Here is a 57,132-nt window from a genome sequence, read left to right as displayed (position 1 = left end):
CCATGCGCCGCCACCACCACCCGTTTGCCGGCCTTGATCGCCGGCGCCATGGCTTCGTTCCAGAAGGGCAAGACACGTGCCACCGTGTCCTTGAGGCACTCGGTGAGCGGGATTTCCTCGGGCTTGAGGCGGTCGTAGCGCCGGTCGCCGCGCTCGCTGCGCGGGTCCGTGGCCTCCAGGGCCGGCGGTGGCGTGTCGTAGCTGCGCCGCCAGACCAGCACCTGCTCGTCGCCGTATTTTTTGGCCATGTCGGCCTTGTTCAGGCCCTGCAATGCACCATAGTGGCGCTCGTTGAGGCGCCAGCTGTGCACCACCGGCAACCAGGTGCGGTCCATCTCGTCCAGCGCGTGCCACAGGGTGCGCGTGGCGCGCTTGAGCACGCTGGTGTAGGCCAGATCGAAGTCGTAACCATCGGCCTTGAGCAGACGGCCGGCGTTCTTGGCCTGCTCCAGGCCGGTGGCGGTGAGGTCCACGTCGGTCCAGCCGGTGAAGCGGTTTTCCAGGTTCCAGGTGGATTCGCCATGGCGAATCAGGACGAGTTTGTACATGGGCAGGGCGTGCGTTGAAGAGCGGAAATGGGGACGGACGGGGGGATCACAAGCCGGGCCAACCGGCCTGTCGGGTGACGTGCCACCGGGGTGTGGCCGGCGCGGCACAGCCAAGCATTCTAAAATCCCGGGCTTACTCGAAAGGTGTATCTGTGAGTTTCTTCATCGAAAACTGGGTTCTGATTGCCGTGGCCATCACGTCGGGGGCCTTCCTGCTCTGGCCGCTGGCCTCTGCCGGCGGTCGCGCGGGGTCCCTCAACACGACCGAGGCCGTGCAGCTCATGAACCGCGACAAGGCGGTGGTGGTGGACGTGCGCGACGCCGACGGTTTTGCGTCGGGCCACGTGATCGGCGCGAAAAACCTGCCTCTGGCCGACCTGGAGGCCAAGTTGCCCACCACGGTCAAGAACAAGGCGCTGCCGCTGATCTTCGTGTGCGCCAATGGCGCGAGCGCGAACAAGGGCGTGGCCATCGCCAAGAAGCTGGGTTACGAGAACGCGCATGCCCTGACCGGTGGCATGGGTGCCTGGCGCACCGCCAACCTGCCCGTGGAAAAAGCCTGATCATCTGGGCTTGTTTTTCATCGGGTTCGACAGGATTTCCGCATGGCCAAGGTCAAGATGTTCACCAGCGCGTACTGTCCGTATTGCAGCCGGGCCCGGGCCCTGCTCGACCGGCGGGGCGTGTCCGACCTGGAAGAGGTGTACGTGGACGGCAAGCCCGAACTGCGCGCCCAGATGACCCAGCTCACCGGGCGCACCAGCGTGCCGCAGATCTTCATCGGGGACACCCATGTGGGCGGCTGCGACGACCTGCACGCGCTCGATGGGCGCGGCGGCCTGGTGCCGATGCTGCAGGCCTGAGTCACAAAGCCGCCTTGCCGGGCTGACATAATCCCGGGCAGTGCCCGCCGCAGGGACTTCGATCCCCGGCGGGTTTGTTTTTTCCTCCCCGAATCTTTCGAGACACCACCATGGCAGAAAACCAGGACCCCATCTTCCAGATCCAGCGCGTCTACCTCAAGGAAGCGTCCCTGGAGCAACCCAATTCCCCGGCCATCCTGCTGGAGCAGGAGCAGCCTACGGTGGACATCCAGCTCGGCGTGGAAGCCAGCCCGGTGGCCGATGGCGTGTACGAGGTCTGCGTCACCGCCACGGTGACCACCAAGATCAAGGACAAGACCGTGTTCCTGGTCGAGGCCAAACAAGCTGGCATCTTCGAGATCCGCAACCTGCCGCAGGACCAGATGGGCCCGATCATGGGCATCGCCTGCCCGCAGATCGTCTACCCCTACCTGCGCAGCAACGTGGCCGACATCGTCCAGCGCGGCGGTTTCCCGCCGGTGCACCTGGCCGAGATCAACTTCCAGGCCATGTACGAGCAGCAGCAGGCGCAAGCCGCCGACGACGCACCGCGCATCGTCACGCAGTAAGTCCTCTCGCGGGGGACCCATGAACATCGTCGTGCTCGGAGCGGGCGCCTGGGGCACCGCCCTGGCCGTCGGCGCGGCCGCCCAGGGCGGCGAGTTCCGCCAGGTGACGCTGTGGGCGCGCGATGCGCAGCAGGCCGATGACATGCGCGCGCAGCGCGAGAACCGGCGCTACCTGCCGGGTGTGGCCCTGCCGCCCTCGGTGGGCATCGATGCCGGTCCGCTGGACGCGTCCTCGAAGGCCTTGGCCGAGGCCGACCTGCTGATCATCGGCACGCCCATGTCGGGCCTGCGCGGCATGTTGCAGGTGCTGGCATCGCATCCCGCGCCCGTGGCCTGGCTCTGCAAGGGTTTCGAGGCACCGCGCGAGGGCCACCATGGCCTGCTGGGCCATGAGGTGCGCGCCCAGGTGGCGCCACGGCTCAAGGCCGGGGTGCTCAGCGGCCCGAGCTTCGCGCAGGAAGTGGCGCGGGGCCAACCGACCGCCTTGGTGGCCGCGAGCGAACACGCCAGCGTGCGCGACATGCTGGTGGCCGCGTTCCACAGCCCCACGCTGCGCGTGTACGCCAACGAGGACATCGTGGGCGTGGAGGTGGGTGGCGCGGTGAAGAACCTGCTGGCCATCGCCACCGGCCTGTGCGACGGCCTGGACCTGGGCCTGAACGCGCGCGCCGCGCTGATCACGCGCGGCCTGGCCGAAATGACGCGCCTGGGGTTGGCCCTCGGCGCGCGCGCCGAGACCTTCATGGGCCTGTCGGGCCTGGGTGATCTGGTGCTCACCGCCACCGGCGATCTCTCGCGCAACCGCCGTGTCGGCCAGCTGCTGGCGCAGGGCATGAGCCTTCAGCAGGCGGTGGACTCGCTGGGCCACGTGGCCGAGGGGGTGTACAGCGCCCGCACCGCGGTGCAGCGCGCGCGCCTGCTCGGCGTGGACATGCCGATCAGCGAAGGCGTGGTGGCCTTGATCGAAGGCCGGCTCAAGCCAGCGCAGGCCGTGGCCGCGCTCATGGGGCGCGACCCGAAAGAAGAAGGCCTCTAGGCCGCCGCAGATGCGCAGCCCTCGGGCTTGAGCACGCGCTCGGTCGAGGCCGGATGCCGCGCCAGCGCCGCCGCCGGCCGGCGTGGGCGACGCACCAGTTCACCGCCGCAATTGGGGCAGATGTGGTTCAGCCGGGTGTCGGCGCAGTCGCTGCAGAACGTGCATTCGAAGGTGCAGATGCGCGCCTCGGTGCTTTCGTTGGGCAAGTCCCGGTTGCAGCATTCGCAATTGGGGCGCAGTTGCAGCATGGCGGACCTCCGGGAGCTCAGATTTCGAAGTTGTCGATCAGGCGCGTCTTGCCCAGGCGCGCGGCGCCCAGCACCACCAGCGGGTCGCCGGCCTGCGGCGCCTGCAGGTCGGCGCGGCGGCGCACGGTGAGGTAGTCGGGCTGCCAGCCGCGCGCGGCCAGGGCCTTCATGGCGCGTTCTTCCAGCCCCGGCAGGTGCCGCGCCAGGCCATCGGCGGCGGCCAGGGCGTCGCGCCCCAGCGCCCGCAAGGCCAGCGAGAGCTGCACCGCCTCGGCGCGCTCGGTCTCGCTCAGGTAACCATTGCGCGAACTCAGCGCCAGGCCATCGGCCGCGCGCTGCGTGGGCACGCTCACGATGGTCACCGGCAGGGCGAACTGCTGCGCCATGCGGCGGATCACCATCTGCTGCTGGTAGTCCTTCTGGCCGAAGACCGCGTGGCGCGGGCCCTTGCCCTCGGTCAGCACGCACTGGAACAGCTTCATCACCACGGTGCAGACCCCGGTGAAGAAACCGGGCCGGAAATGGCCTTCGAGGATGTCGGCGAGCTCGGCGGGCGGCTGCACCTTGAAGCCCTGGGGCTCGGGGTACAGCTCCTTTTCCGACGGGGCGAACACCACGTCGCAGCCTTCGGCGGCGAGCTTGTCGCAATCGGCCTGCAGGGTGCGGGGGTAGGTATCGAAGTCCTCGTGCGGCGCGAACTGCAGGCGGTTGACGAAGATGCTGCGCCACGGTCACGTCGCCCAGGGGTTTGGCGGCGCGCACCAGATCCAGGTGGCCGTCGTGCAGGTTGCCCATGGTGGGCACGAGGGCAGGCGCGTTGAAGGGCCGCAGCGTGGCGCGCAACTCTTCGATGGTGTGAACGAGTTTCATGGGTGGATCGTTGATTTACCAGGCGTGCAGGCTGTCGTCGGGGAAGCTGCCGTCCTTCACCGCGGCCACGTAGGCGGCCATGGCGTCGCGCACGCTGCTGGCGCCTTCCATGAAGTTGCGCACGAACTTCGGGTTCTTGCCCAGGTTGACGCCGAGCATGTCGTGCATCACCAGCACCTGGCCGGCCGTGCCCTTGCCCGCGCCGATGCCGATGGTGTGGCAGTGCGGCAGCTGGCCGGTGATCTCGGCCGACAGCGCGGCCGGCACCATCTCGAGCACCAGCATGGTGGCGCCGGCGTCCTGCAGCTCCAGCGCGTGGCGCTTGAGCGTGAGCGCGGCCGCGTCGCCACGGCCCTGCACGCGGTAGCCGCCCAGGGCGTGCACGGTCTGCGGGGTCAGGCCCAGGTGGGCGCACACGGGGATGCCGCGCTCCACCAGGAACCGCACGGTCTCGGCCGTCCAGCCGCCGCCTTCGAGTTTGATCATGTGGGCGCCCGCATGCACCAGCTGCGCCGCGCTGCGCATGGCCTGTTCCTTGGACTCGTGATAGCTGCCGAACGGCAGGTCGCCGAGCAGCCAGGCCGTGCCCTGCACGCGGCGCAGGCCGCGCGCCACGCTCTCCACGTGGTAGGCCATGGTCTCCAGCGTCACGCCGGCCGTGCTGGCCAGGCCCTGGCACACCATGCCCAGCGAATCACCGACCAGGATGCATTCCACGCCGGCGGCGTCGGCCACGGCGGCGAAGGTCGCGTCGTAGGCGGTGAGCATGGTGATCTTCTCGCCCCGCTCGCGCAGCTCGTTCAACCGGGGCAGGCTCACCGGCTTGCGCTGGGGCAGGGGCGAGGCCGCGGGCAGGGTGCCGTAGGGGGTGCGCAATGGGCGTGGGGTTTGTGGGGGTGCTCATCTGGAAATCCCGCAGGGGTTGGGGGTGGGTGAGAATCGGGCACTATAGACCAAACCGCTATGCTTGCGCCCCATGAAACACCTCTCTGAATTCACCCAGGCCGACGTGCAGGAGCTGGCCCGGCGCGACGTGGCGCTGGCGCTGGCCGAAGACGTGGGCGCGGGTGACCTGACCGCCGCGCTGGTGGACGCGCAGCGCCCCGCGCAGGCGCGCATTCTGGCGCGCGAAGCGGCCGTGATCTGCGGCACGCCCTGGGTGGAAGCCGCCGTGCACGCGCTCGACCCCCAGGCCACGCTGACCTGGCACGTGGGCGAAGGCCAGCGCTGCGCCGCCGACCAGACCGTGCTCGCCATCGAAGGCCGCGCGCAGGCGCTGCTCACGGCCGAGCGCACCGCGCTCAACTTCCTGCAGCTGCTCTCGGCCGTCGCACCAAGACCGCCACCTTCGTCGACACCGTGGCCGGCACGCGCGCGCAGATCGTGGACACGCGCAAGACCCTGCCGGGCCTGCGCCTGGCCCAGAAATACGCGGTGAAGGCCGGCGGCGGCGTGAACCACCGCATCGGCCTGTACGACGCGGTGCTGATCAAGGAAAACCACATTGCCGCGGCCGGCGGCGTGGCCCAGGTGCTGCAGCGCGTGCGCGAGACCGCGCCGGAGGCGCGTTTCGTCGAGATCGAGGTCGAGACCCTGGCCCAGCTCGAAGAGGCCCTGGCCTGCGGCGCCACCATGGTGCTGCTCGACAACATGGACATTCCCACGCTCCACGCGGCGGTGCGGCTCAACGCCGGCCGCGCGATTCTCGAAATCTCCGGTGGCGTGAACCTGGACACCGTGCGGGCCCTTGCAGAAACCGGGGTCGACCGCATCTCTGTCGGCGCCCTCACCAAGGACGTCAAGGCCACCGACTTTTCCATGCGTTTCCAGACGCTCTGAGGCGTCGGAACTCCGAGACACAACGACCCCATGAACACCGCAGACCCTTCCGTCATCGACGTGGAATACGAACAGCCGGCCTGCCCCACGCAGCATGCCTGGGCGCGCGTGCCGGTCGAGCCCGGCCCGAAGCAGCGCGCCGCGCTCAAGGAGCGCATCCGCCAGTTGCTGAAGGAGCGCAACGCGGTCATGGTGTCGCACTACTACGTGCACCCCGACCTGCAGGACCTCGCCATCGAGACCGGCGGCATCGTGAGCGATTCGCTGGAGATGGCGCGCTTCGGCCGCGACCACGCGGCCACCACGCTGGTGGTCTCGGGCGTGCGCTTCATGGGCGAGACCGCCAAGATCCTGAGCCCCGAAAAGACCGTGCTCATGCCCGACCTCGACGCGAACTGCTCGCTTGACCTGGGTTGCCCGATCGACGAGTTCAACGCCTTCTGCGATGCCCACCCCGACCGCACCGTGGTGGTCTACGCCAACACCAGCGCGGCCGTGAAGGCGCGCTCGGACTGGCTGGTCACCTCCAGCTGCGCGCTCGACATCGTGCAGGCGCTCAAGGAGAAGGGCCATAAGATCCTGTGGGCGCCCGACAAGCACCTGGGGGCCTACATCCAGCGCGAGACCGGCGCCGACATGGTGATGTGGACCGGCTCGTGCATCGTGCACGACGAGTTCAAGGCCTTCGAGCTCGAAGCGCTCAAGAAGGAGCACCCCAAGGCCAAGGTGCTGGTGCACCCGGAAAGCCCGGCCGACGTGATCGCGCTGGCCGATGCCGTGGGCTCGACCTCGGCCATCCTGAAGGCCGCGCGCACGCTGGACGCGCCCGAGTTCATCGTCGCGACCGACAACGGCATGATGCACATGCTGCGCCAGCAGAATCCGGGCAAGGTGTTCATCGAGGCGCCCACGGCCGGCAACAGCGCCACCTGCAAGAGCTGCGCGCACTGCCCCTGGATGGCGATGAACGGCCTGGCGGGCGTGGCGCAGATCCTGGAAAAAGGCCTCAACGAGATCCACGTCGACCCGGCGCTGATCCCGCTGGCGCGCCGGCCGATCGACCGCATGCTGGCCTTCACCGGTGCGCAGCGCAACGGTCAGAACCCCGGCGCGCTCATCCCGAACATCGGCGCGGCCTGAACCCGGTTTATCGGCTCGGGGGAACGAGGATCGTCGGTTTTGCCTCGGGCAGCAGCCCGGGGTAGTCGCGGCTGAAGTGCAGGCCGCGGCTCTCGTGCCGCAACAGGGCGGACTTCACGATCAGGTCGGCCACCTGCACCAGGTTGCGCAGCTCCAGCAGGTCGCGCGTGACGTGGAACTGCGAGTAGAACTCCTGGATCTCGCGCTGCAGCAGCGCGATGCGGTGCGCCGCGCGCTCCAGCCGCTTGTTGGTGCGCACGATGCCCACGTAGTCCCACATGAAGCGGCGCAGCTCGTCCCAGTTGTGCGAGATCACCACCTGCTCGTCGGCGTCGGTCACGCGGCTGTCGTCCCACAGCGGCGCGGCCGGCGCGGCGGGTGCCGCCGGGGCGTTGCGGATCGCGTTGACCGCGCCTTGCGCGAACACCATGCACTCCACCAGCGAGTTGCTGGCCAGGCGGTTGGCGCCGTGCAGGCCGGTGCAGGTGGTTTCGCCCACCGCGTACAGGCCGGCGATGTCGGTGTGGCCGGCCAGGTCGGTCACCACGCCGCCGCAGATGTAGTGCGCGGCCGGTACCACGGGAATCGGCTCGCGCGTGATGTCGATGCCCAGCTCGGCGCAGCGCGCGAGGATGTTGGGGAAGTGCTCGTGCAGGAACTCGGGCGGCTGGTGCGAGATGTCCAGGTGCACGCAGTCCAGCCCGTGCTTCTTCATCTCGAAGTCGATCGCGCGCGCCACCACGTCGCGCGGCGCGAGTTCGGCGCGCGGGTCGTGGTCGGGCATGAAACGGTGGCTGCCCAGGTGGGGCGGCAGCTTGAGGTGGCCGCCCTCGCCGCGCACCGCCTCGGTGATGAGGAAGCTCTTGGCGTGCGGGTGGTACAGGCAGGTCGGGTGGAACTGGATGAATTCCATGTTCCCCACCTGGCAGCCGGCGCGCCAGGCCGCGGCGATGCCGTCACCGGTCGCGGTGTCGGGGTTGGTGGTGTAGAGGTAGACCTTGCCCGCGCCGCCCGTGCGCCAGCACGGTATGGGTGGCGCTGAAGGTCAGGACCTCGTCGCGCTCGGTGTCCAGCACGTAGGCGCCGAAGCAGCGCGGCTGGCCATCGGTGCCCGGGTGTTTGCGGTCGGTGATGAGGTCGACCAGCATGTGGTGCTCGAACAGCTGGATCTCGGGCGTGGCGCGCACGCGATCGATCAGCGTGGCCTGCACCGCCGCGCCGGTGGCGTCGGCCGCGTGCACGATGCGGCGGTGGCTGTGGCCGCCCTCGCGGGTCAGGTGCAGCTCGCCGTCTTCCAGCGAGAACGGCACGCCGAGTTCCTGCAGCCAGGCGATGGCGGCCGGGGCGTTCTCCACCGTGAACTGCGTGGCTTCCAGGTCGCACAGGCCGGCGCCGGCCACCAGGGTGTCTTCCACGTGCGAGGCCACGCTGTCGCCCTCGGCCAGCACGGCGGCAATGCCGCCCTGCGCCCAGTTGCTCGAGCCGTCGCTGAGCGCGCGCTTGGTGATCACCGCCACGCGGTGGGTCTTGGCCAGGTGCAGCGCGGCGGTGAGACCGGCCAGGCCGCTGCCGATGATGAGGACGTCGAAGCGGTGTTGGTCGGTCATGGCGGAGAGAGGAGGAAGAGGGACAGGGCCGACGCCGGGCCGCTCCCAAGGCGGCCCAGCCCCCTCGGGGGGCAGCGACCCGCGCAGCGGCGGAGCGTGGGGGTGCTCATGCAGGGGTGTAGGCGAGCCGCACGTAGATGGGGGCGAAAGCCTCGGCCTGGGTCAGCTCGATCAGCGTTTCCTTGGCGAGTTCGAGCATGGCGATGAAGGTGACCACCAGCACCGGCGAGCCTTGCGAGGGATCGAACAGTTCGCCGAATTCGACGAACTTGCGGCCCTGCAGGTGGCGCAGCACGATGCTCATGTGCTCGCGCACCGAGAGCTCCTCGCGGCTGATCTTGTGGTGCTGCACGAGCTTGGCGCGCTTGAGGATGTCGCGCCAGGCGCTTTGCAGGTCGATCGCGTTCACGTCCGGGAAGCGCGGCGCCAGCGCCTGTTCCACATAGACCTGGGCGCGCAGGAAATCGCGGCCGTACTGCGGGCTGTCGGCCAGGCGGTGCGCGGCCAGCTTCATTTGTTCGTACTCGAGCAGGCGGCGCACCAGCTCGGCGCGCGGGTCTTCCGGTTCCTCGCCCTCGGCCGTCTTCTTGGGCGGCAGCAGCATGCGCGACTTGATCTCGATCAGCATGGCCGCCATCAGCAGGTACTCGGCCGCCAGCTCCAGGTTGCTGGCGCGGATCTCATCGACGTAGGTGAGGTACTGGCGGGTCACCGCCGCCATCGGAATGTCGAGGATGTTGAAGTTCTGCTTGCGGATCAGGTAGAGCAGCAGGTCCAGCGGGCCCTCGAAGGCCTCCAGGAAGATCTGCAGCGCGTCCGGCGGGATGTACAGGTCGCGCGGCATGGCGAACAGCGGTTCGCCGTAGAGCCGCGCCAGCGCCACGTGGTCCACCACCGATGGCAGGACATCGTCCAGGCCCTGAGGGGCCTCGTTGAGCGTGTGCGGATCGCTCATTCAGGAGGCCGGTCAGGCGTGGTCGGAACCGGTCTGGTAGACGTAGGGCTGCTGGGGCACGCGGGCGGCCTCGGCCTTGGCCTGGAATTCGCGGTCGATCTGCTTGTCCCAGAGCAGGGCGCGCCCCTGGCGCTGCGACTGCTCCAGCCCCGGCTTGCCGGCCTTGAGCTGTTCGATGAACTGCGTCGTGTCGGATTGGTAGTCGGGGCGGCGGAAGATGGACATGGTGGGCTCGGTGGTGCGCGGGGGGAAAGAGGCCGATTTTACCGGGCCGCCCCGAGGCCTCACTGGAAGGTGTTCAGCCGCCCCGCGAAGCCCGAGCGTTCGATCAGCGAACGCGGCTGGGCGTGCAGGCCCACCATGCCCAGGTGGCCGCCGCGCTTGTGCACCGCCTTGTGCAGCTGTTCCAGCGCGTCCAGCCCGGTGGTGTCGAGCGAGATCATGTGGCTGGCGTCCAGCATCACGTTGATCGGCGTGGGCGAGCGCTCCACGTCCGCAACGATGGGGTCGATCTTGGCGACGGCGCCGAAGAACAGCGAGCCGTAGAGCTTGTAGGTGGCCTGCTGCTCGGTGCGCGCCACCGGCTCGGCGCGGAAGATCTCGCTCTGGCGGCGCACGAACAGCACCACCGCCAGCACCAGACCGAGCTCGACCGCCACCGTGAGGTCGAAGACGATGGTGACGAAGAAGGTGGACAGCAGCATCAACCGGTAGTGGTTGCTGAACTGCCTCAGGCGCCCGAACTCGCGCCACTCGCCCATGTTCCAGGCCACGAACAGCAGCACACCGGCCAGCACCGCCAGCGGGATGTGGTACGCCAGGGGCGCGGCCACCAGCACCACGGCGGCCAGCGTGAGCGCGTGCACCATGCCGGCCACCGGCGAGGCGGCGCCCGAGCGGATGTTGGTCACGGTGCGCGCGATGGTGCCGGTGGCGGGCATGCCGCCGAAAAACGGCACCACGGCGTTGGCGATGCCTTGCGCCATCAGCTCCTGGTTGGGGTCGTGTTTGGGCGCGTCGCTCAGCTGGTCGGCCACGCGCGCGCACAGCAGCGATTCGATGGCGCCCAGCAGCGCGATGGTCAGCGTGGGCGTGACCAGCAGGCGCACCGTCTCCCACGAGAAGTCGGGCAGCTCGAAGGCCGGCGTGCCGCGCGGGATGCCGCCAAAGCGCGTGCCGATGGTCTCCACCGGCAGGCTCAGGGCCCAGGCCAGCAGCGTGAGCGTGACCAGGGCCACCACCGGGCCGGGCAGGCGCGAGGTGGCCTTGAGCGCGCTCACCCGGTCCAGCTTCTCGATCTGGCGGCGGAACTGGAAGTCCACCGCCCACAGGCGCGGCCAGACGAACAGGCCCAGCACGCACAGGCCGCCGAGCGCGAAGGCGAAGGGGTTGAAGCTGTCGAGGTGCAGCGCCAGGGCCTTCATCTGGCCGAAAAAGCTGCCTGGCATCTTCGCGATTTCCAGCCCGAGCAGGTCGCGCACCTGCGACAGCGCGATCAGCACCGCGATGCCGTTGGTGAAGCCGATCACGACACTCACCGGCACGTAGCGCACCAGCGTGCCGAGCCGGAAGAGGCCCAGCAGGAACAGCAGCACGCCCGCGCTGGCGGTGGCGATCAGCAGGTTGGCCACGCCGTAGCGCTCGACGATGCCGTAGACGATGACGATGAAGGCGCCGGCCGGGCCGCCGATCTGCATCGATGTGCCGCCCAGGGCCGAGATCAGGAAGCCCGCGATGATCGCGGTCCACAGGCCGGCCTCGGGCTTGAGGCCGCTGGCGATCGCGAAGGCCATCGCCAGCGGCAGCGCCACGATGCCCACCGTGGCACCCGCACCCACGTCGCGCGCGAGCTTGTCGCGGTTGTAGCCTTGCAGGTCTTTCAGCAGGCGGGGGCGGAACGGCGCCAGGGGCGGCAGGCCTTGGAACATGGGCCGATGTTACCTTTGGCTACGGTTCGTGCCGCCCGCCAAGCTTGAGCCATGGGGTCGGGCATTAGACTGGCCTTTTGATCTGGACAAGGACCGACATGCGAACAGCGGCGATGGGCAAGACGTGGCGTGGCGCGCTGGCGTTGCTGGGCGGGCTCGGCCTGGCGGGCCTGCTCGCGGCCTGCGACCCGCAGAACATCAGCGAGCTGGAAGAGGGTGTGTCCACCGAGGCCGACGTGCGCGATCGCTTCGGCGCGCCCGAGGCGGTGTGGGAAGGCGAGGACGGCGCGCAGATCTACGAGTACAACCGCCAGCCCGCGGGCCACACCAACTACATGATCACCATCGGCCCGGACGGCAAGATGGCCTCGCTGCGCCAGGTGCTCAACCCGCGCACCTTTGCCCAGGTGCAGCCCGGCATGCCCATGGAGGCGGTGCGCCGCATGCTGGGCAAGCCCATGAAGATCACCACCTACGCGCTCAAGCGCGAGACGCACTACGACTGGCGCTACTTCGAAAGCCCGAACGTGGGCGAGTCCCAGGTCTTCACCGTGGTGTTCGACGCCGACCTCAAGGTGGTGCGCACGATGTCGGTGCGCGACCCGGACCTGGACAAGAACCGCTGAGCGGCGGCGTCAGGCGGCTGCCCGCAGCCGCTGCCAGTCGTCCAGTGCCGGGCGCATCACCAGCAGCAGGAGCATCAGCGCCAGCGGCAGGGTGCTGATGAAACCCAGGTGCTTGAAGCCCAGCGCGCCGGCCAGCCCGCCGAAGAAGAAGCAGGCGATCAGCTGGCCGTGCACGCGCAGCCGGCCGCGGTGGGCCCGCACCGGCGCGGCGCCCGGTTGCCGGTTCACGTAGAGCAGCTTGCCCAGCTCGATGCCCAGGTCGGTCACCAGGCCGGTGACGTGGGTGGTGCGGATGGTCGCGCGCGAGATCTTGGTGATCACCGCGTTCTGCAGGCCCATGATGAAACACAGCAGCACCACGGTGAGCGGCAGGAAGACCGGCGTCATGAAACCCATGGCGGCACCGAACAGGCCGAACACCAGCAGCGCGGCGGCCTCCAGCACCAGGGGCAGGCCGTAGGCGCTGCGCAGTTCGCGGCGCAGGCCCCAGTTCACCAGCCAGGCCGTGGTCATGGCCCCGAGCAGGAAGGCCAGCACCGAGCCCAGGCCGGCCAGGGCCAGCGTGAGTTCGCCCAGCACCAGGTGGTCGGCCACCGAGGACACGATGCCCGTCATGTGCGAGGTGTACTGGCCCACGGCGAGCAGGCCGCCCGCGTTGGCCGCCCCCGCCACGAAGGCCAGCACCGAGCCGAGCTTCAGATCGGTCTGCGGCGTGCGCTGCAGACTGGTGAAGCCCCGGATCGGTTTGAACACGGGCGGACCGCCGTTCAGCGCACCCGCATGCCCGGCGTGGCGCCCGGCCAGGGGTTGAGCACGTGGATGCCGGGTTCGGCGTTCTCGTCGGCGTGGCTGGCGGCCAGCACCATGCCTTCGCTGACGCCGAACTTCATCTTGCGCGGCGCGAGGTTGCGCCACCACCACGGTGAGCTTGCCCACCAGGTCTTCGGGCGCGTAGGCGCTGGCGATGCCGCTGAACACGTTGCGCGTGCGGCCCTCGCCCACGTCGAGCGTGAGGCGCAGCAGCTTGCTCGAACCTTCCACCGCCTCGCAGTTCACGATCTGCGCGATGCGCAGGTCGATCTTGGCGAAGTCGTCGATGGTGATCGTGTCGGCGATGGGCTCGCCCCCCGGCACTGTGACGGCCTGCGCGGGCGCCGGTGGCGGCTCGAACAGGGCGTCGAGCTGCTTCACATCCACGCGCTGCATCAGGTGCTGGTAGGCCTTGATCGCGTGCCCCTTGCCGAGCAGGCGCGTGGTGTGGGCGAACTGCAGCGGCGCGGCCTGCAGGAAGTCCTCCACCTGCGCGGCGAGCGCGGGCAGCACTGGCTTGAGGTAGAGCGTGAGCAGGCGGAAGGCCTCGATGCAGGTGGTGCACACGTCGTGCAGGCGGCCGTCCATGCCCTCCTGCTTGGCGAGTTCCCAGGGTTTGTTCTGGTCCACATAGGCATTCACGCGGTCGGCCAGCAGCATGATCTCGCGCAGCGCCTTGCCGTACTCGCGCTCGGCGTAGAGCTCGGCGACGCTGGGCGCGGCGCTCTGCAGGTGGTCGAGCAGCGCGTCGCCGTCGGCCGAGACCTCACCCAGGCGGCCCTCGAAGCGCTTGGCGATGAAGCCGGCCGCGCGCGAGGCGATGTTGATGTACTTGCCCACCAGGTCGCTGTTCACGCGCAGCATGAAGTCTTCGGGGTTGAAGTCGATGTCTTCGTTGCGGCTGCTCAGCTTGGCGGCCAGGTAGTAGCGCAGCCACTCGGGGTTCATGCCCAGCTGCAGGTACTTCAGCGGGTCCAGGCCGGTGCCCCGGCTCTTGCTCATCTTCTCGCCGTTGTTGATGGTGAGGAAGCCGTGCACGAACACCGCGTTGGGCACCTTGCGGCCGCTGAACTTCAGCATCGCGGGCCAGAACAGGGTGTGGAAGGTGATGATGTCCTTGCCGATGAAGTGGTACTGCTCGGTGCTCGGGTCGGCCATGAAGGCATCGAAGTCGCGGCCGGTCTTGTCGAACAGGTTCTTCAGCGAGGCCAGGTAGCCCACCGGCGCGTCCAGCCACACGTAGAAGTACTTGCCCGGGGCGTCCGGGATCTCGATGCCGAAGTAGGGCGCGTCGCGGCTGATGTCCCAGTCGCCCATCCTGGGCTTGCCGTCCTCGCCGGGTTCGATCCACTCGCTGATCTTGTTGAGCACCTCGGGCTGCACCGCGCCGCTCTGGGTCCACTGGTCAAGAAAGGCCAGGCAGCGCGGGTCGGAGAGCTTGAAGAAGAAGTGCTCCGACTGCTTGAGCACCGGCTTGGCGCCCGAGAGGGCCGAGTAGGGGTTGATCAGGTCGGTCGGGCTGTAGACCTTGCTGCAGACCTCGCAGTTGTCGCCGTACTGGTCCTTGGCGTGGCAGTTCGGGCACTCGCCCTTGATGAAGCGGTCGGGCAGGAACATGTTCTTCTCGGGGTCGAAGAACTGCTCGATGGTGCGCGTCTCGATCAGGCCGTTGGCCTTGAGCGCGCGGTACACGTCCTGGGCCAGCGCGTGGTTTTCCGGGCCGTCGGTGCTGTGCCAGTTGTCGAAGCCGATGTGGAAGCCGTCCAGGTAGGGCTTGCGGCCGGCGGCGATGTCGGCCACGAACTGCTGCGGGGTTTTGCCGGCCTTGTCGGCGGCGATCATGATGGGGGCGCCGTGCGCGTCGTCGGCGCAGACGAAGTTCACCTCATGGCCCTGCATGCGCTGGAAACGCACCCAGATGTCGGCCTGGATGTACTCCATGATGTGGCCGATGTGGAAATGGCCGTTGGCATAGGGCAGGGCGGTGGTGACGAACAGGCGTCGCTGGCTCATGGGAAGGGCTTTCTGTCGGGGAACCGGCCATTTTACGGGCCGATGCCCTCATGGCGCCTGTGTGTATGCCCTTGACCCGGGGGTCACGTTAGACTTCCCCACGCTCCCGCACCCCTCACAACACCGATACCCCACCCCCTCTCAGGAGACCGTTTCCCATGGCCGTTGATTCCCAGGCACTGCTGACCGCGCTGCAAGCCGTTGTCGATCCGAACACCGGCAAGGATTTTGTCTCCACGAAGGCGGTGAAGAACCTGCAGGTGGCCGAGGGCGATGTCTCGTTCGAGGTGGAAATGGGCTACCCGGCCAAGAGCCAGCTGCCGTCGCTGCGCCGCGCGCTGATCGCGGCGGCCAAGAGCGTGCCCGGCGTGGACAACGTCTCGGTCAACATGGGCACCAGGATCGTCGCGCACGCCGTGCAGCGCGGTGTGCAGCTCATGCCCAACGTGAAGAACATCATCGCCGTGGCCTCGGGCAAGGGCGGCGTGGGCAAGAGCACCACCGCCGTCAACCTCGCGCTGGCGCTGGCCGCCGAGGGCGCGAAGGTCGGCATCCTGGACGCCGACATCTACGGCCCCAGCCAGCCCATGATGATGGGCGTGGAAGGCCGGCCCGAGAGTTCGGACGGCAAGACCATGGACCCGCTGGAAAACTACGGCGTGCAGGTGATCTCCATCGGCTTCCTGATCGACCGCGACGAAGCCATGATCTGGCGCGGCCCCATGCGCACGCAGGCGCTGGAACAGCTGCTGCGCCAGACCAACTGGAGCGACCTCGACTACCTCATCGTCGACATGCCGCCGGGCACCGGCGACATCCAGCTCACGTTGAGCCAGCGCGTGCCGCTCACCGGCGCCGTGATCGTGACCACGCCGCAGGACATCGCGCTGCTCGACGCGCGCAAGGGCATCAAGATGTTCGAGAAGGTGGGCGTGCCCATCCTGGGCATCGTGGAGAACATGGCGGTGCACGTGTGCGAGAAGTGCGGCCACGTGGAGCACATCTTCGGCGCCGACGGCGGCAAGAAGATGGCGGCCGAATACGGCATGGACTACCTGGGCGCGCTGCCGCTGAACATGAGCATCCGTGTGCAGGCCGACAGCGGCATGCCCACGGTGGTGGCCGACCCCGAGGGCGAGATCGCCAGCCTCTACAAGGGTGTGGCGCGGCAGGTGGCGATCAAGATCGCGGCCAAGTCCAAGGACTTCTCCAGCAAGTTCCCTTCGATCAAGATTTCGAAGGACACCTGAGGCCTTCCTGCCGTCAGTAGTGGTACCGCAACTGGGCCAGTTGCAGCGCATCGCCTTCGATGCGGTACACCATGCGGTGCTCGTCCGTGATGCGCCGGGACCAGAAACCCGACAGCGCGTGCTTGAGCGGTTCGGGCTTGCCCACGCCGGCAAAAGGCTCTCGCATCACCTCGCGGATCAGCTTGTTGATGCGCTCGACCATTTTGCGGTCTTGCTTTTGCCAGTACAGGTAGTCTTCCCAGGCTTCGTCCGAGAACACCCGCTTCACTCGGCCAGCCCCCGCTCGCTTCCCTTCCCGGCGGCCAGCTGGGATACCGACGACAGCAGGCGCCGTGCGTTGGTGGGGTTGCGCAGCAGGTAGGCGGTTTCTTCCAGCGCCTTGTAGTCTTCCAGCGAGAGCATCACCACCGAGCGTTCTCCGCCCCGGGTGATGATCATGGGCTCATGGTCCTCGCACACCTGGTCCATGGTGGTGGCCAGGTTGGCTCGGGCGGCGCTGTAGCTGATGGTGTTCATGCGTACTCCTTCTTGTACAGGTACGCATTATTGTACGCCCCTGTCGGCCGGCCTGCTTGACCAGGTCGTCAGGTCCCCGTCTCCCGCTCCCGCAACCGGAAGCGCTGGATCTTGCCCGTGGCCGTCTTCGGCAGTTCCGGCAGGAACTCGATGAAGCGCGGGTACTTGTAGGGCGCGAGCTTTTCCTTCACGAAGGCCTGCAGTTCGGCTTCGGTGGCCTGAGCGCCGGCCTTGAGCACCACGAAGGCCTTGGTCTTGGTCAGGCCGTCGGCGTCGGTCTTGCCGATCACGGCGGCTTCGAGCACGGCGGGGTGCTGCACCAGCGTGGCCTCCACCTCGAACGGGCTCACGTAGATGCCGCTGACCTTGAGCATGTCGTCGTTGCGGCCCGCGTAGGTGCAGTAGCCGTCCACGTCGCGCGTGTACTTGTCGCCGGCCTTGGTCCAGCCGCCCTGGAAGGTGTCGCGGCTTTTGCCGCGGTTGTTCCAGTACATCAGCGCGGCGCTCGGGCCCTTGATGTAGAGGTCGCCGATCTCGCCGTCGGCCACGGGCTGGCCGTCCTCGCCACGCAGTTCGATCTGGTAGCCCGGCACGGGTTTGCCGGTGGTGCCGTAGCGCACATCGCCAGGGCGGTTGGAGAGGAACACGTGCAGCATCTCGGTGGAGCCGATGCCGTCGATGATCTCGACGCCGAAATGGTTCGTCCAGCGCTGGCCGATGTCCTGCGGCAGGGCCTCGCCGGCCGAGGAGCACAGGCGCAGGGCCACCTCGCTCTTCTTCGGCAGGTCGGCAGCGGCGAGCATGCCGCCGTAGCCGGTGGGCGCGCCGTAGAACACCGTGGGCTGCTGGTCCTTGAAGCGCTTGAAGCAGGCCTGCGGCGTCGGGCGCTCGGCCATCAGCACCACGCTGGCGCCCACGGTGAGCGGGAAGCTCAGCGCGTTGCCCAGGCCGTAGGCGAAGAACAGCTTGGCGGCGGAGAACACCACGTCGTTCTCGCGCAGCGCCAGCACGCCCTTGCCGTACAGCTCGGCGGTCCAGTACAGGTTGGCCTGGGTGTGCACCGTGCCCTTGGGCGCACCGGTGGAGCCCGAGGAATACAGCCAGAACGCGGGCTCGTCGCCGTGCGTGTCGGCGGCCTGCGCCGCCGGTGCGTGGCTGCCCACCAGGGTGGTGAAGTGGTGCACGCCCTCGGGCAGGGCGCCCGTGGCGCGCGAGGCGATGACGTGTTTCACCTCGTGGCCGCCCTGGGCACTCAGGTGGTCCAGCGCGGTCTGCAGCGTGGGCAGCAGCGCGGCCGACACCAGCGCGGCCTGGGCGCGGCTGTTGGCCATCATGTACGCGTAGTCCTGCGCGGTCAGGAGGGTGTTCACCGCCACCGGCACCACGCCCGCATGCAGCGCACCGAGGAAGGCCACCACCCAGTCGCTGCTGTCGTGCATGAGCAGCAGCACGCGCTCTTCGCGGCGCAGGCCCAAGGCGCTGAGCGCGGCGGAAAACCGCCGCACCTGGTCGGCGAGCTCGCCGTAGCTCAGCTGGCCCTGGTCGTCGATCAGGGCGGTCTTGGCCGCGCGGCCGCTGTTGAGGTCCAGCAGGTGGCGCGCGAAGTTGAAGCGCTCGGGGGGCGGCGCGACGGTGGTGTCCATGGGGTTGTCTCCTCTGCGGTTCGCGGGGTTCGGGCTCAATACGTCAAGGCTACCGCCGAGGCGGCCAGGGCGTCCAGCGCGGCGCTGCTGGCCTGCACCGCGCTGCGGCGGTGGTAGAAGCCGAGCGCGCGCAGGCCGCCGAGTTCTTCACCGCCACCGGCGCGGCCCGGGCCGCCGTGCAGCGACATGGGCATCACGTTGCCGTGGCCGGTCTGGCTGGCCGCCACGTCGGGCGAGATGGCGTGCACGCGGCCGTGGGCCGAGCCCAGCTCCAGCGCGGCGCTGGCGGTGAAGGCCGGGTCGGCGCTGTAGACCGAACACACCAGCGATCCCTCGCCGCGGCGAATGAGTTCGTAGGCCTGTTCGATGCCGTCGTAGGCCATCAGCGTGGCCACCGGGCCGAACACCTCGACCTCGTGCAGCACCTTCGCCTTCGCGGGTTCGCGCGAGCCGAGCAGCGTGGGCGCCACGCAGGCCGCCACGGCCGCGTCGGCGTCCACCAGGGCAGCGCCGCTGCCGTCGAACAACACCTCGGCTTCGGTGCACAGTCTGGCGATGCCTTCGAGCACGCTGGCCTTCTGCTCCTGGCTCACCAGCGAACCCATGCGCACGCCCTCGTTGCGCGGGTTGCCCACGCTGGTCTTGGCGAGCTTGGCGCCGATGGCCTGGGCGGCCGCGTCGTACAGCGCGCGCGGCACGAACACGCGGCGGATCGCGGTGCACTTCTGGCCGGCCTTCACCGTCATCTCGCGCACCACCTCGCTCACCAGCAGGTTGAAGGCCTCGCTGTCGGCCGTAGCGGCCGGGTCGAGCAGGGCGCTGTTGAGGCTGTCGGCCTCGATGTTGCAACGCACCGAGCGCTCGGCCACGGCCGGGTGGCTGCGGATGATGCGCGCGGTGTCGGCCGAGCCGGTGAACGAGACCACGTCGAAGGGTTGCAGCTGGTCCATGAGGCCTGCGGAGGAGCCGCAGACCACCGAGAGCGCGCCCGGCGGCAGGATGTTCGCGTCGATCACATCCTTGACCATGCGCTGGGTCAACCACGCGGTGGCCGTGGCGGGCTTGATGATCACCGGCACGCCGGAGAGCAGGGCGGGCGCGGCCTTTTCCCACAGGCCCCAGCTCGGGAAGTTGAAGGCGTTGATGAACAGCGCCACGCCCTGCGTGGGCTGCAGCACGTGCTGGGTCTGGAACACCGGGTCCTTGCCCATGCGGATGCGCTCGCCGTCGAGCAGCGCGCGCGCGCCGCCCAGGGCCTCGCCCTGCTTGGCGTAGTAGCCCAGCGTGAAGATGCCGCCGTCGATGTCCACCGCCGAGTCCTTGGTGGTGGTGCCCGAGTTGGCGGTGGCGATCTCGTCGTAGGCGTCGCGGTTGGCTTGCAGCACCTTGACGATGGCCGCCAGCAGCCCGGCGCGTTCCCCGTAGCTCAGGGCGCGCAAGGCCTGGCCGCCCTGTTCGCGGGCGAACCGGAAACCGGCGGCGAGGTCCAGCCCGGCGCTGCTCACACGGGCGAGTTCGGTGCCCAGCACCGGGTCGAACAAAGGCGTGCCCGCGCCGGTGCCGGTCTGCCATTGGCCGCCGAGGAAGTTGGGGAGCAGGGAAGAGGGGGTCATGGTGGTTGTCTCGGTGGGTGATGGCGGACCCCGGGGCACTGGCCGCGGGGGAGAATGGCGCTATAAATGCACTATCTTGCGTTTTGCGGATTGTGCATTAAAGTGCATGTTTTGCCGAATGGCAAGCCCTCAAAGGGTTTTTCCCGCCCAACCGATCCACAGAAAGGTCAGCCCACCATGGACATCGACGCGACCGGCGTGATGGCCGCCAGCGAGGCCAAGCAGCCCGGCGCCGAAGAAGAGCGCCACCCGTTTCTGGTGGCGCTGGGCGAGCGCGTGCGCACTCTGCGCTCGCGCCGGGGCATGACGCGCAAGGCGGTGGCGATCGCGGCCGATGTGTCCGAGCGGCACCTGGCGCAACCTCGAGTACGGCACCGGCAACGCGTCCATCCTCGTGCTGCTGCAGGTGGCACAGGCGCTGCAATGCTCGTTGGCCGAGCTGCTGGGTGATGTGAGCACAAGCTCACCGGAATGGTTGCTGATCCGTGAGCTGCTGGAAAAACGCAACGAAGCCGACCTGCGCCGGGCCCGCATTGCCATCGGCAGCCTGCTGGGCGGCGGCGCGGCCAGTGGCGGCGACCCCGGGCGCAAGGCGCGCATCGCCCTCATCGGCCTGCGCGGGGCGGGCAAGTCCACCTTGGGCCAGCGGCTGGCCGACGACCTGGGTTTTGCCTTCATCGAGCTCAGCCGCGAAATCGAGAAATTCGCCGGCTGCAGCATCAACGAGATCCACTCCCTCTACGGCACGCCGGCCTACCGCCGCTACGAGCGCCGCGCGCTGGAAGAGGCGATCCAGATCTACCCCGAGGTGGTGATCGCTACCCCCGGTGGCCTGGTGTCCGACGCGGCCAACTTCAACCTGCTGCTGTCCCACTGCACCACGGTCTGGCTGCAGGCCGACCCGGCCGACCACATGGGCCGCGTGGCGGCCCAGGGCGACCTGCGGCCCATGGCTGCGAGCCGCGAGGCCATGGAAGACCTCAAGCGCATCCTGGCCGGGCGTTCGGCCTTCTATTCCAAGGCCGACATGGCCTTCGACACCAGCGCCTACAACCTGGAAGACGCTTTCCACGCGCTGCGGGCCCAGGTGCGCGAGGCGATCGGGCTTGAAGAAAAACATGCATGAAAGTGCATTGACGTTTTTGACTTTGTGAATTATTATTCACATCACCAGGTTCGGACCGGCGTTTGAGTGCAGGTCTTCGGGCCTGATCCCGCCGCAGTCCCCTGCGGACCGCCATCGACCTCAGACACCTGCCCGGAGACACCCCATGAGCGCCACCGCCACGCCCCCCGCCGTCGACTACCGCACCGACCCCAGCCAGTACCGCCACTGGAAGCTGTCGTTTGAAGGCGATGTCGCCACCCTGGCCGTCGACATCAACGAAGACGCCGGCATCCGCCCCGGCTACAAGCTCAAGCTCAACAGCTACGACCTGGGCGTGGACATCGAGCTGCACGACGCGCTCAACCGCGTGCGCTTCGAACACCCTGAAGTGCGCACCGTGGTCGTCACCAGCGGCAAGGACCGCGTGTTCTGCTCCGGCGCCAACATCTTCATGCTCGGCCTCTCCAGCCACGCCTGGAAGGTGAACTTCTGCAAGTTCACCAACGAAACCCGCAACGGCATCGAAGACTCCTCCCAATACAGCGGCCTGAAGTTCGTCGCCGCGCTCAACGGCGCCTGCGCCGGCGGTGGCTACGAGCTGGCCCTGGCCTGCGACGAGATCGTGCTGGTGGACGACCGCTCCTCCGCCGTGTCCCTGCCCGAAGTGCCGCTGCTCGGCGTGCTGCCCGGCACCGGCGGCCTGACCCGCGTGACCGACAAGCGCCACGTGCGCCACGACCTGGCCGACATCTTCTGCACCACCAGCGAAGGCGTGCGCGGCCAGAAGGCCGTGGACTGGCGCCTGGTCGATTCCATTGCCAAGCCGCAGCAGTTCGCCGCCCACGTGAAAGAGCGCGCCGCCGCGCTGGCCGCCAAGAGCGACCGCCCGGCCGCCGGCAAGGGCGTGGCCCTGACCCGCGTCGAGCGCACCGACAGCGCCGACGGCATCAGCTACCAATATGTGAACGTGGCGATCGACCGCGCCAAGCGCAACGTCACCCTCACCGTGAAGGCGCCCACCGGCGCGCAGCCGAAAGACATCGCCGGCATCGAGGCTGCGGGCGCCGCCTGGTGGCCGCTGCAGATGGCGCGCGAGCTCGACGACGCCATCCTCTGCCTGCGCACCAACGAACTCGACATCGGCACCTGGCTGCTCAAGACCGAAGGCGACGCCGCCGCCGTGCTCGCCAGCGACGCGCTGATGCTCGCGAACAAGGACCACTGGCTGGTGCGCGAGACCCTGGGCCTGATGCGCCGCACCTTCGCCCGCCTGGACGTGTCCTCGCGCAGCCTGTTCGCGCTGATCGAGTCCGGCTCCTGCTTCGCCGGCTCGTTGGCCGAGCTGGCCTTCTGCGCCGACCGCGCCTACATGCTGGCCCTGCCCGACGACGCCGATGCCGCGCCCAAGCTGCAGCTGGGCGAGTTCAACTTCGGCTTCCTGCCCATGGTCAACGAGCAGTCGCGCCTGCAGCGCCGCTTCTACGAAGAAACGGCCCCGATGGAAGCCGCGCGCGGTGCCATCGGCCAGGCGCTGGACGCCGACGCCGCGCTGGCCCTGGGCCTGGTGACGGCCGCGCCCGACGACATCGACTGGGCCGACGAAGTGCGCATGGCGCTCGAAGAGCGCGCCTCCATGTCGCCCGACGCGCTCACCGGCCTGGAAGCCAACCTGCGTTTCGCGCAGAAGGAAAACATCGCCCCCCGCATCTTCGGCCGCCTCACCGCCTGGCAGAACTGGATCTTCATCCGCCCCAACGCCGTCGGCGAAAAGGGCGCACTCAAGGTCTACGGCAAGGGCGACAAGGCCGCCTTCGACTTCAACCGCGTCTGATTTCATTCCAGCCACCGAACCCGAGGAAGCACGACATGAGCTCGATCAACTACAGCGAGAAGATCCCCAACAACGTCAACCTCAGCGAAGACCGAACGCTGCAGCGCGCGCTCGAAGGCTGGCAGCCCAACTTCATCAACTGGTGGGACGACGTGGGCCCCGAGGGTTCGACCAACCACGAGGTCTACCTGCGCACCGCGGTCAGCGTGGACCCGCAAGGCTGGGCCCAGTTCGGCCACGTGAAGATGCGCGACTACCGTTGGGGCATCTTCCTGAACCCGGGCGACGCCGAGCGCAAGGTGCACTTTCGGTGACCACCTGGGTGAAAAGGCCTGGCAGGACGTGCCCGGCGAACACCGCGCCAACCTGCGCCGCATCATCGTCACGCAAGGCGACACCGAGCCCGCGTCGGTCGAGCAGCAGCGCCACCTGGGCCTGACCGCGCCCAGCATGTACGACCTGCGCAACCTGTTCCAGATCAACGTGGAAGAGGGCCGCCACCTGTGGGCCATGGTCTACCTGCTGCACAAGCACTTCGGCCGCGACGGCCGCGAAGAGGCCGAGGCGCTGCTGCAGCGCACCTCGGGCAGCCAGGACAACCCGCGCATCCTGGGCGCGTTCAACGAGAAGACGCCCGACTGGCTGGCCTTCTTCATGTTCACCTACTTCACCGACCGCGACGGCAAGTTCCAGCTGTCGGCCCTGGCCGAATCCGCGTTCGACCCGCTGGCCCGCACGACCAAGTTCATGCTGACCGAAGAAGCCCACCACATGTTCGTGGGCGAGAGCGGCGTTTCGCGCGTGCTCACGCGCACCGCGCAGGTGATGAACGAGCTCAAGACCGACGACGCGCAGAAGGTGCGTGCCGCCGGCGCCATCGACCTGGGCACCATCCAGCGTTACCTGAACTTCCACTACAGCGTCACCATCGACCTGTTCGGCGCCGACCAGTCGAGCAACGCCGCCATCTTCTACAGCTCGGGCCTCAAGGGCCGCTACGAAGAAGGCAAGCGCACCGACGACCACGTGCTCAAGGGCCAGACCTACAAGGTGCTCGAAGTGAAGGACGGCCAGCTCGTCGAGAAGGACGTGCCCATGCTCAACGCGCTCAACGAAGTGCTGCGCGACGACTTCATCGCCGACTCCGTGGCTGGCGTGAACCGCTGGAACAAGGTGCTGGAAAAAGCCGGTATCCCCACGCGCCTGACCGTGCCGCACAAGGCCTTCAACCGCCAGATCGGCGCGCTCGCGGGCATCAAGATGTCGCCCGAAGGCCGCGTGGTGAGCGAGGCCGAGTGGGCCGCGAAGAAGAGCGAATGGCTGCCGACGCCGGAAGACTTCGCTTTCGTCGCCTCGCTCATGGGCCGCGTGGTCGACCCCGGCAAGTTCGCCGGCTGGATCGCGCCGCCCGTGATGGGCATCAACCGCCAGCCGGTGGATTTCGAATACGTCCGGTTTGGTTGAACCTCTGCGCGCCGCACCCCGCGGCGCGCCCCTCTCTCCTACACTGTCTCGACCGCATGGAGACACCATCATGAACGCTGTTGCCGAAGCCGCTGTCATCAAGCAGCACCTGATCGACCCCGAGATCTGCATCCGCTGCAACACCTGCGAAGCGATCTGCCCGGTGCAGGCGATCACGCACGACAACCTCAACTACGTGGTCGACGCGTCCAAGTGCAACCTGTGCATGGACTGCATCTCGCCGTGCCCCACGGGCTCGATCGACAACTGGCGCATGATGCCGCGCGTGCGGGCCTACACGACCGCCGAGCAGCTCACCTGGGAATCGCTGCCGGCCGAGCTGCCGCCCGAAGAGCTCGAAGGCCTGGCCGATGCCGATGCCGACGTGTCCGTGGCCGCGCCGCCCGCCGCCGCGCCCGCGGTGGCGAAAGACCCCAGCGGTGAGGAGGCCTTCAACTCGTCGGCCTTCGGCGCGACGCTGCCGCCCTGGTCGGCCGCGCACGCCTACAGCAACCTCTACGGTCCCAAGGCCACGCAGAAGACCGTGACCGCCACCGTGGTGGGCAATGTGCGCGTGACCGAAGTCGGCAAGACCGCCGGCAGCGATTACGACACCCACCACATCGTGCTCGATTTCGGCGCCATGCCCTTCCCGGTGCTGGAAGGCCAGAGCATCGGCGTCGTGCCGCCGGGCGTGGACGACATCGGCCGCCGTCACCACGCGCGCCAGTACTCCATCGCCAGCCCGCGCAACGGCGAGCGCCCGGGGTACAACAACCTGTCGCTCACCATCAAGCGCGTGCTCGAAGACCACGACGGCGAACCGGTGCGTGGCGTGGCGAGCAATTACATGTGCGACCTCAAGGTGGGCGACAAGGTGGAGGTGATCGGGCCGTTCGGCACCAGCTTCCTCATGCCCAACCACCCGCGCTCGAACATCGTGATGATCTGCACCGGCACCGGCAGTGCGCCCATGCGCGCCATGACCGAGTGGCGCCGGCGCCTGCGCGCCTCGGGCAAGTTCGAAGGCGGCAAGCTGCTGCTGTTCTTCGGCGCGCGCACGCAGGAAGAGCTGCCGTACTTCGGCCCGCTGCAGAGCCTGCCCAAGGATTTCATCGACACCAACTTCGCGTTCAGCCGCACGCCCGGTCAGCCCAAGCGCTACGTGCAGGACGTGATGCGCGAGCGCGCGGCCGACCTGGCCGTGCTGCTGCAGGACCCGAACACGTATTTCTATGTGTGCGGCCTCAAGAGCATGGAAGAGGGCGTGGTGCTCGCGTTGCGCGATGTGGCGCAGGGCGCTGGCCTGAATTGGGAAACGATCGGCGGCGCGTTGAAGCGCGAAGGACGCCTGCACCTCGAGACGTACTGAGTTGCGTTTCGCGTTGGCGTGGCGGCGGTCGGTGGCGACCGGGTGGCCCGCCTCCGCGAATGTCCTCCGGCGGCTGGTGCCGCCTCCCCCTTGACTTCGCTGCGGCGGGCCACCCGGTCACCACCGACCTTCGGGCTGGCGTTGCACTCAGGGTTTCCCCGCGCATGTCACACCGTGGGGCGGGGAGAAACGCCCGAAGGGGTACTTCTCCCAGGGGTATGGCTTACAGTCGGTCTCCGTATGCAGATCGAACATATGTCGTCCCCCACCCGCAGCCGACCCGCCATCGAGGTCGATGTGGTGATGCGGCGCGAGCCGGTGAGTGGGCCCATGAGCCGCTGGCAGGCCTGGCGCTGGGTGCTGGCCGACGTGATGGTGCGCAGCGATCCCGACGAGACCGGCCCGGCACCCGAGCACGAGAGCCACGAACCGCAGGCGGTCGAGCCCGTGAACACCCAGGGCGTCGACGCGCAGGCCACGCACTGGCTGTTCCCGCGTTTTCGTGTCGAACTGTTCCGCGACGACGCCGAGGGTTACTTCCTCAACCTCAACAGCCCGAACCCCTGCTTCTGGGTGTTCTGGCGCGCTGACGAAGCGCGCCTGCTCGACGGCGAGCCCATGGCGGTGCCGCAGATCGTCACGCTGAGTTACCACGATGCCGGCCGCTGGCTCGACGCGCAGGAGCGCGTGGACCAGGTCGCCGCGCCCGACGAGGTGGTGGGCTGGCTGCGCGCTTTTGTGGACACCACCTACCAGCCCGAACCCAAGCGCCGCAAGCGGCCCGACAGCTTCAAGCCGCTGACCGACCGCTTCGGCCAACCCGTACGCATCAGCACCAGCAAGCTGCGTGGCGGTGGGCCGCCCGGAGAGTGAGCATGGCCGCCGAAGACGACAGCAGCAATTTCTTCTCGCGCTGGTCGCGCCGCAAGGTGCAGGTGCGCAGTGGCGAGCCCCTGCCGCCCGAGCCGCCCGCCCCACCCGTGGCCCCGGTCGCGGCCGCGGCCGCGGTGGTGGCGCCGCCGATGCCTGAGCTGGTGACCGCGCCCGCCGAAACACCTGCCGAGCCGCCACCCGCGCTCACGCTGGACGACGTGGCCCGCCTCACGCCCGAATCGGACTACTCGGCCTTCGTCGCGCGCGACGTGCCTGCCGACGTGCGCAACGCCGCCGTGAAGAAGCTGTTCACCGACCCGCACTACAACGTGATGGACGGGCTGGACATCTACATCGACGACTACTCCCAGCCCAGCCCCATCACGGCCGCCGAGATGGCCAAGATGGTGGGCGCGCAGTTCCTCAAGCTGGTGGACGACCCCAACGAGCCCAAGCCCGCCGCCGCCACCGCCACACCGGCCACCGATACACCACCCGACACAACGGCCGCCGAACAGGCCGAAGCCAACGACGCCGTCGACGACGCCCCTGTCGCCGCCGACCCCCGCGAGCCCACTGCTGCCGCCCACGACGCGGCACCCCACGATGACCACGCTGATCTGCAATTGCAACCAGACGATGTCCCTGAACCCCCAGGTTCTGGGCGACGCGCTGGATGAAGACCTGAGCCTGCACACCACGCTGTGCCGCCGCGACGCGCCCGCTTTCCAGAAGGCCTGCCGCAGCAAGGATGAGCTCGTGGTGGCCTGCACGCAGGAAAGCCGGCTCTTCACCGAACTCTCGGAACAGACCGAGGGCGCGGTGCCGCTGGACGTGCGGCCGATCCATTTCGTGAACATCCGCGAGACCGGCGGCTGGGGCCGCGAAGGCGCGCAGGCCATGCCGAAGATGGCCGCGCTGCTGGCGGCGGCGCGCCTGCCCGATCCCGAGCCGGTGCCCACCGTCACCTACCACAGCGCGGGGCGCCTGCTGATCATCGGCGCGCTGGACGAGAGCGAGCGCATCGCCGGCTTGGTGGGCGACGTGCTCGAGGTCAGCCTCCTGGCGCACGGGCGGGCAGGGCATGCAGGCGCGGCGTTACCCCGTGATCGCGGGCGCGCTGGAGCAGGTACAAGGCTGGCTGGGCGCGTTCGACGTGCAATGGCGCAGCGACAACCCGATCGACCTCGACCTCTGCACGCGTTGCAACGCCTGCGTGGCGGCCTGCCCGGAAGGCGCCATCGGCCTGGACTACCAGATCGACCTGGCCAAGTGCCAGGACCACCGCGCCTGCGTGAAGGCCTGCGAGGCCGTGGGTGCGATCAACTTCCAGCGCGAGCCGCAGACCCACAGCGAGCGCTTCGACATCGTGCTCGACCTGCGCGACGCTCCCGCCTTCACCCAGCACGCGCACCCGCAGGGCTACTTCCACCTGCGCGGCGGCCTGCAGGCCGAGGCCGCCATCGCCACCCGTCGTGCAACTGCGCGACCTGGTCGGCGAGTTCGAGAAACCCAAGTTCTTCACCTACAAGCAGAAGCTGTGCGCGCACGGCCGCAACGAGACCGTGGGCTGCAACGCCTGCGTGGAGATCTGCTCGGCGCTGGCGATCCGCAGCGAGATCAAGCGCAACCAGATCGTCGTCAACCCCAACCTCTGCGTGGGCTGCGGCGCCTGCACCACGGTGTGCCCCACTGGCGCGCTGTCGTACGCCTACCCGCGAGCGAGCGAGCAGGGCGTGAAGCTGCGCACCCTGCTGCGCACCTACGCCAAGGCCGGCGGCAAAGACGCTGCCGTGCTGCTGCACAGCGAGGAAGCGGGCGGCGCGCTCATCGGTGAACTCGGGCGCGCGGCCTCGCTGGACAAGAAGGCCGTGCGCGGTGTGCCCGCGCGCGGTGTGCCCGCGCGCGTGATCCCGGTGCCGCTGTGGCACACCGCCTCCATCGGGCTGGACGTGTGGCTCTCCGCCTTCGCCTATGGCGCCTCGCAGGTCTGGGTGCTGATGACCGGCGACGAAGCGCCGCAGTACCGCGACGCGGTGCGCGCGCAGATGGACGTGGCGCAGGCCATCGTGAGCGGCCTGGGCTATGGCGGCCGTCATTTCCGCCTGATCGAAGCGAAGGACGTGAAGGCGCTGGACGCCGAGCTCGGCGACGCACCGGCACAGACCGTGAAGCGCCGCGGAACCTTCGCCATCCAGGCCGAAAAGCGCGCGACCGTGGAACTCGCGCTCGACCACCTGATGCAGGACAGCGCGGCCCAGCGCGCGCCGGTGGAAACCATCGTGCTGCCCGGTGCGTCCTTGCTGGGTTCGATCGAGGTCAACAAGGACACCTGCACCCTGTGCCTGAGCTGCGTGAGCGCCTGCCCGTCCAGCGCCTTGCAGGACAACACCGAGCGCCCGCAGCTGCGCTTCATCGAAAAGAACTGCGTGCAGTGCGGCCTGTGCGCCAGCACCTGCCCGGAGGACGCGATCACGCTGCAACCGCGTCTCCTGCTGGGTGAGCAGCGCAAGCAGTTGCGCGTGCTCAACGAGGCTCAGCCGTACCACTGCATCCGCTGTGCCAAGCCTTTTGGCACGCTCAAGGGCATCGAGGTGATGCTGGCCAAGCTCTCGGGCCATGCGATGTTCCAGGGCGAGGCCTTGGAGCGCCTGAAGATGTGCGGCGACTGCCGCGTGGTGGACCTGTATTCCAACCCGGGTGAGACCCGGATTCACGATGTCTGACATGAACAACGCCATTCCCGTCTCGTCGTCTTCCGCGCTGGACGAAGAAACCGCCCGTGCCGAGGTGTACGGCCTGCTGGCGGCGCTGTATTACGCGCCGCCGCCGGCGGAGCTGATGGCGCAGCTGCGCGTGGCGGTGACCGAGGCGCCGGCGGCCGGCGGTTTTCTGGAGGAGCCGTGGCGCGAGGTGGTGGCGGCTGCGCGTGCGCTGAGCGATGAGGCGGTGGCGGCGGAGTACGACGCGCTGTTCGGTGGTGTGGGCAAGCCGGATGTGTTCGTGTTCGGTTCGCACTACCTCAGCGGTTTCCTGAACGAGAAACCGTTGGCGGCCTTGCGCAACGATCTGGCGGCGCTGGGTCTGGCGCGCGACGAGACGATGCCGGAGACGGAGGACCACATCGCTTACCTCTGTGAAGTGATGCGTTATCTGATCGCGGGTGACGAGGTGGAGGTGGCGAACCTCACGCAACAGCAGAAGTTCTTCACCACGCATCTGCAGCCGTGGGTACTGCAGATGTGCGATGCGATTGCCGGGCATCCCAAGGCCTCGTTCTATGCGGCTCTGGCTGGGTTCACCCGGGCTTTTGTGAATGTCGAGGCGCAGGGCTTCGATATGTTGGCCTGAGTTTCTCCTAGGCGTTTCGCTCTGCCGGGTTGGCAGGGTCGGGTGGTCCGGTCATGCTGGCGCCGGCCGCTCGCGGGCGACTGCCCGGGTCCGCATACACCACTTCGTCAACACCGGGTGGGCGCGCAAGCTTTTGTGGCAACCGCGAATGGGGCCGGAGCATTCGGATCCCGCCACCGGCCTGACGCGAGGTCGACGAGCGAAACCCCAAAAAGAAACTCAAAGCCCCCCAGGCCGACCATCCCGGGTAGGCGCAGCCTCAGGCGCATGAGGCTCCGTCAACAAAGCCACGCAAAAAGAAGCACCGGAACCAGCAGAGAGGTTCTCGGCCGTGATGTGCCCCCCATAGCGCTCCACCAAGCCCTGACTGATCCACAACCCCAGCCCATTCCCATCGTTCTTCGTCGTGAAAAACGGCCGGAACAAACGCTCCAGCACCTCGGCGGAAAGACCCGGGCCACTGTCCTGCACCCACAAGCGCACACCCCCACGCCCCAACTCATCCACCCAATCCCGCGTCACCAACCGCAACACCCCACCCTGCGGCATTGCCTGAATCGCGTTGATCAACAAATTGATCACCACCTGCTGCAACTCCTGCCGATTGCAACCCGCGCGCCGCGACGCCTGCAGATCCCGCTCCACGCGAATGTGCGTCTGCGCCAACAGATGCCCCACCAGCACCAGACAGTCTTCCATCGTCCGGTTGATGTCCAGCGTCTCCACATACCCCGCATACTCCGTCGGCCGCGCGTACTGCAACAACTGCGTCACGATGATGCGCATGCGCTCCACCTGCTCGTCCAGCAACTTCAGCTCCGACACCACCGGCCGGCTTGCCGCCCCCAGCGTCTCGCGCATCAGATCCAGATTGCCCTGCATCACCGCGATCGGGTTGTTGATCTCGTGCGCGATGCTCGCCGTCAGCTGACCGATCGCCGCCAGCTTCTCGCTCTTCACCAACTGCTGCTGCGCCAGTTGCAACGACGCGTTGCTCGCCTCCAGCTCCGCCGTGCGCTCCGCCACCTTGTGGTCCAGCTCCTCGCCCCAGCGCTGCAAGGCCGCCGTCTTGTCGTCGATCACGTCCAGCAACTCGTCCAGATGGCCCGCCAACGCGCCCAGCTCGTCGCGCGCCGAAATCTCGCCCACGCGCGCGCCCGACTGGCCTTCCTCCACCAGCTGCATCGTGCGGTTCATGCGCTGCACCGGCTGGAAAATGCTGCGCGCCCAGCGCAGCGAGAACCAGGCCGAGAGCGCCATCACGCCCAGGAAGATCAGGCCCATCACCCCCAGCATCGCGTAGCGCACCAGCCGGAACGGCGCCTCCAGGTACCCCACGTACAACATGCCGATGCGCTGGTCGTGCGCGTCCAGCAAGGGCTCGTAGGCCGAGACGTACCAGTCGTTCACCACGAAGGCGCGGTCCAGCCAGGTCTGGCCCCGGCCCAGCACCGCGTCGCGCACCGTCTGCGACACGCGTGTGCCGATCGCGCGCTGGTCCTGGAACAGGCGCACGTTGGTGGTGATGCGCACATCGTCCATGAACAGCGTGGCCGTGCCCTGGCTGCCGAACGGCAAGGAGCCTTCGGGGTACACGATGCGGTTGATGTGGTCGATGAAATCCAGGTTCTGGTTCAGCAGCAGGCCGCCCGCGAGCAGCGCGATCGTCTGGCCCGCCGCGTCGCGCACCGGGTGGGTGGCCAGCATCACCATGGCGCGGTGCTCGGCCTCGCGCGTGTCGGGCGCGGCGTTGCGCGTGCGCACCAGCGAAATGCGCAGGCGCGGCGAGAGGTGCGGCGCCAGGGCCTCCAGTTCTTCCGGCTCCAGCACCAGCAATCGCGCGCGCGCGGCCGAGCGGCCGTTGTCGCTCACCGAACCCCCGAGCGCGGGGGGCATGAGCGGGATCGGCGCGCTCGCATCCGCGTTGCTCAGCCCGGCGGGCACCGCGCGCGCCAGCGGCTGGCCTTGTGGCGTGTAGAGCAGCAGGAAGTCCAGCCCGAGCCGTTCGCGGGCCAACGCCAGTTGCTCGCTCACGTCGCGCCGGTCCGTGGGGTTCGCGGGCCGCAGCGCGGTGTAGAGCGCCTGTGAGCCGGCCACGCCCTGTGTGCCCGAGCCGACCTCGCTGAGCACCTGCTCGAAGTAACCGTGCGCCACCGCCAGGTCGCTGCGCACCTTGGTGATCAGCAGCCGGTCGTAGGCCACGTTGCCCCACAGGGCCAGCGCCAGCACCAGCATCGGGAACGCCAGCAACAGCGGCAGCAGCGCCATCGCCAGCAGCTTGTTGCGGACCGAGCCGGCCAGCCAGCGGGGGGCGCGCCAGAAGCTCATGCGCAGGGTGTCGGTGTCATGTCGCGCCCCATTCGGCCACGCGGCGTTCCAGTGTGCGGCGCGAGACGCCGAGCAATTGCGCCGCGCGCGTCTTGTCGCCCTGCACCGAATCGAGCACCGAGAGAATGTGCATCTTCTCCAGCGTGTGCAGATCGGTGGGCGCGGCGCTGCTGGCCTCGGGGCGGCGGGTCTGGCCCGGGTACAGCGCCGACACGTTGAGGCTGCCCAGGATCAGCGAGCGCTCGATCAGATTGCGCAGCTCGCGCACGTTGCCGGGCCAGTCGTACTGGCGCAGGAAGTCCATCTCGGGTTCGCTGATGACCAGGGGCTCCACGCCGAGCGAGGGCGCGAGCTGGGCGATGAAGTGCGCCACGAGTTCGGCGATGTCGTCCTTGTGCTCGCGCAGCGGCGGCAGCGTGAGGTCCACCACCTGCAGGCGGAAGTAGAGGTCCTTGCGGAAGCGGCCGGCCGCCACCTCCTCGCTGAGCTGGCGGTTGGTGGCGGCGACGATGCGCAGGTTCAGCGGCACCAGCTGTTCGCTGCCCACCGGGCGGATGTTGAGGTCTTCGATCGCGCGCAGCAGCGTGGCCTGGATGGACAGCGGCAGCTCGGCGATCTCGTCGAGGAACAGCGTGCCGCCCTGCGCGTAGTGGAACAGGCCGTCGCGCGCGCGCGTGGCGCCGCTGAACGCGCCCTTGGCGTGGCCGAACAGCTCGCTCTCGATCAGCTCGGGCGAGACCGCCGCGCAGTTGACCGGCACGAAGGGGCCGCCCGCGCGGCTGCTGAGCGCGTGCAGCTCGCGCGCCACCAGCTCCTTGCCGGTGCCCGACTCGCCCTGCAGCAGCACGGTGCTGTTGACCGGGGCCACGCGCGCGATCGACTCGCGCAGATGCTGCATGGCCGGCGAGGCACCGACCAGCGCCGCGCGCCCGGGCGCGCTGGTGACCACCGCGCGGCGCAGCACGAAGTTCTCGCGCCGCAGGCGCGAGCGCTCGTAGCAGTGCTTCACCGCGTTGAGGATCTGCGGCACGCGAAACGGTTTGAGGATGAAGTCCGACGCGCCCGCGCGCAGCGCTTCGATGGCGGTGTCCAGGTCGGCGAAGGCGGTGATCAGGATCACCTCGCCGGTGAAGCCCTGTTCGCGCAACTCCTTGAGCCAGACCACGCCGCTCTTGCCGGGCAGCGAGATGTCGAGGATCACCAGGTCCACGTGGTGGCCGCGCAGCCACTGCGCGCCGTCCTCGGCGCTGGAGGCGCTCATCACGAAGTGGCAGCGCGGTGCCAGCGTCTTGACGAGGAAGTTGAGCATGCCCTGTTCGTCGTCGACGATCAGGATCGACCAGTCGGGCCAACCCTCCAGGGTTCTTTCGGGCGAGGGGGGAAGAAAGGGGGTGTCCACCCCGAAGGATTCTACGGAGTAAGCCTACGAAATCACTGGGGTATTGGCGCATTTCCGACCCCGCGCGCGGGAGGGCGGTCGCGACAATTTGTCGCATCGACGATGGACAGTTTGACGGTCCACGCCAGCGCGTAATGGATTCGTTCCATGGGTTATCCCTAGGCCGTGAAGCGCATCGCCCCGCAACCCCCCGGGGTCCGTGCGAGGGGTGGTCCACGCCGGCACCATGGCACGGTTCTGGCTATGAATTCGGAAGCGCGGCAGCATGCTGCGCTGCGACATGCGGCGATGAGAACCGATCGCATTTCACGCGGAGGGCGCCCTTATGGATGGCTTGCATAGGGGGTGGGGGCCGGTTAGATTCGACGTATGCAAAAGGCCCGCATGTTGTGATGCGGGACCGAACCCCACAGGAGACATGCATGAACAAGTCCCCACGATCCACGCCCGAAGAAGGCCGTCCGAACCTCAAGCGCCGCACTCTGTTTGCGGGCGCGTCCACCGTGGGCGCGCTGGCCGCCGCGGCCACCCTGTTGCCCCGCGTCGCGCCTGAAGACGCGGCCGCCGTGGCCGAGCCCAAGCCGGCGCCCACCAAGGGCGGTGGTTACTCGCTGAGCGATCACGTCAAGCAGTACTACCAGACCACCCGCATCTGAGCGAACAGGAGCGCCTCCCATGTTGCTGACCAAAAAATCCCCGTCGGGTGCGCACGCTTCGCGCGCATCCTCTTCCACGTCCTCCGGCTTCGTGCACCGCCTGCAGCGTGGCCTGTCGACGGCCCTGCCCACCATGGACCGCCGCGCCTTCCTGCGCCGCTCGGGCCTGGGTGTGGGCGTCGGCCTGGCCGCGAGCCAGCTCACGCTGGTGAAGAAGGCCGAGGCCGCGTCGGGCGGCAAGTCCATCGACGGCACCGGCAAGATCGAGGTCAAGCGCACCGTCTGCACGCACTGCTCGGTGGGCTGCGCGGCCGATGCCATCGTGGAGAACGGCGTCTGGGTGCGCCAGGAACCGGTGTTCGACTCCCCCATCAACCTCGGTGCGCACTGCGCCAAGGGCGCATCGCTGCGCGAGCACGGCCACGGCGAGTACCGCCTGCGTTACCCGATGAAGCTGGTGAACGGCAAGTACCAGCGCATCAGCTGGGACACCGCGCTCAACGAGATCACCGCGAAGATGAAGGAACTGCGCGAGGCCAGCGGCCCCGACTCGGTGTACTTCATCGGCTCCTCCAAGCACAGCAACGAACAGGCGTACCTCATGCGCAAGTTTGTGAGCTTCTGGGGCACCAACAACTGCGACCACCAGGCGCGCATCTGCCACTCCACCACGGTGGCCGGCGTGGCGAACACCTGGGGTTATGGCGCCATGACCAACTCGTACAACGACATGCAGAACAGCAAGTGCGCGTTGTACATCGGCTCCAACGCCGCCGAGGCGCACCCGGTCTCCATGCTGCACATGCTGCACGCCAAGGAAACCGGCTGCAAGATGATCGTGGTGGATCCGCGCTTCACCCGCACCGCGGCCAAGGCCGACGAGTACGTGCGCATCCGCTCCGGCACCGACATCCCCTTCCTCTTCGGCGTGCTGTACCACGTCTTCAAGAACGGCTGGGAAGACAAGCAGTACATCAACGACCGCGTCTACGGCATGGAAGCCGTCAAGGCCGACGTGATGGCGAAGTGGACGCCGGCGGCCGTGGAAGAGGCCTGCGGCGTCAAGGAAGAGCAGATGTTCAAGGTTGCGCAAGATGCTGGCCGAAGCCAAGCCGGCCACCATCGTCTGGTGCATGGGCCAGACGCAGCACACCATCGGCAACGCCATGGTGCGCGCCTCGTGCATCCTGCAGCTGGCGCTGGGCAACGTGGGCAAGAGCGGTGGCGGCACCAACATCTTCCGCGGCCACGACAACGTGCAGGGCGCGACCGACGTCGGCCCCAACCCCGACTCGCTGCCCGGCTACTACGGCCTGGCCGCCGGCTCGTGGCGCCACTTCGCCAACGCCTGGGGCGTGGACTACGAGTGGATCAAGAAACAGTACGCCGACGGCACGATGGAGAAGCCCGGCATCACGGTCTCGCGCTGGATCGACGGCGTGCTCGAGAACAACGAGCTGATCGACCAGGGCCCGAACCTGCGCGGCGTGTTCTATTGGGGCCATGCGCCCAACTCGCAGACCCGCGGTCTGGAGATGAAGCGCGCGATGGACAAGCTGGACCTGCTGGTGGTGGTGGACCCGTACCCCTCGGCCACCGCCTCGATGGCTGCCATGCCCGGCAAGCCCGAGGACCTCAACCCCAACCGCGCGGTGTACCTGCTGCCGGCGGCCACGCAGTTCGAGACCAGCGGTTCCTGCACCGCGTCCAACCGCTCGCTGCAGTGGCGCGAGAAGGTCATCGACCCGCTGTGGGAGAGCCGCAGCGACCACATGATCATGCACCAGTTCGCTGAAAAACTCGGCTTCGCCACCGAGCTCAGCAAGAACTACAAGATGCAGAAGATCAAAGGCCTGGACGAGCCCATGCCCGAAGACATCCTGCGCGAGATCAACAAGTCGGTCTGGACCATCGGCTACACCGGCCAGAGCCCGGAGCGCCTCAAGGCCCACATGCGCAACATGAACGCCTTTGACGTGAAGACGCTCAAAGCCAAGGGCAAGGTGGTGGACAAGGAAACCGGCTACGACATGACCGGCGACTACTTCGGCCTGCCCTGGCCCTGCTACGGCACGCCGCAGATCAAGCACCCCGGCTCACCCAACCTGTACGACACCTCCAAGCACGTGATGGAAGGCGGCGGCAACTTCCGCGCCAACTTCGGCGTGGAGCGCGAGGGCAAGTCCCTGCTGGCCGAAGACGGTTCCTACTCGGTCGGTTCGGAGATCACCACCGGCTATCCCGAGTTCGACCACGTGCTGCTCAAGAAGCTGGGCTGGTGGGCCGACCTCAGCGAAGCCGAGCAGAAGGCCGCCGAAGGCAAGAACTGGAAGACCGACCCGACCGGCGCCATCATCCGCGTTGGCAGTGGCCCACGGCTGCCACCCGTTCGGCAACGCCAAGGCGCGCGCCGTGGTGTGGAACTTCCCCGACGCCGTGCCGCAGCACCGCGAGCCGATCTACGGCACGCGCCCGGACCTGATCGCCAAGTACCCGACCCACGACGACCGCAAGACCGTCTGGCGCCTGCCCATCCTCTACAAGTCGCTCCAGCAGAAAAACGTGGACGACAAGATGCACGAGAAATTCCCGCTCATCATGACCTCGGGCCGCCTGGTCGAGTACGAGGGCGGTGGCGAGGAAACGCGGTCCAACCCCTGGCTGGCCGAACTGCAGCAGGAGATGTTCGTCGAGATCAACCCGAAGGCGGCGGCCGAGCGTGGTGTGCGCAACGGCGAGCGCGTGTGGGTCAACACCCCGACCGGCGCGCGCCTGAACGTGCAGGCGCTGGTGACCGAGCGCGTGGGACCCGACACGGTGTGGCTGCCGTTCCACTTCTCGGGCCGCTGGCAGGGCGTGGACATGAAGCCCTACTACCCCGACGGCGCCTTCCCCGTGGTGCGCGGCGAGGCCGTCAACACCGGCACGACCTACGGTTACGACATCGTCACGATGATGCAGGAAACCAAGACCACGATCTGCAACGTCGAAAAAGCATAAGACCAGGAGCACCACATGGCACGAATGAAATTCATCTGTGACGCCGAACGCTGCATCGAATGCAACGGCTGCGTCACCGCCTGCAAGAACGAGCACGAGGTGCCCTGGGGCGTGAACCGCCGCCGCGTGGTCACGCTCAACGACGGCATTCCGGGCGAGAAGTCGATCTCGGTGGCCTGCATGCACTGCAGCGACGCGCCCTGCATGGCGGTCTGCCCGGTCAACTGCTTCTACCGCACCGACGAGGGCGTGGTGCTGCACGACAAGGACGTCTGCATCGGCTGCGGCTACTGCTCCTACGCCTGCCCGTTCGGCGCGCCGCAGTTCCCTTCGCAGGGCACCTTCGGCGTGCGCGGCAAGATGGACAAGTGCACCTTCTGCGCCGGCGGCCCCGAGGCCCACGGCAGCCAGAGCGAGTTCGAGAAGTACGGCCGCAACCGCCTGGCCGAAGGCAAGCTGCCGGCCTGCGCCGAGATGTGCTCGACCAAGGCCCTGCTCGCCGGTGACGGCGACGTGGTGGCCGACATCTTCCGCAACCGCGTGCTGCAACGCGGCAAGGGCGCCGAAGTCTGGGGCTGGGGCACCGCCTACGGCACCGCACAAGGGACCAAGTCATGATGCGCCGCTTCGCACTCACCACCACCGTGGCCGCCGCCTTGCTCGCGCTCACCGCCTGCGGCGAGAAACCGCAGGAAATGAACGCGGCCGGCGTCAAGCAGGACAGCGCGCCGTACCAGGGCGTGGGCAGCAGCCAGTACGCCAACACCAACTGGAAGGCGGGCGACAAGACCAGCTGGGAACAGCAGCTCAAGACGCGCGCGCAGTACGGCCAGAACGACTACACCCGCATGGGCGGCAACAAACCCTGAGGCCCCCACCATGTACAGCCTCCTGACTCAAGGCCTGCGCCACCTGGCGTCGCCCAAGGTGTGGTGCATGGCGCTGCTGACGCTGAGCGCGGCCTGGGCCAATGCCCAGACGCTCAAGGTGGAGCCACCGCAGGAAGACCCGGCGCCCGCCGGCGCGGCCGCACCGGCCAGTGGCGCAGATGGGTGGCATCAAGGGCGCCAACATCTTCGAGATCGCACCCGACGCGAACAAGGACCCGAAGTACCCGGAGCAGACCAACGCCGAACGCGGCAAGGTGCAGCCCGGCAACAACGCGCCGATGTGGCGCGACGTGGGCAAGGGCGTGACCGGCTATTCCAGCCTGCCGTATCCCGAGGCCGGCAACCTGATCCAGCCGTTCGTGAACTACCCCGGCGCGCGCCTGACCAACGCGGGCGAAGCCTGGCGGCAGGTGCGCAACCAGTGGATCATTCCCTACGGCGGCTCGGTGCTGCTCATCGTCGCGGTCGCCATCGCGCTGTTCTATTTCGCCAAGGGCGCGATCCCCGTGCACGGTCAGCCCACCGGCCGCGTGATCGAGCGCTTCACCTACTTCGAGCGCGCCGCGCACTGGGTCAACGCCATCGCCTTCGTGGCGCTGGCGGTCTCCGGCATCATCATGGCCTTCGGCAAGTTCTTCCTGCTGCCCATCATCGGCAGCACGCTGTTCGGCTGGCTGACCTACGCGCTGAAGAACCTGCACAACTTCGCCGGGCCGCTGTTCGCGGTGTCGCTGGTGGTTGTGATCCTCACCTTCATCAAGGACAACCTGCCGGCCAAGGAAGACATCACCTGGCTGCTCAAGGGCGGTGGCCTGTTCAGCGGCCAGGAAGTGCCTTCGCACCGCTTCAACGCGGGCGAGAAGGTGGTGTTCTGGGCCGGCGTGTTCTTCTTCGGCCTGATCGTGGTGGGCTCGGGCCTGTTCCTGGACAAATTGCTGCCCTCGGTGGACTACACGCGCGGCAACATGCAGATCGCGCACATGATCCACGCCAGTGCCGCGGTGCTGATGATGGCGCTGTTCATGGGCCACATCTACCTGGGCACGATCGGCATGAAGGGCGCCTACAAGGCCATGAAGACCGGCTACGTGGACGAGACCTGGGCCAAAGAACACCACGAACTCTGGTACGACGACATCAAGGCCGGCAAGATCCCCGCGCAACGCACGGCGGGCCCGGTGGACGCGGCCAGCGCGGCCGAGGCCTCGCGCGCCGTCAAGGCTTGAACACAACGAGACAACGAGGACCACCCATGAAACGCAGCCTCCTGTGCCTGACCCTGCTGCTGGCCGCCACGGCCCACGCCAAGCTGCCCGCGCCCCCGCCACCGACGGAAGAAGCCAAGGCCAAGGCCGCCGAAGCGGCGGCCAAGACGGCCTGGGCCGCCAAGGTCGATGGCTACAAGCTGTGTGCCTACATGGACAAGGCCGCCGCCAACTACTTCAAGACCGCCGCGGCCACCGGCAAGAGCGTGCCCCCGGCGACGGCCAATGCCCCGGCCTGCACCGACCCGGGTCCCTTCGCCTACACCGCCCCGAAACCGATCGAGGCCGCGGGTGCCCACTCACCGGCGGAAACCGCCAAGGGCCCACCGAGCACGAACACCCCCGCCGCGGTGACCACGCCGGCCAAGAAATAAACCGCTTTCCCTGTCTTGCCATGGGCCGCACCCTCGGGTGGCGGCCCTTTTCATGCGGTAGTCTTCGCCCATGCCCCTGTTGCCCCAACTGACCCAGGCGCGCGCGCCGCTGACCCGTGAAGTCGAGGTCATGAACGAGCACGGCGCGCGCGAGACCATCTCCATCCCCGCCGAGCGCGACCTCACGGTCTACGTGGACAAGCGCGAGCTGGTCACGCTCATGACGCTGGGCGCGCAGCCCGAGTGGCTGGTGCTGGGCTACCTGCTCAACCAGCGGCTCATCGCTTCGGTGGAGGAGGTCGAATCCATCACCGTGGACTGGGACGTGAACGCCGCGTCGGTCAAGACCCGGCACGGCATCGACCGCATCGAGGAGCGCACCTCCAAGCGCGTGGTCACCACCGGCTGCGGCCAGGGCAGCGTGTTCGGCAACCTCATGGACGAGATCGACAGCATCCGGCTGCCCGACGAGGCCGGGCTGACGCAGTCGCAGCTCTACGCCATCGTCAACGCGATCCGGCTCAAGGAGAGCACCTACAAGTCGGCCGGCTCGGTGCACGCCTGCGCGCTGTTTCACGGGCAGGAGCTGCAGCTGTTCGTGGAAGACGTGGGCCGCCACAACGCGGTGGACACGATCGCGGGCTGGATGGCGCTGCAATCGGACGCGCCCACGGGCGAGAAGATCTTCTATACCACTGGCCGCCTCACCAGCGAGATGGTGATCAAGTCGGCCCAGATGGGCGTGGCGGTGGTGGTCTCGCGCAGCGGCATCACGCAGATGGGGCTGGACGTGGCCTTGCGCGTGGGCCTGTGCGCCATCGGCCGCGCCACCAACCAGCGCTTCCTGTGTTACGCCAACCCCCAGCGCCTGGTGCTGGACGCGGTGCCGCCGGCCGCGCCCGTGGCCCGTGAGCGCGCCGCCCCCGCGTCCTGAAGCGGCGGCGCCCGCGCGTTCGGGCATAAACTCGGATCACCCCCCTCCGAGAGACCCCTCCCATGAGCCGAGACGTCCACGTCATTGACCACCCCCTGGTGCAGCACAAGCTCACCCTCATGCGCCGCAAGGACACCAGCACCAAGAGCTTCCGCGAACTCGTGCACGAGCTCAGCGCCCTGCTGGCCTACGAGATCACGCGCGACATGCCGATGCAGGAGATCGAGATCGAGACCCCGCTGGAGAAGATGACCTCGCGCGTCATCGACGGCAAGAAGGTGGTTCTGGCCTCCATCCTGCGCGCGGGCAACGGTTTCCTGGACGGCATGCTGCAGGTGATCCCGGGCGCGCGCGTCGGCCACATCGGCCTGTACCGCGACCCCGCCACCCTCAAGGCGGTGGAGTACTACTTCAAGATGCCGCACGACATGCACGAACGCGACGTGATCGTGCTCGACCCCATGCTCGCCACCGGCAACTCCGCCGTGAGCGCGGTGGACCGGCTCAAGAAGACGAACCCGCGCTCGATCCGCTTCGTCTGTCTGGTGACCTGCCCCGAAGGCCTCAAGACCTTCCACGACGCCCACCCCGACGTGCCGGTCTACACCCCCGCCGTGGACCGCGGGCTGAACGAACACGGTTACATCGTCCCGGGTCTGGGCGACGCGGGCGACCGAATCTTTGGGACGAAGTGAACCAGTCGGGCCGCGCGCGCTCGAACCCCGCACCATGACACCGCCCACCCCCTCCTTGCCCATCCGCTTCTGGACCCTGGGCTGGTCCTCCCTGGTCCGCGACTGGCGCGCCGGCGAACTGCGCCTGCTGATGCTCGCCGTCACCCTCGCGGTGGCCGCGCTCACGGCGGTGGGTTTCTTCGCCGACCGCTTGCAGGGCGGCCTCACGCGTGACGCCAGCGCGCTGCTCGGCGGCGACGCGGTGATCAGCAGCGACCACGTGCCGCCGCCCTCGTTCGAGGCCCGGGCGCGCGAACTGGGCCTGAGCACCACGCAGACGCTGGGCTTTCCCACCATGGGCCGCGCGCGCGAAGAAGAAGGCGGTGCCGCGCGCCTGGTGGCGCTCAAGGCCGTGGGTGAGGGCTACCCGCTGCGCGGCAGCCTGCGCGTGGCCGAGGCCCAGGGCGGGCCCGACAGCGCCACCCGCGAGATTCCCGCCCCCGGCACCGTGTGGGTGGACGAAGCCCTGCTGGTCGCGCTCGACCTGAAGATGGGCCACACGCTGCTGCTGGGCGACTCGGCGCTCACCATCGCGCGCCTCATCACGGTCGAACCCGATCGGGGCGCCGGCTTCATGAGCTTCGCGCCGCGCGTCATGCTCAACGCGGCCGACCTGCCCGCCACCGGCCTGGTGCAGCCCGCCAGCCGCCTGACCTACCGCCTGGCCGTGATCGGCAACGAGGCTCGCGTGGCCGATTTCAGCCACTGGGCCACGAAGGCCATGGAGCAGCCCGACGTGCGCGGCATGCGGCTGGAGTCGCTCGAAGGCGGCCGGCCCGAGATGCAGCAGACGCTGGGGCGCGCCGAAAAATTCCTCAACCTCGTGGCCCTGCTGGCCGCGCTGCTGTGCGCCGTGGCCGTGGCGATCGCCGCGCGCGGCTTCGCCCAGCGCCACCTGGACGACTGCGCCATGCTGCGCGTGCTCGGCCTGTCGCAGGGCACCATGGCGCGCGCCTACACGCTCGAATTCGCGCTCATCGGCCTGTTCGCCAGCGCCCTGGGCGTGGCGATCGGCTACGCGGTGCACCACGCCTTCGTGCTGCTGCTGGCCGGGCTGGTCGAAGCCAGCCTGCCCGCGCCCAGCATCGCGCCGGTGCTGCTCGGCCTGGGCATGGGCCTCACGCTCATGATGGCCTTTGGCCTGCCGCCAGTGCTGCAGCTGGCCCAGGTGCCGCCGCTGCGCGTGATCCGCCGCGACGTGGGCCAGCTCAAGCCCGCCACCCTGGCCGTGCTGGGCCTGGGCGTGGCCGGTTTTGCCGCGCTGCTGCTCGCGGCCAGCCGCGACCTGCTGCTCGGCGCCATCGCCGTGGGCGGCTTCGCGGGCGCGGTGCTGCTGTTCGCCGCCGCCAGCTACGCGGCGGTGCGCGTGCTGCGCGCCAGCGTGAACGAAGCCACCGCGCCGCGCGCGCTCGTCATCGCCACGCGCCAGCTCTCGGCGCGCCCGGCCTATGCCGTGGTGCAGATCAGCGCGCTCGCCGTCGGCCTGCTGGCCCTGGTGCTGCTGGTGCTGCTGCGCACCGACCTCATCTCCAGCTGGCGCAACGCCACGCCGCCCGACGCGCCCAACCGCTTCGTCATCAACGTGCAGCCCGACCAGGGCGAGGCGTTCCAGCAGGCGCTGCGGCAGGCCGGGGTGCAGCGCTACGACTGGTACCCCATGATCCGGGGCCGGCTGGTCACCATCAACGGCAAGGCCGTGGTGCCCGAAGACTTCACCGAAGACCGCGCGCAGCGCCTGGTGGACCGCGAGTTCAACCTCTCCAACTCCGCCACCGTGCCTGAGCACAACCCCGTGATCGCCGGCCGCTGGACCGACAACGAGCCCGATGCGCTGAGCGTGGAAGAAGGCCTGGCCGAAGAACTCGGCCTCAAGCTCGGCGACCGCCTGGGCTTCGACATCGCGGGTCAGGTGACCGAAGGCCGCATCACCAGCCTGCGCAAGGTGGACTGGGGCTCGATGCGGGTGAACTTCTTCGTGGTGTTCCCGGTGGCCCAGGTGCCCGACGTGCCGCTGAGCTACATCAGCGCGTTCCGCGCGCCCGAGCCCACGAACGGTTTCGACAACGGGCTGGTGCGCCAGTTTCCCAACATCACCAACGTCGACATGAGCCAGACCATCGCCCAGGTGCAGCGCGTGCTGGGCCAGGTCATCAGCGCGGTGGAATTCCTGTTCGCCTTCACGCTCGCGGCCGGTCTGGTGGTGCTGCTCTCGGCCGTCACGGCCACACGCGGCGAGCGCGAGCGCGAGTTCGCCATCCTGCGCGCCGTGGGCGCGGGCTCGAAGCTGCTGCGCCAGGTGCAGCGCATCGAGCTGCTCGGCGTGGGCCTGCTGGCGGGCTTCCTGGCCTCGGCCGTGGCGGTCGCGGTGGGCTGGGCGCTGGCGCGCTTCGTGTTCCAGTTCTCGTGGACGGCTTCGCCCTGGGTGCCGCTGGGCGGCGCCGTCGCGGGCGCCTTGCTGGCGCTGCTGGCGGGCTGGTGGGGGCTGCGCAGCGTGCTGCGCACGCCGGTGGTGGAAACCTTGCGCAAGGCAGCAGTCTGAACAACGGCATGAGCGATCTGATTCAACCCCAGGAACCCACGCAGCACGCCACGCCCTTCGACTGGATCGGCGGCGAGGGCCAGGTGCGCGCACTCGTCGACCGCTTCTACGACCTCATGGACATCGAGCCGCGCTACCGCGAACTGCGCGCCGCGCACGGCAACTCGCTGGACAGCGCGCGCCAGAAACTGTTCTGGTTCCTCTGCGGCTGGCTCGGCGGCCCGCAGCACTACACCGAGCAGTTCGGCCACCCGCGGCTGCGCATGCGGCACATGCCGTTCGCCATCGGCATCATCGAGCGCGACCAGTGGCTGGCCTGCATGGACCAGGCCATGGGCGAGACCGGCGTGGACGCGCCGCTGCGCGAGCGGCTCAAGACCAGCTTCTTCCAGACCGCGGACTGGATGCGCAACTCGCCGGGCTAGCGTCTCAACCCGCGGCGGCCAGCTGCGGGATGTCCTCGTGCAGGCACAGGTAGTTGCCTTCGGTGTCCTTGAACCACGCGGCCTTCTCGGCGCCGAGCACGCACACGTGGTCCACGGTCTTGAAGTCCGGGAAGTCGTAGTCCTCGAACACCACGCCGGCCTGCTTCAGCTTCGCGATGGTGGCCGCGATGTCCGCCACCTGGAAGCTGATCGCCGTGTGCTCGGCCTTGGTGCCTTCGGGCTTGGGGAACAGCGCCAGGGTGCTGCCGCCCACCCGGTACACGAATTTGCCATCCGGTCGGGAGCCGCCGGGCACCAGCCCGAGCCCTCCTTCGTAGAACTTGCGGGCCCGCGCCATGTCGACGACGGGGAGCATGGTGGTCACTGCAGCGTTGGCCAGCATATGCGGTCCTTTCCAACAGCGGGCATGCAGTATGGACCTGCGTCAGCCCGAGCGCAACAGCACCACCAGCGCGCCGGCGCCGCCCTCGGCCGGGCGCGCCTGCACGAAGGCGATCACCTCCTTCTTCTGCACCAGCCAGCGCAGCACGCGGTTCTTCAGCACCGGGGTGCGCCCGGGCGAGCCCAGGCCCTTGCCGTGCACCACGCGCACGCAGCGCAGGCCGGCCAGGTGGGCCTCGCGGATGAAGCGGCCCAGGGCCTCGCGGGCTTCGTCGGTGCGCAGGCCATGCAGGTCGATCTGGCGCTGGATGCTCCAGCGGCCCTCGCGCAGCTTGCGCACGATCTCCGGCCCCAGGCCCGGGCGGCGGTAGCTCAGCAGCTCGTCGGTGTGCAGCAGGGTCTCGACGTCGAACTCGTCCGACAGCGCCTCGCGCATCACCGAGGCTTCGTCGCGCTGGCGCTGCAGGGGCACCGGGTCCACCGGCACCGGGCGCGGCTCGATGCAGCCCCGATGGGGCATGCGTTGCACCGGGCCCACCGCGAGCTCGAACAGCCGGTGTTCGCGCTCGCGGCGCAGCGCGGCCAGCCGCTCGGCCTCGCGCCGCTGGGCCTCGGCCGCCGCGCGTTCGGCCATGGCCCGCTTGAACGCCTTCAACTCGGCCAGCGTGTGGACTTTCATGGCCGGAATTGTCGCCCGGCCAGACCGCCGCTGCCCGGCGCGGGGTTTACATCAGGCCCTCCTGGGCCATGGAAACGGCGTGCTCCCGCGTGACCACGAAATGGTCCAGCACGCGCACATCCACCAGGGCCAGGGCGGTGAGCACGGTGCGGGTCAGTTCGATGTCGGCCAGCGAGGGCTCGGCGTTGCCGCTGGGGTGGTTGTGCGCCAGCACCACGGCCGAGGCGTGGTGGTGCAGGGCGCGCACCACGATCTCGCGCGGGTACACGGTCGCCTGGGAGAGCGTGCCCCGGAACATGTCTTCCATCGCGATCAGGCGGTTCTGACTGTCCAGGAACATCACGGCGAACACTTCATGGGGCCGTGCGCCCAGCTGCAGCTGAAGGTATTCCCGCGCGGCCTTGGGGCTCTCGAAGACGGGTCGTTTCTCCAGCTTCTCGGTCAGCGCGCGGCGCGCAATCTCCAGCACCGCGACCACTTCCGCGCGTTTGGCGGGTCCCAGCCCCTTGATCTGCTTGAGGGAGTCGGCCCCGGCGTCCAGCAGACCTCTGATGCCGCCAAAACGGCTCAGCAGTTCATGGGCCAGCTGCAGCACGTCCTTGCCGGTGATGCCGGTGCGCAGCAGCAGGGCGAGCAACTCGACATCGCTCAGCGCGGTGGGGCCTCGGGCGAGCAGTTTTTCGCGGGGGCGTGATTCCCGCGGCCAGTGCTTGACGCCATTGATTGACAGGCCATTCATGGGCGGTCCTTCCTGATTGGGTGGGGTTTTTACAATAGGGGCTGTGTCGGCCCCCAGCCGCCTTTTTCGCATACTTTTTACTGACATACTCCCCCACCTATGCCCCAAGTCCAAGAAGGCTCCTTCCTGACCCTGCACTACCGCATGTCCGGGCCGCAGGGACAGGTGATCATTGACACCTTCGAAGGCAAGCCCGCCACGCTCAGCCTGGGCGCGGGCGAACTCTCGCCCGCGATCGAGCAGCGCCTGATCGGGCTGGAGGAGGGCACGCGCACGGTGATCGAACTGGCCGAGGGCGAGGCCTTCGGCGAGCGCCAGCCGGACATGGTGCAGTGGGTGGCGCGCAAGCTGCTCAACGAGCTGGGCGATCCGCACGAGCAGTACGCCGCGGGCGACGTGGTGCAGTTCCCCACGCCCGACGGCCTGGGCAGCTACGCCGGCGCGGCCGTCCAGGTGCGCGAGGACGGCGCGGTGCTGTTCGATTTCAACCACCCGCTGGCGGGCCAGCCGGTGCGCTTCGAAGTGCAACTGATCGGGGTGCTGTGATGGGCGATTCACCCGAAATCATCATGGCCGAGCCGCGCGGCTTCTGCGCCGGGGTGGACCGCGCGATCGAGATCGTCGAGCGCGCGCTGGTCAAGTTCGGCCGGCCGATCTACGTGCGCCACGAGATCGTGCACAACACCTACGTGGTCAACGACCTCAAGTCCAAGGGCGCGATCTTCATCGAGGAACTCTCCGATGTGCCGCCCGGTGCCACGCTGGTGTTCTCGGCGCACGGCGTGAGCAAGGCGATCCAGGAGGAAGCCCGGCAGCGCGGCTTCCAGATCTTCGACGCCACCTGCCCCCTGGTGACCAAGGTGCACGTGGAGGTCGCGAGCTGCACCGCGAGGGCTACGAGTTCATCATGATCGGCCACAAGGGCCACCCCGAGGTGGAAGGCACCATGGGCCAGCTCGACAGCGGCATCCACCTGGTGGAAGACGTGGCCGACGTGGCCCGCGCCGCACCCGCGCAGACCGAGAAGCTCGCCGTGGTCACGCAGACCACGCTGTCGGTGGACGACGCGGCGGAGATCCTCGACGCCGTGAAGGCGCGCTTTCCCAGCGTGCGCGAACCCAAGCAGCAGGACATCTGCTACGCCACGCAGAACCGGCAGGACGCGGTCAAGCTGCTGAGCCCGCAGGTGGACATCGTGATCGTGGTGGGCAGCCCCACCAGCTCCAACAGCAACCGCCTGCGCGAGCTGGCGGTGAAGCTGGGCACGCCCAGCCACATGGTGGACAGCGCCGACGAGATCCAGGCCGAGTGGTTCGAAGGCAAAAGCCGCGTGGGCCTGACGGCGGGGGCCTCGGCGCCCGAGATCCTGGTGCGCCAGGTGATCGAGCGCATCAAGGCGCTGGGCGCGATCTCGGTGCGCACGATGGACGGCCTGACCGAGACCATCAAGTTCCCGCTGCCCAAGGGCCTGAAGATCGACGGCGAAGACACCAAGCCGCTGGAACACCTGCGCTGAGGCGCGCCCGCCGCGCCCGGCCGCGGCGCAAAACTACAATCGCCGCATGCTAGACATCGTTCAACTGAGAAAAGACCTCGACGGGGTCGTGGCGCGCCTGCAGACCCGCAAGCAGCCCCAGCCCTACCTGGATGTGCCCGCCTACCAGGCGCTGGAGTCCGAGCGCAAGGCGCTGCAGACGCGCACCGAGGACTTGCAGAGCCAGCGCAACACGCTGTCCAAGCAGATCGGCATGCTCAAGGGCAAGGGCCAGCACGCCGAGGCCGACGCGGCCATGGCCCAGGTGGCAGCGTTCAAGGCCGAGCTGGAAGCCTCGGCCGCGCGGCTGGAGGTGATCCAGGCCGAGCTGCAGAACCTGCTGCTGGCCGTGCCCAACCTGCCGCATGAGAGCGTGCCGGTGGGCGAGGACGAAAACGGCAACGTGGAGCTGCGCCGCTGGGGCACGCCGCGCGCGTTCGACTTCGAGCTGCGCGACCACGTCGACATCGGCGAAAAACTCGGGCTGGACTTCGAGACCGGCACCAAGCTCGCGGGCTCGCGCTTCACCTTCATGCGCGGCCCCATCGCCCGCCTGCACCGCGCGCTCGCGCAGTTCATGCTGGACGTGCAGACGCAGGAGCACGGCTACACCGAGTGCTACACGCCCTACATCGTCAACGCCGAGACCCTGCTGGGCACCGGGCAGCTGCCCAAGTTCGAGGGCGACATGTTCGCCGTGAAGAAGGGTGGCGCAGGAAGGCGAGGAAGTGCCGGACACGCAGGCGCTCTACCTCATCTCCACCAGTGAAATCACGCTGACCAACACCGTGCGCGACACGGTGCTGGCCGAAGCCGAGCTGCCGATCCGCCTGACCGCGCACACGCCGTGCTTCCGCTCCGAAGCCGGCAGCGCCGGGCGCGACACGCGCGGCATGATCCGCCAGCACCAGTTCGACAAGGTCGAGATGGTGCAGATCGTGCACCCCGAGAAGAGCTACGAGGCGCTGGACGCGATGACCGGCCACGCCGAGGCCGTGCTGCAGAAGCTGGGCCTGCCCTACCGCGTGATCGTGCTGTGCACCGGCGATATGGGCTTCGGCTCGACCCGCACGCACGACCTGGAGGTGTGGGTGCCCGCGCAGGGCACTTACCGCGAGATCAGCTCGGTCTCCAATTGCGAAGCCTTCCAGGCGCGGCGCCTGCAGGCGCGCTTCAAGAACGCGCAGGGCAAGAACGAACTCGTGCACACGCTCAACGGCTCGGGCCTGGCGGTGGGCCGCACGCTGGTGGCGGTGCTGGAAAACTTCCAGAACGCCGACGGCAGCGTGACCGTGCCCGAGGTGCTGCGGCCTTACCTGGGCGGTCTGGAGCGGCTCACGCCGCAGTGACCAGACACCCGGCGGGCGCTGCCGCTCCCCGGGATGTCGAAAGCGCCCTGGCCCATTCGTCGTGAGGGTGGGGCGCCCATGTTGGCGGCGGCCCCTTTGCACCAGAAAGGAAACGCCATCGCCAAGCTCGTGTTCGGCATGAACCAGTCCCTCGACGGCTACGTCGACCACACGGGTTTCGCGCCCGGCCCCGTGCTCTTTCGCCATTTCATCGAGCAGGCCCAGGGGCAGACGGGGAGCGTCTATGGTCGCGTGATGTACGAGATCATGCGCTACTGGGACGACGAGCATCCGGAATGGGACGCCGAGGAACGCGCCTTCGCGGCGGCGTGGCGCCGGCAGCCGAAGTGGGTGGTCTCGCGCACCCTGAAGTCGGTCGGTCCCAACGCCACGCTGGTGGGGGATGACCTCGAGGGCGCGATCCGCGCGCTGAAGGCCGGGCACGACGGCGAGATCGAGGTGGCCGGCCCGAACCTGGCGAAGCGCCTCACCGAGCTGGGCCTGATCGACGAGTACCGGATCTACCTGCACCCCGTGGTGCTGGGCCAGGGCCAGCCCTATTTCGCCGGACCCCGGCCGCCGCTGCGGCTGGTGAGCCACGAGCCGATGGGCGAGGACGTGCTTCGGTTGACCTACGTGCCGGCCTGAGTTCGTGAGGGTGGTCGGCGTCAGCGCGGCTGGCGCATGAGGTGCCGCGCCACCGCGTCGAAGGCCGGCAGCGTGGTCGGGTCATTGGCGGCATTGCTCGCCACCGGGTGCGAGGCGAGCGCACGATCACCACGCCGGCCTGCGGGTTCACGTAGATGCGCTGGCCGTGCACGCCGCGCGCCATGAAGGCGCTGTCGGGCTGGTGGGTGACCCACCACATGTTGCGGTAGCTCCAGCCGGGCAGCAGGCTGTAGCCGGCCTGGGCGAAGGCCTCGCGGCTGCCGCCGCGCCGGATGTCGTCCACCACGGCCTTGGGGATGATCTGCTGGCCGTTGAAGCGGCCGTTCTGGCGCAGCATCTCGCCAAACCGCGCGAGGTCGCGCAGGCCGGTGTTGAGGCCGCCGCCGGCGAAGGGGGTGCCGGTGGCGTCCACCGTCAGGTAGGCGTCCTGCTCCGCGCCCAGCCGGCTCCAGATGCGCTCGGACAGCAGTTCGGCCACGTTGCGCCCGGTGACGCGCGCGATGACCCAGCCCAGGGCATCGGAGTTGACGGTCTTGTAGCCGAAGGCCGCGCCGTGCCGGCCTTCGGGCAGCACGGTCTGCAAGTACTCGTAATAGCTGCGCGGGCCGGTGTAGTCCTTCGGCTTGGGCAGCGGGTTGCCGGCTTGCGAGAAGGCCCAGACTTCCGCGTTGGGGTCGGCATAGTCTTCGCTGTACTTGAGGCCCGTGGTCATGTCGAGCACCTGCCGCACGGTGGCGTTGCCGAAGGCCGAGCGCGCCAGCTCGGGCACGTAGTCCGCGACCCGCTTGTCCGCGTCCAGCCGGCCTTCGGCCACCAGCATCGCGCCCAGCGTGCCGGTGACGGATTTGGTCACCGACATGGCGCCGTGCTGCCCCTGCGCGTTCAGCACCCCGAAGTAGCGCTCGTAGACGACGCGGCCCTGGTGCAGCACCAAGATGCCGTCGGTGTAGTTGGCGGCCAGCGATTCGGCCCAGCTCATCGTGGCCGCGCCGCCCAGGGGGGTGAAGCGCACGGCGTCGATGTCCTGTCGCAGCGCGCGCGGCAGCGGCGTGGGCGCGCCCACACCGCGGGAGACGTTCACCGTGGGCATGAGCTGGCGGAAGTTCGACACGCTCCAGCGCATCGCGGGAAACTGGAAGTAGCTCCCGTCGTCGAAGCGCAGTTGCCGCTCCGGTGGGGGCGGGGAGCCCACCATCCAGCCCAGCCTGGCGGGGTCGCTGGCCGCGGCGTCCAGTGGCGCGGTCTGGGCGGCGGCGGTGTGGGCCACGCCCAGCGCGAGCGCGAACAGAAGGAGGGAGGATGTCATGGCGGTCCTTTGCGAACAAGGGGCCATGAAGGTTAACTCCCCAGCTGGGCGCGGGTTAGCAGGTCTTTCAGGTCGGACAGCTTGACCGGCTTCTGAAGGCGCGCGTCAAAGCCGTCGAAGTCGGCGCGGCCGGCTTTTTCGTCTTCGCTGCCGTAACCCGTGACGGCGGCGGCGAAGAGGGTGTCGCCACCGGGCAGGTCGCGCAGTTCCTGCAGGACCTGCGCGCCGTTCTTGTCCGGCATGCCAATGTCGAGGAAGGCCACGCGCGGGCCGTCCTGGCGGGCGGCTTCGAGCGCGGCCTTGCCATCGTAGGCGGTGCGCACGCGAAAACCCAGCATGCGCAGGAGGTCGGCGAGGCTGTCGGCGGCGTCCCGGTTGTCGTCCACGACCAGGAGCCAGGGGGTTTCCGGCTGGCTCGCTGTCGCGTCCACGAAGGCGCCGGGCAGTTCGAAGTGAAAGACGCTGCCCTGGCCCAGGCCGGGGCTGGTGGCGGCGATCGTGCCGCCATGCATCTCCACGATCGAGCGCGCCAGCGCCAGCCCGATGCCCAGGCCGGACTGCCGCGACGCGGCAATGCCATCGCCCTGGGAGAACAGCGCGAAGATGTCGTGGATGGCCGTGGCCGAGATGCCCTCGCCGTTGTCGGCCACCTCCACCCGCAGGCGGGTGCCGTTCACGCGGGCGCTCAGCTTGATGGTGCCGCCGATGGGCGTGAACTTGGAGGCGTTGCCCAGCAGGTTCTGCAGCACCTGGGCGAGTCGGATTTCATCGGCGTTCACCCAGAGGTTGGCGGCCGGGATGTCGACGTCGAAGGCCTGGGCCCGGGCGTCCATCGCGGGCCGCGCCACCTCGATGGCCCGGGTCGCGATCTGGTTGAAGGACACGCGCTCGGGCTTGACGCGGATCTTGCCGCTGGTCAGGCGCCCGGCGTCCAGCAGGTCGTCGATCAGCCGCGTGAGGTGGGTCAACTGCCGGTCGATCATGTCGCGGCTGGTGCGCAGCGTGGGGCTGGGCGAGCCCTCCAGCTGCAGGATCGACACCGCGTTGCGGATGGGCGCGAGCGGGTTGCGCAGCTCGTGGGCCAGCATGGCGAGGAACTCGTTCATGCGCTTCAGAGAATGCTCCAGCTCGCGCAGCTTGCTGCGCTCGCTCATGTCGCGCGTGACCTTGGCGAAGCCGAGCAGGGAACCGTCCGCGCTGTGGATGGGCGTGACGATGATGTTGGCCCAGAAGGTCGAACCGTCCTTGCGCACGCGCCAGCCTTCGTCTTCGGTCCGGCCGTGGGCCAGGGCTTCCTTGAGTTCCCGGACGGGCAGGCCCGCCTGAACGTCCTCCTGCCGGAAGAACATGCCGTAGTGCTTGCCGATCACCTCGCTGGCCGCGTAGCCCTTGATGTCCTCGGCCCCGCCGTTCCAGCTCTGGATGATGCCGTCGGGGTCGAGCATGTAGATGGCGTAGTCGCGCACACCCTCGATCAGCAGGCGGAAGCGCTCCTCGCTTTGCCGAAGGGCTTCTTCGTGGGCGCGCCGTTCGGTGAGGTCGCGCGTGACCTTGCCGAAGCCGGTGAGCGTGCCGTGGGCATCGCGCATCGCGGTGATGACCACGTTGGCCCAGAACGGCGTGCCGTCCTTGCGGACGCGCCAGCCTTCTTCCTCGTACTTGCCGACCGCCGCGGCCTGCCGCAGCTCGTGGTCGGGCCATTGCCGTGCGCGTGCCGACTCCGGGTAGAACATCGAGAAGTGCCGGCCGATCACCTCGTCGGCGCGGTAGCCCTTGATGCGTTCGGCCCCCGCGTTCCACGACATCACGTGGCCCGCCGGGTCGAGCATGAAGATGCCGTAGTCCTGGACGGCCTCCACCAGCAGCTGGAAGCGGTCGGCGGTGGACGGTTCGCGCGTGTCGGGGTCAGTCACTGAAGTGCGCTCCAGGGGATGGGAGGGTGGGCGGCGGCGGCCCCCAGTCTACGCCGCGACGGTGGCGCGGCTGTGTGGGTTGGCGCACGGACCCCGCGAGGGGGAATTGCCCCGGCTTTCCCCGTCTGTTCGCGGTCTTGCGGATTCGCCGGCGTGGGAAATTCACCGTCCTGACAGGTCGCCTGGCTTCGCCCGCCTTCGGGCAGCGCCAGGCATTCACTTCCACTGGACGAAGAAAGAAGAAGCCGCGTGTCTCATCCCCACTCCCTTTCCACGAGTTCCCCTCTCGCCACCATGAGCCTGCGCACCAAGCTGCTGCTGCTGGTCATCGGGGTGGTGCTGGTCGGATTTGCCGTCACCGTGATTTCGCTGACCCGCCAGGCCGGCCAGCTGCAGGAAAGCACCGCCCTCATGTACGCCGAGGAGCTGGCGAGCCGCAACGCGGCGCAGGTGGAGTCCGAGCTCAACGCCACCATGACGGCGGCGCGCACGCTGGCCCAGGCGCTGGGCGGCCTGAAGGCCACCGGGCAGGCCGACCGCATCGAGGCCGATGCGCTGATCCGCAACGTGCTGGAGGGTTCGCCCCATTTCCTGGGAGTCTGGGTGGCCTGGGAGCCCAACGCGTTCGACGGCCGCGACGCCGAGTACGTGGACAAGCCGGGCCACGATGCCACGGGCCGCTACATCCCCTACTGGAACCGGGGCGCCGGCGCTCCTGTGGTGGAGCCGCTGGTGGACTACGACAAACCCGGTCCGGGCGACTATTTCCAGCTGCCCAAGCGCACCGGCAAGGAAACGCTGATCGAGCCCTACAAGTACACGGTCGCGGGCAAGGAAATCCTGATCGCGACCACCTCTGTGCCCATCGTGGTCAACGGCCAGTTCGTGGGCGTGGCGGGCATCGACCTGCCGCTGTCCAGCCTGCAGGAGAAGGTGCAGGCGATCCGCATCTACGACACCGGCTACGCCAGCCTGTTGTCCAACGGCGCCCTGTACGTCGGCGACCGCGACCCCGCCCATGTGGGGCAGGCGCTGACCAAGCCGGCCGAACTGGCCGCCCTGCGCGCCGCGCTGAGCGAGAACCGGCCGCAGCGCGTGCGCTACCTGCACGAGGGACTGAACACCGAGGTGACCAGCGTCTACGTGCCGATCCGCGTGGGACGGGACAACTCGTCCTGGGCCTTCGCGGCCACCGTGCCGCAGGACCGCATCCTCGCCGAGGTGCGCCAGCTCAACGTCACCGCGGCCTTGCTGGGCGCGGTGTCGATCGTGGTGGTGTCGCTGGGCCTGCTCTGGGCCCTGCAGCGCCTCGTGCTGCGCCCGCTGGGCGGTGAACCGGCCGAAGCGGTGGCGGTGAGTGCGCGCGTGGCCCGGGGCGACCTGGGGCAGCCGGTGCCGGTGCGGACCGGGGACACCCAGAGCCTGATGGCCCAGCTGGCGATCATGCAGAAGGACCTGGCCAGCGTGGTCGGCCGCGTGCGGCGCGGCGCCGAGGCCGTTGCGCACGGCCAGCGCGGAGATTTCCCAAGGCAACCAGGACCTGTCCAGCCGCACCGAGAACCAGGCCAGCGCGCTGGAGGAAACGGCGGCCTCCATGGAGCAGCTGGGCACCGCCGTGGGCCAGAACTCGGGCCATGCGCGCGAGGCCGACCAGCTCGCGCGCTCGGCCACCACGCTGGCCGAGCAGGGCGGGGCGGCCGTGCAGCGCGTGGTGGACACCATGCAGGACATCGATGCCGGTTCGCGCAAGATCGCCGACATCATCGGCGTCATCGACGGCATCGCGTTCCAGACCAACATCCTGGCGCTCAATGCGGCCGTCGAGGCGGCGCGCGCCGGTGAACAGGGCCGGGGCTTCGCGGTCGTGGCCGGCGAGGTGCGCAGCCTCGCCACGCGCTCGGCTCAGGCCGCGCGCGAGATCAAGGCCTTGATCGGCACCAGCGTGGAGAGCGTGGGCAACGGCACGGTGCTCGTGAACGAGGCCGGCCAGACCATGCAGGAGCTGATTGCCTCGATCCAGAAGGTCTCGCGCCTCATGTCGGACATCAGCACCGCCAGCGGCGAACAGAGCGCGGGCGTGAGCCAGGTCGGCGAAGCGGTGGTGCAGCTGGACCAGACCACGCAGCAGAACGCCGCGCTGGTGGAGGAAATGTCCGCCGCCGCCAGCAGCCTGCGCCAGCAGGCGGACGAGCTGGTGAAGACGGTGTCGGTGTTCCAGCTCGGGACGACCAGCGCCGGCTGAGCCCCGCGGCCGTGCTCACGGCAGCGCGGTCTCGTCGTAGATCCTGCGCAGTGCGAGGGCGTCGGCCTGGATGATCCCTTGTTCGATGTAGTGGCGGCGCATCTTCTCGATGGTGGGCACCCGGATCCGTCCGGAGGGGTTCTCGAACGAGACGGTGGCCAGCAGCCGCTCCGCCGTGGCCGCATCGACGTTGAAGCGTTGCATCAGGCGCTGGCGGTTCTTCTCCGGGCTGGCCTGTGCCACATCACGCGCCCCTTCCAGCAGCGCGGCGACCGCGCGCTGGATCAGGGCCGGATCGCGCTGCAGCGTGCCGCGCTTGGCAAGGATCACGTAGGGATCCCAGTCACGGCCCAGGAAGCTCGAGAGTTTCACCACGCTGCCGAGCCGCCTGTCCTTGTCGATCAGGGCGGCCGCGTGTTCGGTGGTCACCCAGATGTCGGCCTGCCGCTGGTTGAGGGCCTGGTAGTTCTGCGGCAGTCCCCCGGTCGGGACGAAGTTCACCTCGTTCGGTGCCACCCCCAATGACTTGAGGAAGAGGTCGGCGTAGAGCTTGTCCGTGCCCGACATCTGGGTCACGGCGATGCGCTTGCCGCGGATGTCGGCCGCCTGGATGGGCCGCTCGGACAAGGACCACATGTGCCACTCGGCGTGCAGGCCCAGGTCGGCGACGACCACGAAGTCCACGCCTTTGCTCATGTAGTTGATGGCCGCGCCCAGGCCGTACAGGCGGACGTCGGAATGGTTTTCTTCTTCGGGGTTCCAGGTGCGGCGGTCCCCGCCGCCCAAGGGCGGCGGCGTCGTGGGCTGCAGCCCCTGCTTCTGCCACAGCCCCTGCTCGCGGGTGACCATCTCCACCAGGGCGGTGGAGGGCACGGTGCCGACGCCTGGGGCGAAGGTCAGGGGTTGAAGGGGCTGCTGGGCGGCGGCGGGTTGCGCGAGCGCCGTGCAGGCGGCCACGGCCAGCAGGACCCGGGCCAGGCGCTTGGGGAGGCGGGAAAGGGCCGGCATGGGGTCTCCTCGTCAGGGGCGCTGCAGGCCGATGCGGTCGATGATGGGGCGTTCCGACTGCATGATCTCGTGGGCGAAGGCCGTGAACTGCTGGCTGCTCATGTACTGGGGGTCGATGTCGTATTTGCGCAGCGCGTCGCGGAAGCTCTCCTGGTCCATCGCCTGTTTGAACGCGTTGTGCAGGCGCTCGACCACGGCGGGATCGGTGCCACCCGGCGCGACCAATCCGAACGGCGCGTTCTGAACAATGGGGTAGCCGAGTTCCTTCAAGGTGGGCACGTTGGGGAAGCGGGGGCTGCGGGTCTCGCCCGCCATCGCCAGCAGGCGCAGCGAACCCGACTCGACCAGGCTGGCCCAGCTCGGGCCGTCGGCGAGCGATTTCACATGGCCGCCTCGCACCGCTGTGAGCGCCTGGGCGCCGCCCGGGAACGGGATGTGGCTGAACTTGACGCCGGCGCGCTGGCCGAGGTCTTCCATCGTCAGGTGGGGCGACGACAGGGTGCCCGGCGTGCCGTAGGTCATTTCGCCCGGGTGCGCCTTGGCGTAGGCGATGTAGTCGGCCAGCGTCTTGATGTCGGAGCTCGCGGGCACGGCCAGGCCGAAGGGGTAGGAGGCCAGGCCGATGATGTACTTCAGGTCCTTGACCGGGTCGTAGCTGGTCTTCGTCAGGTAGT

The 57,132-nt window shown here is 68.5% G+C and carries 40 protein-coding genes and 15 pseudogenes (2 of these 55 cut by a window edge); 32 read left to right on the top strand and 23 right to left on the bottom strand.

The window, feature by feature from the left end; all coding sequences use genetic code 11:
* Positions 1-548: the 5' portion of a 2,3-diphosphoglycerate-dependent phosphoglycerate mutase gene (gene gpmA, locus ACFJGX_RS25240; protein ID WP_382327289.1), read on the bottom strand. The gene continues 196 nt to the left of window position 1, outside the view; only the first 548 of its 744 coding nucleotides appear in the window; the start codon lies at positions 546-548; its stop codon lies beyond the left edge, outside the window.
* Between the two features lie 152 nt (positions 549-700).
* Between gpmA and ACFJGX_RS25235 the strand changes: the two genes are divergently transcribed.
* The 4 genes from ACFJGX_RS25235 to ACFJGX_RS25220 all read left to right on the top strand — a co-directional run bounded on the left by ACFJGX_RS25235 (position 701) and on the right by ACFJGX_RS25220 (position 3,016).
* The gene (locus ACFJGX_RS25235; protein ID WP_382161198.1) at positions 701-1,111 is read left to right on the top strand and encodes a rhodanese-like domain-containing protein; all 411 of its coding nucleotides are present in this window, start codon (positions 701-703) and stop codon (positions 1,109-1,111) included.
* A 42-nt stretch (positions 1,112-1,153) separates the two neighbouring features.
* On the top strand, positions 1,154-1,411 hold the full coding sequence (gene grxC, locus ACFJGX_RS25230; RefSeq protein WP_291114993.1) for a glutaredoxin 3: 258 nt from the start codon (positions 1,154-1,156) through the stop codon (positions 1,409-1,411).
* A 110-nt stretch (positions 1,412-1,521) separates the two neighbouring features.
* Positions 1,522-1,980, top strand: coding sequence for a protein-export chaperone SecB (gene secB, locus ACFJGX_RS25225; protein WP_291114995.1), 459 nt, complete (start codon positions 1,522-1,524; stop codon positions 1,978-1,980).
* Positions 1,981-1,999: 19 nt separating this feature from the next.
* On the top strand, positions 2,000-3,016 hold the full coding sequence (locus tag ACFJGX_RS25220) for an NAD(P)H-dependent glycerol-3-phosphate dehydrogenase (protein ID WP_382161195.1): 1,017 nt from the start codon (positions 2,000-2,002) through the stop codon (positions 3,014-3,016).
* Here the strand turns inward: ACFJGX_RS25220 and ACFJGX_RS25215 are convergent.
* The 3 genes and pseudogenes from ACFJGX_RS25215 to panB all read right to left on the bottom strand — a co-directional run bounded on the left by ACFJGX_RS25215 (position 3,013) and on the right by panB (position 5,010).
* Entirely contained in the window at positions 3,013-3,264 is a 252-nt protein-coding gene (locus ACFJGX_RS25215; RefSeq protein WP_382323404.1) for a DUF1272 domain-containing protein, read from the bottom strand. The two genes, ACFJGX_RS25220 and ACFJGX_RS25215, sit on opposite strands and share 4 nt — an antisense overlap.
* A gap of 17 nt (positions 3,265-3,281) precedes the next feature.
* A pseudogene (gene panC, locus ACFJGX_RS25210) lies at positions 3,282-4,134 on the bottom strand (pantoate--beta-alanine ligase).
* Between the two features lie 15 nt (positions 4,135-4,149).
* Positions 4,150-5,010 carry a 3-methyl-2-oxobutanoate hydroxymethyltransferase gene (gene panB, locus ACFJGX_RS25205; protein WP_382327287.1) on the bottom strand — a complete coding sequence of 287 codons (861 nt, stop codon included), beginning with the start codon at positions 5,008-5,010 and terminating at the stop codon, positions 4,150-4,152.
* Positions 5,011-5,110: 100 nt separating this feature from the next.
* On the opposite strand from panB, the pseudogene nadC reads away from it, so the two are divergent.
* Together nadC and nadA are read left to right on the top strand one after the other, a co-directional pair.
* Positions 5,111-5,973: pseudogene (gene nadC / locus ACFJGX_RS25200) on the top strand (carboxylating nicotinate-nucleotide diphosphorylase).
* Between the two features lie 30 nt (positions 5,974-6,003).
* Positions 6,004-7,113 (top strand): quinolinate synthase NadA, encoded by a 1,110-nt coding sequence (gene nadA / locus ACFJGX_RS25195; protein WP_382323408.1) that lies wholly within the window; start codon positions 6,004-6,006, stop codon positions 7,111-7,113.
* 7 nt (positions 7,114-7,120) lie between these two features.
* Here the strand turns inward: nadA and nadB are convergent.
* The 4 genes and pseudogenes from nadB to ACFJGX_RS25175 all read right to left on the bottom strand — a co-directional run bounded on the left by nadB (position 7,121) and on the right by ACFJGX_RS25175 (position 11,603).
* Positions 7,121-8,720 (bottom strand): annotated as a pseudogene (gene nadB / locus ACFJGX_RS25190) (L-aspartate oxidase).
* A gap of 106 nt (positions 8,721-8,826) precedes the next feature.
* Entirely contained in the window at positions 8,827-9,675 is an 849-nt protein-coding gene (locus ACFJGX_RS25185; protein ID WP_382161177.1) for a segregation and condensation protein A, read from the bottom strand.
* A 12-nt stretch (positions 9,676-9,687) separates the two neighbouring features.
* Positions 9,688-9,900, bottom strand: a complete 213-nt coding sequence (locus tag ACFJGX_RS25180; protein ID WP_297398212.1) for a DUF3460 family protein — start codon at positions 9,898-9,900, stop codon at positions 9,688-9,690.
* Between the two features lie 59 nt (positions 9,901-9,959).
* On the bottom strand, positions 9,960-11,603 hold the full coding sequence (locus ACFJGX_RS25175) for a SulP family inorganic anion transporter (protein WP_382323410.1): 1,644 nt from the start codon (positions 11,601-11,603) through the stop codon (positions 9,960-9,962).
* Between the two features lie 98 nt (positions 11,604-11,701).
* Here ACFJGX_RS25175 and bamE point away from each other — a divergent pair, with 98 nt between their 5' ends.
* Positions 11,702-12,229 (top strand): outer membrane protein assembly factor BamE, encoded by a 528-nt coding sequence (bamE, locus tag ACFJGX_RS25170; RefSeq protein ID WP_382323411.1) that lies wholly within the window; start codon positions 11,702-11,704, stop codon positions 12,227-12,229.
* Between the two features lie 9 nt (positions 12,230-12,238).
* Here the strand turns inward: bamE and ACFJGX_RS25165 are convergent, their stop codons facing one another.
* A complete protein-coding gene (locus ACFJGX_RS25165; protein ID WP_382328807.1) occupies positions 12,239-12,865 on the bottom strand; it encodes a YoaK family protein in 627 nt (208 codons plus the stop codon).
* Positions 12,866-12,996: 131 nt separating this feature from the next.
* Positions 12,997-15,052: pseudogene (metG, locus tag ACFJGX_RS25160) on the bottom strand (methionine--tRNA ligase).
* Between the two features lie 158 nt (positions 15,053-15,210).
* Here metG and apbC point away from each other — a divergent pair.
* Positions 15,211-16,302, top strand: a complete 1,092-nt coding sequence (gene apbC / locus ACFJGX_RS25155) for an iron-sulfur cluster carrier protein ApbC (protein ID WP_382327285.1) — start codon at positions 15,211-15,213, stop codon at positions 16,300-16,302.
* A 13-nt stretch (positions 16,303-16,315) separates the two neighbouring features.
* Here the strand turns inward: apbC and ACFJGX_RS25150 are convergent, their stop codons facing one another.
* From ACFJGX_RS25150 to ACFJGX_RS25135, 4 genes are all read right to left on the bottom strand, one after another.
* Entirely contained in the window at positions 16,316-16,570 is a 255-nt protein-coding gene (locus tag ACFJGX_RS25150) for a Txe/YoeB family addiction module toxin (RefSeq protein WP_382323413.1), read from the bottom strand.
* Positions 16,567-16,818, bottom strand: a complete 252-nt coding sequence (locus ACFJGX_RS25145) for a type II toxin-antitoxin system Phd/YefM family antitoxin (protein WP_382323414.1) — start codon at positions 16,816-16,818, stop codon at positions 16,567-16,569. Before ACFJGX_RS25145 ends, ACFJGX_RS25150 begins: the two co-directional genes overlap by 4 nt.
* A 68-nt stretch (positions 16,819-16,886) precedes the next feature.
* On the bottom strand, positions 16,887-18,461 hold the full coding sequence (locus ACFJGX_RS25140; protein WP_382323415.1) for a benzoate-CoA ligase family protein: 1,575 nt from the start codon (positions 18,459-18,461) through the stop codon (positions 16,887-16,889).
* Between the two features lie 35 nt (positions 18,462-18,496).
* Entirely contained in the window at positions 18,497-20,074 is a 1,578-nt protein-coding gene (locus ACFJGX_RS25135) for a 3,4-dehydroadipyl-CoA semialdehyde dehydrogenase (RefSeq protein ID WP_382323416.1), read from the bottom strand.
* Positions 20,075-20,275: 201 nt separating this feature from the next.
* Here ACFJGX_RS25135 and ACFJGX_RS25130 point away from each other — a divergent pair.
* From ACFJGX_RS25130 to ACFJGX_RS25095, 8 genes and pseudogenes are all read left to right on the top strand, one after another.
* Positions 20,276-21,200 (top strand): annotated as a pseudogene (locus ACFJGX_RS25130) (helix-turn-helix transcriptional regulator).
* 145 nt (positions 21,201-21,345) lie between these two features.
* Complete coding sequence (gene boxC, locus ACFJGX_RS25125) at positions 21,346-23,013, top strand: 2,3-epoxybenzoyl-CoA dihydrolase (RefSeq protein ID WP_382327283.1); 1,668 nt, start codon at positions 21,346-21,348, stop codon at positions 23,011-23,013.
* A gap of 35 nt (positions 23,014-23,048) precedes the next feature.
* Positions 23,049-24,477: pseudogene (boxB, locus tag ACFJGX_RS25120) on the top strand (benzoyl-CoA 2,3-epoxidase subunit BoxB).
* Between the two features lie 70 nt (positions 24,478-24,547).
* On the top strand, positions 24,548-25,849 hold the full coding sequence (gene boxA / locus ACFJGX_RS25115; RefSeq protein ID WP_382323419.1) for a benzoyl-CoA 2,3-epoxidase subunit BoxA: 1,302 nt from the start codon (positions 24,548-24,550) through the stop codon (positions 25,847-25,849).
* Between the two features lie 255 nt (positions 25,850-26,104).
* Complete coding sequence (locus ACFJGX_RS25110; protein ID WP_382323420.1) at positions 26,105-26,722, top strand: DUF3305 domain-containing protein; 618 nt, start codon at positions 26,105-26,107, stop codon at positions 26,720-26,722.
* A gap of 2 nt (positions 26,723-26,724) precedes the next feature.
* Positions 26,725-27,402: a DUF3306 domain-containing protein gene (locus tag ACFJGX_RS25105; protein ID WP_382323421.1), complete on the top strand. Its 678-nt coding sequence runs from the start codon at positions 26,725-26,727 to the stop codon at positions 27,400-27,402.
* Positions 27,362-29,448, top strand: a pseudogene (locus tag ACFJGX_RS25100) (4Fe-4S binding protein). The gene ACFJGX_RS25105 and the pseudogene ACFJGX_RS25100 overlap by 41 nt, the downstream one beginning before the upstream one ends.
* Before the next feature lies 1 nt (position 29,449).
* On the top strand, positions 29,450-30,073 hold the full coding sequence (locus tag ACFJGX_RS25095; RefSeq protein WP_382327281.1) for a molecular chaperone: 624 nt from the start codon (positions 29,450-29,452) through the stop codon (positions 30,071-30,073).
* Positions 30,074-30,292: 219 nt separating this feature from the next.
* Here the strand turns inward: ACFJGX_RS25095 and ACFJGX_RS25090 are convergent, their stop codons facing one another.
* Together ACFJGX_RS25090 and ACFJGX_RS25085 are read right to left on the bottom strand one after the other, a co-directional pair.
* Positions 30,293-32,401, bottom strand: a complete 2,109-nt coding sequence (locus ACFJGX_RS25090; RefSeq protein ID WP_382327279.1) for a cache domain-containing protein — start codon at positions 32,399-32,401, stop codon at positions 30,293-30,295.
* Between the two features lie 16 nt (positions 32,402-32,417).
* Positions 32,418-33,800: a sigma-54-dependent transcriptional regulator gene (locus tag ACFJGX_RS25085; protein WP_382323425.1), complete on the bottom strand. Its 1,383-nt coding sequence runs from the start codon at positions 33,798-33,800 to the stop codon at positions 32,418-32,420.
* Positions 33,801-34,222: 422 nt separating this feature from the next.
* Here ACFJGX_RS25085 and ACFJGX_RS25080 point away from each other — a divergent pair, with 422 nt between their 5' ends.
* The 10 genes and pseudogenes from ACFJGX_RS25080 to ACFJGX_RS25035 all read left to right on the top strand — a co-directional run bounded on the left by ACFJGX_RS25080 (position 34,223) and on the right by ACFJGX_RS25035 (position 44,617).
* The gene (locus ACFJGX_RS25080) at positions 34,223-34,456 is read left to right on the top strand and encodes a formate dehydrogenase (RefSeq protein WP_382323426.1); all 234 of its coding nucleotides are present in this window, start codon (positions 34,223-34,225) and stop codon (positions 34,454-34,456) included.
* Positions 34,457-34,475: 19 nt separating this feature from the next.
* A pseudogene (locus ACFJGX_RS25075) lies at positions 34,476-37,456 on the top strand (formate dehydrogenase subunit alpha).
* A gap of 15 nt (positions 37,457-37,471) precedes the next feature.
* Positions 37,472-38,074 (top strand): formate dehydrogenase FDH3 subunit beta, encoded by a 603-nt coding sequence (gene fdh3B, locus ACFJGX_RS25070; RefSeq protein WP_291115509.1) that lies wholly within the window; start codon positions 37,472-37,474, stop codon positions 38,072-38,074.
* A complete protein-coding gene (locus tag ACFJGX_RS25065; protein ID WP_291115507.1) occupies positions 38,071-38,325 on the top strand; it encodes a hypothetical protein in 255 nt (84 codons plus the stop codon). Before fdh3B ends, ACFJGX_RS25065 begins: the two co-directional genes overlap by 4 nt.
* A 67-nt stretch (positions 38,326-38,392) precedes the next feature.
* A pseudogene (locus tag ACFJGX_RS25060) lies at positions 38,393-39,572 on the top strand (formate dehydrogenase subunit gamma).
* Positions 39,573-39,598: 26 nt separating this feature from the next.
* Positions 39,599-39,985: a hypothetical protein gene (locus ACFJGX_RS25055; protein WP_382323427.1), complete on the top strand. Its 387-nt coding sequence runs from the start codon at positions 39,599-39,601 to the stop codon at positions 39,983-39,985.
* A 70-nt stretch (positions 39,986-40,055) separates the two neighbouring features.
* The gene (locus tag ACFJGX_RS25050) at positions 40,056-40,919 is read left to right on the top strand and encodes a formate dehydrogenase accessory sulfurtransferase FdhD (RefSeq protein ID WP_382323428.1); all 864 of its coding nucleotides are present in this window, start codon (positions 40,056-40,058) and stop codon (positions 40,917-40,919) included.
* Between the two features lie 62 nt (positions 40,920-40,981).
* Positions 40,982-41,614 (top strand): uracil phosphoribosyltransferase, encoded by a 633-nt coding sequence (gene upp, locus ACFJGX_RS25045; protein ID WP_382323429.1) that lies wholly within the window; start codon positions 40,982-40,984, stop codon positions 41,612-41,614.
* A 34-nt stretch (positions 41,615-41,648) separates the two neighbouring features.
* The gene (locus ACFJGX_RS25040) at positions 41,649-44,192 is read left to right on the top strand and encodes an ABC transporter permease (RefSeq protein ID WP_382327277.1); all 2,544 of its coding nucleotides are present in this window, start codon (positions 41,649-41,651) and stop codon (positions 44,190-44,192) included.
* Positions 44,193-44,200: 8 nt separating this feature from the next.
* Entirely contained in the window at positions 44,201-44,617 is a 417-nt protein-coding gene (locus ACFJGX_RS25035; protein ID WP_382323430.1) for a group II truncated hemoglobin, read from the top strand.
* A 4-nt stretch (positions 44,618-44,621) separates the two neighbouring features.
* Here the strand turns inward: ACFJGX_RS25035 and ACFJGX_RS25030 are convergent, their stop codons facing one another.
* The 3 genes from ACFJGX_RS25030 to radC are packed head-to-tail and all read right to left on the bottom strand — an operon-like array spanning position 44,622 to position 46,437.
* Complete coding sequence (locus ACFJGX_RS25030) at positions 44,622-45,020, bottom strand: VOC family protein (RefSeq protein WP_382323431.1); 399 nt, start codon at positions 45,018-45,020, stop codon at positions 44,622-44,624.
* Positions 45,021-45,062: 42 nt separating this feature from the next.
* Positions 45,063-45,698, bottom strand: coding sequence for a Smr/MutS family protein (locus ACFJGX_RS25025; RefSeq protein WP_382323432.1), 636 nt, complete (start codon positions 45,696-45,698; stop codon positions 45,063-45,065).
* Positions 45,699-45,744: 46 nt separating this feature from the next.
* Positions 45,745-46,437, bottom strand: a complete 693-nt coding sequence (gene radC / locus ACFJGX_RS25020; RefSeq protein ID WP_382161092.1) for a DNA repair protein RadC — start codon at positions 46,435-46,437, stop codon at positions 45,745-45,747.
* Positions 46,438-46,536: 99 nt separating this feature from the next.
* On the opposite strand from radC, the gene ACFJGX_RS25015 reads away from it, so the two are divergent.
* The 4 genes and pseudogenes from ACFJGX_RS25015 to ACFJGX_RS25000 all read left to right on the top strand — a co-directional run bounded on the left by ACFJGX_RS25015 (position 46,537) and on the right by ACFJGX_RS25000 (position 49,968).
* The gene (locus ACFJGX_RS25015; RefSeq protein ID WP_382323433.1) at positions 46,537-46,983 is read left to right on the top strand and encodes a peptidylprolyl isomerase; all 447 of its coding nucleotides are present in this window, start codon (positions 46,537-46,539) and stop codon (positions 46,981-46,983) included.
* Positions 46,983-47,953, top strand: a pseudogene (ispH, locus tag ACFJGX_RS25010) (4-hydroxy-3-methylbut-2-enyl diphosphate reductase). Before ACFJGX_RS25015 ends, ispH begins: the two are co-directional and overlap by 1 nt.
* 46 nt (positions 47,954-47,999) lie before the next feature.
* Positions 48,000-49,320 (top strand): annotated as a pseudogene (gene serS, locus ACFJGX_RS25005) (serine--tRNA ligase).
* A 96-nt stretch (positions 49,321-49,416) separates the two neighbouring features.
* Positions 49,417-49,968 (top strand): dihydrofolate reductase family protein, encoded by a 552-nt coding sequence (locus ACFJGX_RS25000; RefSeq protein WP_382323435.1) that lies wholly within the window; start codon positions 49,417-49,419, stop codon positions 49,966-49,968.
* A gap of 20 nt (positions 49,969-49,988) precedes the next feature.
* On the opposite strand, the pseudogene ACFJGX_RS24995 reads toward ACFJGX_RS25000, so the two are convergent.
* A pseudogene (locus ACFJGX_RS24995) lies at positions 49,989-51,322 on the bottom strand (serine hydrolase domain-containing protein).
* Between the two features lie 5 nt (positions 51,323-51,327).
* Positions 51,328-53,208, bottom strand: coding sequence for a PAS domain S-box protein (locus ACFJGX_RS24990; RefSeq protein ID WP_382323436.1), 1,881 nt, complete (start codon positions 53,206-53,208; stop codon positions 51,328-51,330).
* A 294-nt stretch (positions 53,209-53,502) separates the two neighbouring features.
* Between ACFJGX_RS24990 and ACFJGX_RS24985 the strand changes: the two are divergent.
* Positions 53,503-54,126 (top strand): annotated as a pseudogene (locus ACFJGX_RS24985) (methyl-accepting chemotaxis protein); the annotation flags it as partial.
* Between the two features lie 297 nt (positions 54,127-54,423).
* Positions 54,424-55,450, top strand: a pseudogene (locus tag ACFJGX_RS24980) (methyl-accepting chemotaxis protein); the annotation flags it as partial.
* 15 nt (positions 55,451-55,465) lie between these two features.
* Here ACFJGX_RS24980 and ACFJGX_RS24975 read toward each other — a convergent pair.
* Together ACFJGX_RS24975 and ACFJGX_RS24970 are read right to left on the bottom strand one after the other, a co-directional pair.
* Positions 55,466-56,458 (bottom strand): ABC transporter substrate-binding protein, encoded by a 993-nt coding sequence (locus tag ACFJGX_RS24975; protein ID WP_382323439.1) that lies wholly within the window; start codon positions 56,456-56,458, stop codon positions 55,466-55,468.
* A 12-nt stretch (positions 56,459-56,470) separates the two neighbouring features.
* A pseudogene (locus ACFJGX_RS24970) lies at positions 56,471-57,132 on the bottom strand (tripartite tricarboxylate transporter substrate binding protein) (it continues 305 nt past the right edge of the window).

The sequence above is a fragment of the Hydrogenophaga sp. UC242_50 genome (assembly GCF_042697355.1).
Taxonomy (GTDB): Bacteria; Pseudomonadota; Gammaproteobacteria; order Burkholderiales; family Burkholderiaceae_C; genus Hydrogenophaga.
The sequence above is the reverse complement of the archived record's forward strand: the minus strand, read 5'-3'. Positions and strand labels throughout refer to the sequence as shown.

What these genes read in the sequence shown, in the direction of transcription:
- ACFJGX_RS25175 (WP_382323410.1), bottom strand. Translation starts at nt 11,603, where the DNA reads ATGTTCCAAGGCCTGCCGCCCCTGGCGCCGTTCCGCCCCCGCCTGCTG.
- ACFJGX_RS25050 (WP_382323428.1), top strand. Translation starts at nt 40,056, where the DNA reads ATGCCCCTGTTGCCCCAACTGACCCAGGCGCGCGCGCCGCTGACCCGT.
- boxC (WP_382327283.1), top strand. Translation starts at nt 21,346, where the DNA reads ATGAGCGCCACCGCCACGCCCCCCGCCGTCGACTACCGCACCGACCCC.
- secB (WP_291114995.1), top strand. Translation starts at nt 1,522, where the DNA reads ATGGCAGAAAACCAGGACCCCATCTTCCAGATCCAGCGCGTCTACCTC.
- radC (WP_382161092.1), bottom strand. Translation starts at nt 46,437, where the DNA reads ATGAATGGCCTGTCAATCAATGGCGTCAAGCACTGGCCGCGGGAATCA.
- ACFJGX_RS25220 (WP_382161195.1), top strand. Translation starts at nt 2,000, where the DNA reads ATGAACATCGTCGTGCTCGGAGCGGGCGCCTGGGGCACCGCCCTGGCC.
- ACFJGX_RS25030 (WP_382323431.1), bottom strand. Translation starts at nt 45,020, where the DNA reads ATGCTGGCCAACGCTGCAGTGACCACCATGCTCCCCGTCGTCGACATG.
- ACFJGX_RS25135 (WP_382323416.1), bottom strand. Translation starts at nt 20,074, where the DNA reads ATGACCCCCTCTTCCCTGCTCCCCAACTTCCTCGGCGGCCAATGGCAG.
- fdh3B (WP_291115509.1), top strand. Translation starts at nt 37,472, where the DNA reads ATGGCACGAATGAAATTCATCTGTGACGCCGAACGCTGCATCGAATGC.
- ACFJGX_RS25040 (WP_382327277.1), top strand. Translation starts at nt 41,649, where the DNA reads ATGACACCGCCCACCCCCTCCTTGCCCATCCGCTTCTGGACCCTGGGC.
- ACFJGX_RS25145 (WP_382323414.1), bottom strand. Translation starts at nt 16,818, where the DNA reads ATGAACACCATCAGCTACAGCGCCGCCCGAGCCAACCTGGCCACCACC.
- upp (WP_382323429.1), top strand. Translation starts at nt 40,982, where the DNA reads ATGAGCCGAGACGTCCACGTCATTGACCACCCCCTGGTGCAGCACAAG.
- ACFJGX_RS25035 (WP_382323430.1), top strand. Translation starts at nt 44,201, where the DNA reads ATGAGCGATCTGATTCAACCCCAGGAACCCACGCAGCACGCCACGCCC.
- ACFJGX_RS25090 (WP_382327279.1), bottom strand. Translation starts at nt 32,401, where the DNA reads ATGAGCTTCTGGCGCGCCCCCCGCTGGCTGGCCGGCTCGGTCCGCAAC.
- boxA (WP_382323419.1), top strand. Translation starts at nt 24,548, where the DNA reads ATGAACGCTGTTGCCGAAGCCGCTGTCATCAAGCAGCACCTGATCGAC.
- ACFJGX_RS25105 (WP_382323421.1), top strand. Translation starts at nt 26,725, where the DNA reads ATGGCCGCCGAAGACGACAGCAGCAATTTCTTCTCGCGCTGGTCGCGC.
- ACFJGX_RS24975 (WP_382323439.1), bottom strand. Translation starts at nt 56,458, where the DNA reads ATGCCGGCCCTTTCCCGCCTCCCCAAGCGCCTGGCCCGGGTCCTGCTG.
- ACFJGX_RS25065 (WP_291115507.1), top strand. Translation starts at nt 38,071, where the DNA reads ATGATGCGCCGCTTCGCACTCACCACCACCGTGGCCGCCGCCTTGCTC.
- ACFJGX_RS25095 (WP_382327281.1), top strand. Translation starts at nt 29,450, where the DNA reads ATGAACAACGCCATTCCCGTCTCGTCGTCTTCCGCGCTGGACGAAGAA.
- ACFJGX_RS25025 (WP_382323432.1), bottom strand. Translation starts at nt 45,698, where the DNA reads ATGAAAGTCCACACGCTGGCCGAGTTGAAGGCGTTCAAGCGGGCCATG.
- ACFJGX_RS25055 (WP_382323427.1), top strand. Translation starts at nt 39,599, where the DNA reads ATGAAACGCAGCCTCCTGTGCCTGACCCTGCTGCTGGCCGCCACGGCC.
- bamE (WP_382323411.1), top strand. Translation starts at nt 11,702, where the DNA reads ATGCGAACAGCGGCGATGGGCAAGACGTGGCGTGGCGCGCTGGCGTTG.
- ACFJGX_RS25140 (WP_382323415.1), bottom strand. Translation starts at nt 18,461, where the DNA reads ATGGACACCACCGTCGCGCCGCCCCCCGAGCGCTTCAACTTCGCGCGC.
- ACFJGX_RS25185 (WP_382161177.1), bottom strand. Translation starts at nt 9,675, where the DNA reads ATGAGCGATCCGCACACGCTCAACGAGGCCCCTCAGGGCCTGGACGAT.
- ACFJGX_RS25080 (WP_382323426.1), top strand. Translation starts at nt 34,223, where the DNA reads ATGAACAAGTCCCCACGATCCACGCCCGAAGAAGGCCGTCCGAACCTC.
- ACFJGX_RS25180 (WP_297398212.1), bottom strand. Translation starts at nt 9,900, where the DNA reads ATGTCCATCTTCCGCCGCCCCGACTACCAATCCGACACGACGCAGTTC.
- apbC (WP_382327285.1), top strand. Translation starts at nt 15,211, where the DNA reads ATGGCCGTTGATTCCCAGGCACTGCTGACCGCGCTGCAAGCCGTTGTC.
- ACFJGX_RS25110 (WP_382323420.1), top strand. Translation starts at nt 26,105, where the DNA reads ATGTCGTCCCCCACCCGCAGCCGACCCGCCATCGAGGTCGATGTGGTG.
- ACFJGX_RS25015 (WP_382323433.1), top strand. Translation starts at nt 46,537, where the DNA reads ATGCCCCAAGTCCAAGAAGGCTCCTTCCTGACCCTGCACTACCGCATG.
- grxC (WP_291114993.1), top strand. Translation starts at nt 1,154, where the DNA reads ATGGCCAAGGTCAAGATGTTCACCAGCGCGTACTGTCCGTATTGCAGC.
- ACFJGX_RS25215 (WP_382323404.1), bottom strand. Translation starts at nt 3,264, where the DNA reads ATGCTGCAACTGCGCCCCAATTGCGAATGCTGCAACCGGGACTTGCCC.
- nadA (WP_382323408.1), top strand. Translation starts at nt 6,004, where the DNA reads ATGAACACCGCAGACCCTTCCGTCATCGACGTGGAATACGAACAGCCG.